59 protein-coding genes and 3 pseudogenes (2 of these 62 cut by a window edge) are annotated in these 55501 nt (G+C 58.4%); 25 read left to right on the top strand and 37 right to left on the bottom strand.

From position 1 onward, the window contains the following. The 7 genes and pseudogenes from IPI80_RS18420 to IPI80_RS18390 form a co-directional block, all read right to left on the bottom strand. Positions 1-466, bottom strand: partial view of a uracil-DNA glycosylase gene (locus tag IPI80_RS18420; protein ID WP_413862630.1) — the 5' portion only. 263 nt of this gene lie to the left of the window's left edge; only the first 466 of its 729 coding nucleotides appear in the window; the start codon lies at positions 464-466; its stop codon lies beyond the left edge, outside the window. A gap of 49 nt (positions 467-515) precedes the next feature. Next, the gene (gene trpC, locus IPI80_RS18415; RefSeq protein WP_413862563.1) at positions 516-1304 is read right to left on the bottom strand and encodes an indole-3-glycerol phosphate synthase TrpC; all 789 of its coding nucleotides are present in this window, start codon (positions 1302-1304) and stop codon (positions 516-518) included. Beyond that, complete coding sequence (gene trpD, locus IPI80_RS18410; RefSeq protein WP_413862562.1) at positions 1301-2359, bottom strand: anthranilate phosphoribosyltransferase; 1059 nt, start codon at positions 2357-2359, stop codon at positions 1301-1303. The genes trpC and trpD overlap by 4 nt, the downstream gene beginning before the upstream one ends. Positions 2360-2376: 17 nt before the next feature. Beyond that, a complete protein-coding gene (locus tag IPI80_RS18405) occupies positions 2377-3036 on the bottom strand; it encodes a LysE family translocator (RefSeq protein WP_413862561.1) in 660 nt (219 codons plus the stop codon). Between the two features lie 32 nt (positions 3037-3068). Next, a pseudogene (gene ltaE / locus IPI80_RS18400) lies at positions 3069-4189 on the bottom strand (low-specificity L-threonine aldolase). A gap of 56 nt (positions 4190-4245) precedes the next feature. Next, a complete protein-coding gene (locus IPI80_RS18395) occupies positions 4246-4833 on the bottom strand; it encodes an aminodeoxychorismate/anthranilate synthase component II (protein ID WP_413862560.1) in 588 nt (195 codons plus the stop codon). Positions 4834-4837: 4 nt separating this feature from the next. Beyond that, the gene (locus tag IPI80_RS18390) at positions 4838-6373 is read right to left on the bottom strand and encodes an anthranilate synthase component I family protein (protein WP_413862559.1); all 1536 of its coding nucleotides are present in this window, start codon (positions 6371-6373) and stop codon (positions 4838-4840) included. A gap of 423 nt (positions 6374-6796) precedes the next feature. Here IPI80_RS18390 and IPI80_RS18385 point away from each other — a divergent pair, with 423 nt between their 5' ends. Together IPI80_RS18385 and IPI80_RS18380 are read left to right on the top strand one after the other, a co-directional pair. Continuing rightward, positions 6797-7384, top strand: a complete 588-nt coding sequence (locus tag IPI80_RS18385) for a chalcone isomerase family protein (RefSeq protein ID WP_413862558.1) — start codon at positions 6797-6799, stop codon at positions 7382-7384. A gap of 105 nt (positions 7385-7489) precedes the next feature. Continuing rightward, positions 7490-8074: a chalcone isomerase family protein gene (locus IPI80_RS18380; RefSeq protein WP_413862557.1), complete on the top strand. Its 585-nt coding sequence runs from the start codon at positions 7490-7492 to the stop codon at positions 8072-8074. 22 nt (positions 8075-8096) lie between these two features. On the opposite strand, the gene rpe is transcribed toward IPI80_RS18380, so the two are convergent. Beyond that, the gene (gene rpe, locus IPI80_RS18375) at positions 8097-8774 is read right to left on the bottom strand and encodes a ribulose-phosphate 3-epimerase (RefSeq protein ID WP_413862556.1); all 678 of its coding nucleotides are present in this window, start codon (positions 8772-8774) and stop codon (positions 8097-8099) included. Positions 8775-8830: 56 nt separating this feature from the next. Between rpe and apaG the strand changes: the two genes are divergently transcribed. The 7 genes and pseudogenes from apaG to IPI80_RS18340 all read left to right on the top strand — a co-directional run bounded on the left by apaG (position 8831) and on the right by IPI80_RS18340 (position 14211). Then, complete coding sequence (apaG, locus tag IPI80_RS18370) at positions 8831-9232, top strand: Co2+/Mg2+ efflux protein ApaG (RefSeq protein WP_413862555.1); 402 nt, start codon at positions 8831-8833, stop codon at positions 9230-9232. Then, positions 9232-11257 (top strand): annotated as a pseudogene (locus tag IPI80_RS18365) (site-specific recombinase). The gene apaG and the pseudogene IPI80_RS18365 overlap by 1 nt, the downstream one beginning before the upstream one ends. After that, positions 11244-12263 (top strand): thiamine-phosphate kinase, encoded by a 1020-nt coding sequence (thiL, locus tag IPI80_RS18360; RefSeq protein ID WP_413862554.1) that lies wholly within the window; start codon positions 11244-11246, stop codon positions 12261-12263. Before IPI80_RS18365 ends, thiL begins: the two are co-directional and overlap by 14 nt. 7 nt (positions 12264-12270) lie before the next feature. After that, positions 12271-12483 (top strand): HNH endonuclease, encoded by a 213-nt coding sequence (locus IPI80_RS18355; RefSeq protein WP_413862553.1) that lies wholly within the window; start codon positions 12271-12273, stop codon positions 12481-12483. Continuing rightward, the gene (locus tag IPI80_RS18350) at positions 12480-13076 is read left to right on the top strand and encodes a phosphatidylglycerophosphatase A (protein WP_413862552.1); all 597 of its coding nucleotides are present in this window, start codon (positions 12480-12482) and stop codon (positions 13074-13076) included. The genes IPI80_RS18355 and IPI80_RS18350 overlap by 4 nt, the downstream gene beginning before the upstream one ends. Continuing rightward, positions 13073-13588, top strand: coding sequence for a CinA family protein (locus tag IPI80_RS18345; RefSeq protein WP_413862551.1), 516 nt, complete (start codon positions 13073-13075; stop codon positions 13586-13588). Before IPI80_RS18350 ends, IPI80_RS18345 begins: the two co-directional genes overlap by 4 nt. Further along, complete coding sequence (locus IPI80_RS18340) at positions 13585-14211, top strand: LysE/ArgO family amino acid transporter (RefSeq protein ID WP_413862550.1); 627 nt, start codon at positions 13585-13587, stop codon at positions 14209-14211. The genes IPI80_RS18345 and IPI80_RS18340 overlap by 4 nt, the downstream gene beginning before the upstream one ends. Positions 14212-14297: 86 nt before the next feature. Here the strand turns inward: IPI80_RS18340 and IPI80_RS18335 are convergent, their stop codons facing one another. From IPI80_RS18335 to IPI80_RS18320, 4 genes are read right to left on the bottom strand one after another with little or no spacing between them, the layout of a single operon-like run. Continuing rightward, entirely contained in the window at positions 14298-15131 is an 834-nt protein-coding gene (locus tag IPI80_RS18335; RefSeq protein WP_413862549.1) for a UPF0149 family protein, read from the bottom strand. An 18-nt stretch (positions 15132-15149) separates the two neighbouring features. Continuing rightward, positions 15150-15563 (bottom strand): putative toxin-antitoxin system toxin component, PIN family, encoded by a 414-nt coding sequence (locus IPI80_RS18330; RefSeq protein ID WP_413862548.1) that lies wholly within the window; start codon positions 15561-15563, stop codon positions 15150-15152. Further along, positions 15550-16491 (bottom strand): THUMP domain-containing class I SAM-dependent RNA methyltransferase, encoded by a 942-nt coding sequence (locus tag IPI80_RS18325; protein WP_413862547.1) that lies wholly within the window; start codon positions 16489-16491, stop codon positions 15550-15552. The genes IPI80_RS18330 and IPI80_RS18325 overlap by 14 nt, the downstream gene beginning before the upstream one ends. 29 nt (positions 16492-16520) lie before the next feature. Further along, positions 16521-16850: a THUMP domain-containing protein gene (locus IPI80_RS18320; RefSeq protein ID WP_413862546.1), complete on the bottom strand. Its 330-nt coding sequence runs from the start codon at positions 16848-16850 to the stop codon at positions 16521-16523. A 322-nt stretch (positions 16851-17172) separates the two neighbouring features. Between IPI80_RS18320 and IPI80_RS18315 the strand changes: the two genes are divergently transcribed. The 3 genes from IPI80_RS18315 (at position 17173) to IPI80_RS18305 (ending at position 18589) form a co-directional block, all read left to right on the top strand. Further along, the gene (locus IPI80_RS18315) at positions 17173-17979 is read left to right on the top strand and encodes a PRC-barrel domain containing protein (RefSeq protein WP_413862545.1); all 807 of its coding nucleotides are present in this window, start codon (positions 17173-17175) and stop codon (positions 17977-17979) included. 2 nt (positions 17980-17981) lie between these two features. After that, positions 17982-18365: a hypothetical protein gene (locus IPI80_RS18310; protein WP_413862544.1), complete on the top strand. Its 384-nt coding sequence runs from the start codon at positions 17982-17984 to the stop codon at positions 18363-18365. Between the two features lie 113 nt (positions 18366-18478). Continuing rightward, positions 18479-18589 (top strand): hypothetical protein, encoded by a 111-nt coding sequence (locus IPI80_RS18305; protein ID WP_413862629.1) that lies wholly within the window; start codon positions 18479-18481, stop codon positions 18587-18589. Between the two features lie 50 nt (positions 18590-18639). Here IPI80_RS18305 and rpoN read toward each other — a convergent pair whose 3' ends face one another. The 3 genes from rpoN to lptA all read right to left on the bottom strand — a co-directional run bounded on the left by rpoN (position 18640) and on the right by lptA (position 21747). Further along, positions 18640-20244, bottom strand: coding sequence for an RNA polymerase factor sigma-54 (gene rpoN / locus IPI80_RS18300; protein ID WP_413862543.1), 1605 nt, complete (start codon positions 20242-20244; stop codon positions 18640-18642). Positions 20245-20326: 82 nt separating this feature from the next. Continuing rightward, entirely contained in the window at positions 20327-21115 is a 789-nt protein-coding gene (gene lptB, locus IPI80_RS18295) for an LPS export ABC transporter ATP-binding protein (RefSeq protein ID WP_413862542.1), read from the bottom strand. Beyond that, complete coding sequence (gene lptA / locus IPI80_RS18290) at positions 21112-21747, bottom strand: lipopolysaccharide transport periplasmic protein LptA (RefSeq protein WP_413862541.1); 636 nt, start codon at positions 21745-21747, stop codon at positions 21112-21114. The genes lptB and lptA overlap by 4 nt, the downstream gene beginning before the upstream one ends. Before the next feature lie 83 nt (positions 21748-21830). Here lptA and IPI80_RS18285 point away from each other — a divergent pair, with 83 nt between their 5' ends. Together IPI80_RS18285 and pap are read left to right on the top strand one after the other, a co-directional pair. Next, on the top strand, positions 21831-22211 hold the full coding sequence (locus IPI80_RS18285; protein ID WP_413862540.1) for a zeta toxin family protein: 381 nt from the start codon (positions 21831-21833) through the stop codon (positions 22209-22211). Beyond that, positions 22132-23394 carry a polyphosphate:AMP phosphotransferase gene (pap, locus tag IPI80_RS18280; RefSeq protein ID WP_413862628.1) on the top strand — a complete coding sequence of 421 codons (1263 nt, stop codon included), beginning with the start codon at positions 22132-22134 and terminating at the stop codon, positions 23392-23394. The genes IPI80_RS18285 and pap overlap by 80 nt, the downstream gene beginning before the upstream one ends. A gap of 33 nt (positions 23395-23427) precedes the next feature. On the opposite strand, the gene IPI80_RS18275 is transcribed toward pap, so the two are convergent. The 3 genes from IPI80_RS18275 to argS form a co-directional block, all read right to left on the bottom strand. Then, positions 23428-24063, bottom strand: coding sequence for a thiol:disulfide interchange protein DsbA/DsbL (locus IPI80_RS18275; protein WP_413862627.1), 636 nt, complete (start codon positions 24061-24063; stop codon positions 23428-23430). A 65-nt stretch (positions 24064-24128) separates the two neighbouring features. Next, positions 24129-24782 carry an SPOR domain-containing protein gene (locus IPI80_RS18270; RefSeq protein ID WP_413862539.1) on the bottom strand — a complete coding sequence of 218 codons (654 nt, stop codon included), beginning with the start codon at positions 24780-24782 and terminating at the stop codon, positions 24129-24131. A 107-nt stretch (positions 24783-24889) separates the two neighbouring features. After that, the gene (argS, locus tag IPI80_RS18265; protein WP_413862538.1) at positions 24890-26587 is read right to left on the bottom strand and encodes an arginine--tRNA ligase; all 1698 of its coding nucleotides are present in this window, start codon (positions 26585-26587) and stop codon (positions 24890-24892) included. A 93-nt stretch (positions 26588-26680) separates the two neighbouring features. Here argS and IPI80_RS18260 point away from each other — a divergent pair, with 93 nt between their 5' ends. Next, the gene (locus IPI80_RS18260; RefSeq protein ID WP_413862537.1) at positions 26681-27232 is read left to right on the top strand and encodes a DUF3617 domain-containing protein; all 552 of its coding nucleotides are present in this window, start codon (positions 26681-26683) and stop codon (positions 27230-27232) included. Positions 27233-27310: 78 nt separating this feature from the next. Here the strand turns inward: IPI80_RS18260 and IPI80_RS18255 are convergent, their stop codons facing one another. Both IPI80_RS18255 and IPI80_RS18250 read right to left on the bottom strand, forming a co-directional pair. Further along, entirely contained in the window at positions 27311-28165 is an 855-nt protein-coding gene (locus IPI80_RS18255) for a class I SAM-dependent methyltransferase (protein ID WP_413862536.1), read from the bottom strand. A 129-nt stretch (positions 28166-28294) separates the two neighbouring features. After that, a complete protein-coding gene (locus IPI80_RS18250) occupies positions 28295-28978 on the bottom strand; it encodes a YggS family pyridoxal phosphate-dependent enzyme (RefSeq protein ID WP_413862535.1) in 684 nt (227 codons plus the stop codon). A gap of 46 nt (positions 28979-29024) precedes the next feature. Here IPI80_RS18250 and IPI80_RS18245 point away from each other — a divergent pair. The 3 genes and pseudogenes from IPI80_RS18245 to IPI80_RS18235 all read left to right on the top strand — a co-directional run bounded on the left by IPI80_RS18245 (position 29025) and on the right by IPI80_RS18235 (position 32252). Then, positions 29025-30067 (top strand): annotated as a pseudogene (locus IPI80_RS18245) (type IV pilus twitching motility protein PilT). 118 nt (positions 30068-30185) lie between these two features. Further along, positions 30186-31322: a PilT/PilU family type 4a pilus ATPase gene (locus IPI80_RS18240; protein WP_413862534.1), complete on the top strand. Its 1137-nt coding sequence runs from the start codon at positions 30186-30188 to the stop codon at positions 31320-31322. A 3-nt stretch (positions 31323-31325) separates the two neighbouring features. Beyond that, positions 31326-32252: an NAD(P)-dependent oxidoreductase gene (locus IPI80_RS18235; protein ID WP_413862533.1), complete on the top strand. Its 927-nt coding sequence runs from the start codon at positions 31326-31328 to the stop codon at positions 32250-32252. A 57-nt stretch (positions 32253-32309) separates the two neighbouring features. Here IPI80_RS18235 and IPI80_RS18230 read toward each other — a convergent pair whose 3' ends face one another. The 3 genes from IPI80_RS18230 to IPI80_RS18220 all read right to left on the bottom strand — a co-directional run bounded on the left by IPI80_RS18230 (position 32310) and on the right by IPI80_RS18220 (position 34045). Next, entirely contained in the window at positions 32310-32963 is a 654-nt protein-coding gene (locus IPI80_RS18230; RefSeq protein ID WP_413862532.1) for a BON domain-containing protein, read from the bottom strand. Beyond that, on the bottom strand, positions 32960-33559 hold the full coding sequence (locus IPI80_RS18225) for a phosphoheptose isomerase (RefSeq protein ID WP_413862531.1): 600 nt from the start codon (positions 33557-33559) through the stop codon (positions 32960-32962). Before IPI80_RS18225 ends, IPI80_RS18230 begins: the two co-directional genes overlap by 4 nt. 84 nt (positions 33560-33643) lie before the next feature. After that, a complete protein-coding gene (locus tag IPI80_RS18220; RefSeq protein WP_413862530.1) occupies positions 33644-34045 on the bottom strand; it encodes a YraN family protein in 402 nt (133 codons plus the stop codon). Between IPI80_RS18220 and rsmI the strand changes: the two genes are divergently transcribed. The 3 genes from rsmI to IPI80_RS18205 all read left to right on the top strand — a co-directional run bounded on the left by rsmI (position 34046) and on the right by IPI80_RS18205 (position 37147). Beyond that, a complete protein-coding gene (rsmI, locus tag IPI80_RS18215) occupies positions 34046-34972 on the top strand; it encodes a 16S rRNA (cytidine(1402)-2'-O)-methyltransferase (RefSeq protein WP_413862529.1) in 927 nt (308 codons plus the stop codon). Between the two features lie 31 nt (positions 34973-35003). Beyond that, positions 35004-35852, top strand: a complete 849-nt coding sequence (locus IPI80_RS18210; RefSeq protein ID WP_413862528.1) for a creatininase family protein — start codon at positions 35004-35006, stop codon at positions 35850-35852. Between the two features lie 155 nt (positions 35853-36007). Beyond that, complete coding sequence (locus IPI80_RS18205; protein WP_413862626.1) at positions 36008-37147, top strand: YncE family protein; 1140 nt, start codon at positions 36008-36010, stop codon at positions 37145-37147. Between the two features lie 14 nt (positions 37148-37161). On the opposite strand, the gene IPI80_RS18200 is transcribed toward IPI80_RS18205, so the two are convergent. Genes IPI80_RS18200 through IPI80_RS18140 form a run of 13 tightly spaced genes read right to left on the bottom strand, consistent with a single transcriptional unit; the run spans position 37162 to position 50407 of the window. Then, positions 37162-39030 (bottom strand): polysaccharide biosynthesis protein, encoded by a 1869-nt coding sequence (locus IPI80_RS18200; RefSeq protein ID WP_413862527.1) that lies wholly within the window; start codon positions 39028-39030, stop codon positions 37162-37164. A gap of 26 nt (positions 39031-39056) precedes the next feature. Then, on the bottom strand, positions 39057-39410 hold the full coding sequence (locus IPI80_RS18195) for an H-NS family nucleoid-associated regulatory protein (protein ID WP_413862526.1): 354 nt from the start codon (positions 39408-39410) through the stop codon (positions 39057-39059). A gap of 22 nt (positions 39411-39432) precedes the next feature. Further along, positions 39433-39993: a sugar transferase gene (locus IPI80_RS18190; RefSeq protein ID WP_413862525.1), complete on the bottom strand. Its 561-nt coding sequence runs from the start codon at positions 39991-39993 to the stop codon at positions 39433-39435. 12 nt (positions 39994-40005) lie between these two features. Beyond that, a complete protein-coding gene (locus IPI80_RS18185) occupies positions 40006-41004 on the bottom strand; it encodes an NAD-dependent epimerase/dehydratase family protein (RefSeq protein WP_413862524.1) in 999 nt (332 codons plus the stop codon). Continuing rightward, a complete protein-coding gene (locus tag IPI80_RS18180; protein WP_413862523.1) occupies positions 40971-41897 on the bottom strand; it encodes a glycosyltransferase in 927 nt (308 codons plus the stop codon). Before IPI80_RS18180 ends, IPI80_RS18185 begins: the two co-directional genes overlap by 34 nt. A 5-nt stretch (positions 41898-41902) precedes the next feature. Then, a complete protein-coding gene (locus IPI80_RS18175) occupies positions 41903-42709 on the bottom strand; it encodes a glycosyltransferase family 2 protein (protein ID WP_413862522.1) in 807 nt (268 codons plus the stop codon). Further along, positions 42706-43512 carry a glycosyltransferase family 2 protein gene (locus IPI80_RS18170; protein ID WP_413862521.1) on the bottom strand — a complete coding sequence of 269 codons (807 nt, stop codon included), beginning with the start codon at positions 43510-43512 and terminating at the stop codon, positions 42706-42708. The genes IPI80_RS18175 and IPI80_RS18170 overlap by 4 nt, the downstream gene beginning before the upstream one ends. Before the next feature lie 17 nt (positions 43513-43529). Then, the gene (locus tag IPI80_RS18165) at positions 43530-44540 is read right to left on the bottom strand and encodes an acyltransferase family protein (RefSeq protein ID WP_413862520.1); all 1011 of its coding nucleotides are present in this window, start codon (positions 44538-44540) and stop codon (positions 43530-43532) included. Positions 44541-44559: 19 nt separating this feature from the next. Continuing rightward, positions 44560-45573, bottom strand: coding sequence for a class I SAM-dependent methyltransferase (locus tag IPI80_RS18160; protein ID WP_413862519.1), 1014 nt, complete (start codon positions 45571-45573; stop codon positions 44560-44562). Then, on the bottom strand, positions 45563-46819 hold the full coding sequence (locus IPI80_RS18155) for a flippase (protein WP_413862518.1): 1257 nt from the start codon (positions 46817-46819) through the stop codon (positions 45563-45565). The genes IPI80_RS18160 and IPI80_RS18155 overlap by 11 nt, the downstream gene beginning before the upstream one ends. Before the next feature lie 55 nt (positions 46820-46874). Continuing rightward, positions 46875-48302, bottom strand: a complete 1428-nt coding sequence (locus IPI80_RS18150) for a hypothetical protein (protein ID WP_413862517.1) — start codon at positions 48300-48302, stop codon at positions 46875-46877. Positions 48303-48354: 52 nt separating this feature from the next. Beyond that, positions 48355-49611 carry an ABC transporter ATP-binding protein gene (locus tag IPI80_RS18145; RefSeq protein WP_413862516.1) on the bottom strand — a complete coding sequence of 419 codons (1257 nt, stop codon included), beginning with the start codon at positions 49609-49611 and terminating at the stop codon, positions 48355-48357. Further along, positions 49601-50407 (bottom strand): ABC transporter permease, encoded by an 807-nt coding sequence (locus IPI80_RS18140; RefSeq protein WP_413862515.1) that lies wholly within the window; start codon positions 50405-50407, stop codon positions 49601-49603. The genes IPI80_RS18145 and IPI80_RS18140 overlap by 11 nt, the downstream gene beginning before the upstream one ends. A gap of 132 nt (positions 50408-50539) precedes the next feature. Between IPI80_RS18140 and IPI80_RS18135 the strand changes: the two genes are divergently transcribed. The 4 genes from IPI80_RS18135 (at position 50540) to IPI80_RS18120 (ending at position 54036) form a co-directional block, all read left to right on the top strand. Further along, positions 50540-51106: a phasin family protein gene (locus tag IPI80_RS18135; RefSeq protein ID WP_413862514.1), complete on the top strand. Its 567-nt coding sequence runs from the start codon at positions 50540-50542 to the stop codon at positions 51104-51106. Positions 51107-51254: 148 nt separating this feature from the next. Further along, a complete protein-coding gene (locus tag IPI80_RS18130; RefSeq protein WP_413862513.1) occupies positions 51255-52502 on the top strand; it encodes a patatin-like phospholipase family protein in 1248 nt (415 codons plus the stop codon). Between the two features lie 10 nt (positions 52503-52512). Further along, positions 52513-53178 (top strand): TetR/AcrR family transcriptional regulator, encoded by a 666-nt coding sequence (locus IPI80_RS18125; protein WP_413862512.1) that lies wholly within the window; start codon positions 52513-52515, stop codon positions 53176-53178. An 84-nt stretch (positions 53179-53262) separates the two neighbouring features. Then, entirely contained in the window at positions 53263-54036 is a 774-nt protein-coding gene (locus IPI80_RS18120; protein ID WP_413862511.1) for a hypothetical protein, read from the top strand. A gap of 19 nt (positions 54037-54055) precedes the next feature. On the opposite strand, the gene IPI80_RS18115 is transcribed toward IPI80_RS18120, so the two are convergent. Then, positions 54056-55501: the 3' portion of a wax ester/triacylglycerol synthase family O-acyltransferase gene (locus tag IPI80_RS18115; protein WP_413862510.1), read on the bottom strand. Its footprint extends 165 nt past the window's final position; the window shows 1446 of its 1611 coding nt (coding positions 166-1611); its start codon lies off the right edge, out of view — the gene reads right to left on this strand; its stop codon occupies positions 54056-54058.

Here is a 55501-nt window from a genome sequence, read left to right as displayed (position 1 = left end):
CGGGCAGGCCCTCCTCCACGGTCAGGCAGGTGTTGAGCAGCAGCACACCGTCTTGCGCCCACTGCACCAGGCTGCCGCCAGGCTGCGGGAAGGACGGGAGCAGCGTACCCAGGTCACGCCGCAACTCTTTAAAGATATTGCGCAGGGACGGCGGCAATCGCACACCAGGCGCCACGGAAAACGCCAAGCCTTCAGCCTGACCGCGCCCGTGGTAAGGGTCTTGTCCCAAGATGACGACGCGCACCGATTCGGGCGGCGTGAGTAGCAAGGCGCGCAGTGGCTGCGGTGGGAAGACGGTGGCGCCGGCCTGTAAACGCTGCTGCAAAAATACCAGCAGACTTTGGCCGGTGCCCGATTGAAAAAAATCATCCACCAAACCCTGCCAGCCGGGTGCAACCGGCCAGTCAGCTGGGTTGGCCGTGGCCAACTCCCCACTTGCGAAGGGCCCCAAAGCATCCGCATCCATGGCGTCGAGACCTTGCGACTTCGCAAACAGGGGCATAACGAATTCGGGTTCAGCCAAACAAGGCGGCCAACGCCTCGCCCGGTTCGGGTGCGCGCATAAAGGCTTCACCCACCAGGAAGGCATTGACGCCTGCGGAACCCATGCGCAGCACATCGTCGCGCGTCAGAATACCGCTCTCCGTCACCAGAAGGCGGTCTGCGGGCACCTTGGCCTTGAGCGCCAAGGTGGTATCCAGCGAGACTTCAAAGGTCTTGAGGTTGCGGTTGTTGATGCCAATCAGCGGCGTTTTGAGTTTGAGCGCCCGCTCCAACTCGGCGCCATCGTGCACCTCCACCAGCACCGCCATGTCCAGGCTGCGGGCAATGGCTTCCAGGTCTTTCATCTGGGCGTCATCCAGACAGGCGGCAATCAAGAGGACGCAATCTGCTCCCATGGCACGCGACTCGTAAATTTGGTACGGGTCCACCATGAAGTCTTTACGCAGCACCGGTAGCTGGCAACTGGCCCGCGCCTGCTTGAGGTAGTCCACCTGGCCCTGGAAGAATTGCACATCGGTCAGCACCGACAGGCAGGCCGCACCGCACTCCGCATAGCTTTGGGCGATGTCGGCGGGAATGAAGTCTTCGCGCAGCACGCCTTTGCTGGGGCTGGCCTTCTTGATCTCGGCAATCACGGCCGGTTTGCCAGCGGCAATTTTGGCACGCAGGGCACCGACAAAATCACGGGTCAGCACCCGGCTTTGTGCGTCAGCGCGCATGACCTCTAGCGATATGCGCTGTTTGGCCGCAGCCACCTCCTGGTGTTTGACGGCAACGATCTTGTCCAGAATGTCGCTCATGTTGTCTCCTTGTCAGCCAGGGCTTTGGACATCGCAATCAAGGCCTGCAACTTGGCTTTGGCCGCGCCGGATTCGATGGTGGCACGGGCCAGTGCTATGCCTTCGGCCATGGTCTTGGTGACGTTGGCCGCATACAGCGCCACGCCGGCATTGAGCACCACAATGTCCTTGGGCGCACCGGCCTGGTTGTCCAGCACGCCCAGCAGCATGGCACGTGAGTCTTCCGGCGTTTCCACCTTGAGAGTGCGGTTGCTGGCCATGACCATTCCAAAATCTTCGGGGTGGATTTCGTATTCGGTGATGACGCCATCCTTGAGCTCGCCCACCAAAGTGGCTGCACCCAGGCTCACCTCGTCCATGCCGTCGCGGCCATACACCACCACCGCGTGCTCGGCACCCAGGCGCTGCATCACCCGCACCTGGATACCCACCAGATCGGCATGGAACACGCCCATCAGGATGTTGGGTGCGTTGGCCGGGTTGGTCAGTGGCCCCAGCAGGTTGAAGATGGTTTTGATGCCCATCTCGCGGCGCACCGGCGCCACGCTCTTCATGGCCGGATGGTGGTTGGGCGCGAACATGAAGCCCAGGCCCACTTCGGCAATGCACTGGGCAATGGCCTTGGGCGATAGGTTAATGTTCAAGCCCAGGCTCTCCAGCACGTCGGCGCTGCCGCTCTTGCTGCTGACGCTTCTGCCCCCGTGCTTGCTGACTTTGGCACCCGCCGCCGCCGCCACAAACATGGAACAGGTGGAAATGTTGAAGGTGTGCGAGCCATCACCCCCAGTGCCCACAATGTCCACCAGGTGGGTGCGGTCGGCCACTTCGACTTTCGTGGAAAACTCGCGCATCACCTGCGCGGCAGCGGTGATTTCGCCAATGGTTTCCTTCTTGACGCGCAAGCCGGTGGTGATGGCGGCCATCATGACCGGCGACATCTCGCCCGACATGATCTGGCGCATCAGGTGCAGCATCTCGTCGTGGAAGATTTCGCGGTGCTCAATGGTGCGCTGCAGGGCTTCCTGCGGCGTGATGTGTCCGATGGGGGTTGGCATGCTGAATTCCTTTTGCGTTAAGCGTGGGGCGCCTGCGTAAGCGCCAGTTTGATTCCAAAACCGATGAACAGGGCACCCGCGACACGGTCCAGCCAGTGCATGCTCTTTTGCACCACATCAGCACGACCTGCCAACCAGGCAGCGGCCACGGCCCAGCCCAGATTGACCCACAGACCGTTGAAGTTGAACAGCAGGCCCAGCAGCAAAAAGGCCAGCGGCTTGTGCTCTACGGCGGGTGCGATGAACTGGGGCACAAAGGCCAAAAAGAACAGCGCCACCTTGGGGTTGAGTGCATTGGTCCAGAAGCCACGCAAGAAAACTACCTTGTAGTCAATATGGCCTCTAGCCCTCGTCAAGTCTACATGGGTAGCTTCCAAAATAATAGCATTCTCGATTTTGAAGAACAGCAATCGAATGCCCACATAAACCAGATAAGCGGCGCCTGCCCACTTGAGCACGGTAAACGCCGTGGCCGACGCTGCCATCAATGCGCTCACACCCACCGCAGCGGCAATGATGTGCACAAAGCAGCCAGTGGTAATGCCCAACGCGGCCACCATGCCAGCACGCGCGCCACTGCGCAAGGCGTGGCTGACGATGTACAACACGTCCGGCCCCGGCGTCAGGTTAAGCAGCAGACCGGCAGCAATGAACAAAAGCAGGGAGTCGGTCGTCATGGCGGCGCGGCTTGGTGGCGGTGCTTAGTAGCTTAGTAGGGCCCGGCAGCGGCGGCACTGGCCCCAGCCCCACCCTGCTGGGCGAAGAACGCCCGCACGCCCTGGATGGCGCGGTCAATACCCGCCGCATCCACATCCAGGTGGGTCACAAAGCGCAGGCCAATCAAGCCGGTGGCCAGTACGCCCCGCGCCTTCAAAAAGGCCAGCAAGGCCGGGCTGCAGTCACCTGCCACGTCCACAAACACGATATTGGTCTGGGCCGAGCGCACCGTCAAGCCGTTGATGCCCTGCAGCCCCTGCGCCAGGCGCTGGGCCATGGCATGGTCATCCGCCAGACGCTCCACATGGTGGTCCAGCGCGTAGCTGGCGGCTGCCGCCAGCAGACCCACTTGGCGCATGCCGCCGCCGGCCATTTTTCGGATGCGGTGGGCGCGGGCAATCAGCTCGCGGCTGCCACACAGCACTGAGCCAACCGGCGCGCCCAGCCCCTTGCTGAAACAGACCGAGACACTGTCAAACAGACTGGTTATGCGCCTTGAATCCGCCCCCCCCCCCCCCCCGCCGTGGGCTCGCTGCCCCCGACTCACCGACTTGGGCCTTGGCATGCCACGGCGGCATTGAACAAGCGCGCACCGTCCAGATGCAGCGCCAGCCCCTTGCTACGCGCCAGCGTCGCCATGGACTGCAAATAGTCCCAGGGCATTGGGTGACCGTTCCAGGTGTTTTCCAGGCACAAAAGGCGGGTGCGGGCAAAGTGGCAGTCGTCGGGTTTGATGGCGCCAGCCACATCGGCCAGCGCCATTTGGCCTGCGGCATCTTGCGCCAGCGGCTGGGGTTGCACGCTGCCCAGCACGGCAGCACCACCGCCTTCAAAGCGGTAGGTGTGGGCCAACTGCCCCACGATGTACTCATCGCCACGCCCACAGTGCGCCAAGATGGCGCACAGGTTGCTCTGCGTGCCAGTGGGCATGAACAGCGCAGCCTCAAAGCCCAGCAGCGCAGCGAGCTTGTCTTGCAGCGCGTTCACAGTGGGGTCATCGCCAAACACGTCGTCACCCAGCGGGGCCGCCATCATGGCCGCGCGCATGGCCGGCGTGGGTTGGGTGACGGTGTCGCTGCGCAGATCAACCACTGGCAAATTCTTATCAGTCATATTGGCCTCCAGCCCTCGGATACGTTACGTGAGTAGCTACTATTTTTATAGTAACTTCATTGCAAAAAGTTTTTCAGCATTGCGTGCCCGTGCTCGGTCAGGATGGACTCGGGGTGAAACTGCACCCCCTCCATGCGCACGGCTTGGGCCAGACCCGTGTGGCGCACGCCCATGATCTCGCCGTCGTCCGTCCAGGCGGTGATTGCCAGCGCTTTGGGGCAGGTGGCGCGCTCAATGGCCAGCGAGTGGTAGCGGTTCACCGTGAACTGATTGGGCAGGCCTGTAAACACGCCTTCTTGCGTGGTGGTGATGACGCTGGTTTTGCCGTGCATGAGTTGCTGCGCCCGGATGATGGTGCCCCCCAGCGCCGCGCCAATGCTTTGGTGCCCCAGGCACACGCCCAGTATGGGCAGCTTGCCCATGAAGTGCTGAATGGCCGCAACCGAAATGCCCGCCTCAGCCGGGGAGCAAGGGCCGGGTGAGACCACCAGGCGGTCAGGATTGCGCTGGGCAATGCCTTCCACCGTGATTTCGTCGTTGCGAAACACCTCCACATCCGCACCCAACTCACCAAAGTACTGGACGATGTTGTAGGTGAAGCTGTCGTAGTTGTCGATCATCAAGAGTTTTATTTTTTCGCTCATGGTGTTACTCCAGCCCTTCTTCCACCAGCTCGGCGGCGCGCAACAGGGCGCGGGCCTTGGCTTCGGTTTCTTTCCATTCCAGTTCCGGCACGCTGTCAGCCACCACCCCGGCCGCTGCCTGCACGTACAGGGTCTCGTTTTTGATGATGCCGGTGCGAATGGCAATGGCCACGTCCATGTCGCCGGCGTAGCTCAGGTAGCCGCAGGCGCCGCCGTAGAGGCCGCGCTTGGTGGGCTCCAGCTGGTCGATCAGCTCCATGGCGTGCACCTTGGGCGCACCGGTGAGCGTGCCGGCCGGGAAGGTGGCCTTGAGCACGTCCATGCTGGTCATGCCGTCCTTGAGCGTCCCCTCCACATTGCTGACGATGTGCATGACGTGGCTGTAGCGCTCCACGCAGAAAGCATCGGACACCTTGACGCTGCCGATCTTGGCAATGCGACCGATGTCGTTGCGGGCCAGGTCGATCAGCATGACGTGCTCGGCGCGCTCCTTGGGGTCGTTGATCAGCTCCGCTTCGGCGGCTTTGTCGGCCTCGGGGGTCGCGCCACGCGGACGGGTGCCGGCCAATGGGCGAATGGTAATCTTTTGTTCGGTCACGCCCGCCGTGTTGACCTGCTCCTGGCGCACCAGAATCTCCGGCGAGGCACCCACCACATGGAAATCTCCAAAGTGGTAGTAGTACATATAGGGGCTGGGATTGAGCGAGCGCAGCGCGCGGTACAACGACAGCGGTGACTCGGTATAGCGCTTCTTGATGCGTTGGCCCACCTGCACCTGCATGAAATCGCCGCCGGCAATCAGCTCTTTGGCGCGCTCCACAGCGGCGATGTAATCGGCCTTGGCAAAGTCGCGCTGGGCGGGGTGGCTTTGCGTGGGCTTGACGGCCGGAATGCTGACCGCCTGGGCCAAGCGGTCTTTGAGCTCACGCAGGCGGCGTTTGCCACGGGAATAGGCCTCTGGCTGCCCGGGGTCGGCATAGACGATGAGGTAGAGCTTGCCCGACAGGTTGTCAATAACAGCCAGCTCTTCGCACTGCAGCAGCAGGATATCGGGGCAACCCAGCTCATCGGGTGGGCAGGTGGCTTCCAGCTTTTTCTCGATGTAGCGCACGGCGTCGTAGCCAAAATAACCCGCCAAACCGCCGCAAAAACGCGGTAAGCCCGGCCGCAGCGCGACCTTGAAGCGCTTCTGGTAATCGGCGATGAAGTCCAGCGGGTTGCCACTGGCGCTCTCCACCACCACGCCATCGGTCACCACTTCGGTTCGGGCATCGGGCCCGAAGCCACTGGCGCGCACCAGGGTGCGGGCCGGCAGGCCAATGAAACTGTAGCGCCCAAAGCGCTCACCACCGACGACGGATTCGAGCAAGAAGCTGTATTTGCCAGCTTCGAGATGGGTAGTGACAATGTCGCCAGGGGCCCAGGCTAGTTTCAGGTACAGGGAGAGCGGTGTTTCCAGATCGGCAAAGGCCTGTGCCATCAGCGGAATGCGGTTGTAGCCTTGCGCGGCCAGGGCCTGAAATTCGGGTTCAGAGATCACGGGTGAGTCCTCTCATTGCAAGGTAGCACCAAGTGCCACCAACGCCTGCAGTTGTTTTCTTTGGGGAAAGACTGGTTGCGCGCAAGGTGTCGGGGTGGGTTCCCGTGCCGCTTGTTCGCGCAGAACCCTGTGTGCGCAGCAATGATGGAGCCGAAAAATCAGGCGACAACCGCAACGACGGGTTCAGGCATGATGGTCCGCGTACGCCAGGGCCAAGCCCCCCGGTCGCTACAACCCGTGATGACGATGCGGTGAATGAACATGGGCGCAGTGTAGCAAACCGACGTCCTTCATCCGCGTGACGACGCCAACGCGCCCCTTCAGACTTCGTGAAAACCCTATACGGGCACTGGAGATTAACAGCGCAGAATGGACTCAGATAAAAAAACGAACGATAGTTCACTTTTTAAGGCGAAACACACCATGCATATCCACAAACATTTGGCCACTGGCGCCCTTGCGCTGCTTCTTGGGGCAACGGCGTTCGCTGCCACTATTGACATTGCTGGCGTCAAGGTGGAGGACAGCGCCACCGTGGTCGGCACCAAACTACAGCTCAACGGCGCAGGTATTCGTTACAAGGGGCCGTTCAAGGTGTATGTGGCAGAGCTGTACACCACCAAAAAGGTCAAGAATTGGGAGGAACTGATGGCAGCCCCCGGCCCCAAACGTATGACGTTGGTGATGACGCGCGACATTGAAGCCGGTCCCTTCGGCAAACTTCTCACGCGCGGCATGGAGGACAACAACCCCAAGGCCGAAATGTCCAAGCTGGTTCCTGGCCTGCTGAAGATGAGCGAGCTCTTTTCCATCCACAAAAGTTTCGCTCCCGGCGAATCCATCATCATGGATTGGCAACCCGGCACCGGACTGGTCATCACTGTCAAAGGCAAGGTACAGCCTGAAATCTTCAAGGAACCCGAGTTCTTCAAGGCCCTGATGGGCATCTGGCTTGGCCCCAACCCTGCCTACTGGAAACTCAAGGAAAACCTGATGGGTGACATGTCCTAGTAAAAGTACCTATCCGCAAAAACCCCAATGCCCTCGCACACGCGAGGGCGGACAATTGCGCCATCACTGATACGAACGATCGTTCACTTTTGAGGAACCCACACCATGCGCCTGATTCACCGCGTCCTGCTCCTTGCTTTTGCATTGCTGTTCAGTTTGGGGGCCACTGCAGCCACCACGGTCATCCATGGCGTCAAGGTGGAAGACAGCGTCAATGTCGGTGGCACAGCACTGCAGCTCAATGGCGCCGGCACGCGCTACAAGGCTATTTTCAAGGTGTATGTGGGCAGTCTCCACACCACCAAAAAGGTGACGTCACTGGAAGAACTGATCGCCGCCCCCGGCCCCAAGCGACTGACCATGACCTTTTTGCGGGAAATTGAAGCCGGAGCCTTCGGTAAGCTGCTGACCCGCGGTGTGGAAGACAACACCCCCAAGGCCGAAATGTCCAAACTGGTCCCTGGCCTGATCCGCATGGGCGACATCTTCACCGTCAACAAAGTGCTGGTGCCGGGAGACATCATCACCCTAGACTGGATTCCCGGCACCGGACTGGTGATCACTGCCAAGGGCAAGGTCCAGGGCGAGCCTTTCACGGAGCCCGCCTTCTTCAAGGCCATCATGTCAATTTGGTTTGGCCCGGTTCCAGCCGACCACGCACTCAAGGATGCCATGCTGGGCATCAAATAACCTGCCCTCTGGGGCGCACACGCTATGCAGCCAGTTGGGCGCGCATGGCGTCGATCACACTCTTGTAGTCGGGTTTACCAAAAATCGCGCTGCCCGCCACAAAGGTGTCGGCGCCAGCGTCGGCTGCGCGGCGAATGTTGTCCACCTTGATGCCGCCGTCCACCTCCAGGCGAATGTCTTTGCCGCTGGCGGTGATGCGCCGGCGCACATCTTCAATTTTGCGCAGCGCCGAATCGATGAAACTCTGCCCGCCAAAGCCGGGGTTCACGCTCATAATCAGCACCAGGTCAATGTCGTCAATCACCCAGTCCAGCACGTCCAGCGGCTCGGCCGGGTTGAACACCAGGCCAGCCTTCACACCCTTGGACTTGATGACCTGAATGGAGCGGTGCACATGGCCCGCAGCGTCGGGGTGGAAGCTGATGGTGTCGGCTCCGGCATCGGCAAACTGCTCCGCCAACGCATCCACTGGCGAAATCATCAGGTGCACATCAATCGGTACGGCCACGCCGGCGGGCGTCTTGGCGTGGGGCTTCAAGGCCTGGCACACCATGGGGCCAAAGGTGAGGTTGGGCACGTAATGGTTGTCCATCACGTCGAAATGGATCCAATCGGAGCCAGCGGCGATGACGTTTTTGACTTCTTCACCCAGACGGGCAAAGTCGGCGGCGAGTATGGAGGGGGCGATGCGGTAGGTCATGCCCCGAGTTTAATGGCGCGCTATGCCACCTGGGTTTTCAGATAGCATTGTCTCCCATGTCCAAATACCAAATTACCGTCGAAGTCATTCCGCAATTTCTGCCCGAGCATTCGGCTGTGGACGAAGGTCTGTACGTGTTTGCGTACACCATCACCATCACCAACACGGGTGACATTCCGGCCCAGGTGATCTCGCGCACCTGGAATGTCAACGACGCCAACGGCCGCACCGAAAAAGTCAAAGGCCTGGGCGTGGTGGGCCAGCAACCCCTGCTCAAACCGGGGCAGGCGTTTGAATACACCAGCGGCACACGCCTGGCCACGCCCACCGGCACCATGCACGGCAGCTTTTTTTGTGTGGCCGAAGACGGAGAAAAATTCGATGCAGACGTACCCATGTTTGTGCTGGACGCGCTGAGCGGCGACGCTGGCACCGGCGGATCACGCACGCTGCATTGATGCAAGACACCACGCCCGAACTGGGCGCACTGCTCGATGCAGTGAACCCCGACGCCGACCTGGTGCACCGCCACCTGTGGCTGATCGCGCTGTTCAACTGGATTCGTGGCTCCGAAAATTCCGCCGAAGCTGCAGTAGCCCGTGTCGACGCACTGCTGGACGCCGTGGACGCCAATCTTCATGTGCAAATCCGCCTGCAAGTGTGGTGGCGCACCTTGCTCGACACGGTGGACGGCACCACGCTGCTCTCGGATTACGGTTTTGCCACCCGCAATGCCTTTATCAGCGAGCTGGTGGAGCGCCTGCACTACAAGCTGCTACCCACAACCCCGCAAACCAACGACGCCTCAGAGCTGTTTGCCCTGGTCATGCCAGCCTCGCTGGACGCGCCCTGGCTGGCTGCCCTGCCCGAGCCCACGCTGCAGCGCCTGAGTGTGCTGCTCAGCACCCCCGCCACCGGGCCCAACGCACGTGTCTGCCCCACGCTCACACACTGGCAAAACACACTGCTGGAAGCCATTAATTTCTGCACCAGCCAGATCCGCTCCGCCGGTTTTTCCCCAGAGATTCGCATTCGCATGAGCGTGCCGACCCATTCAGACAGTCCGTTCCACGCGCTGGGCGCCAGCGTGGACGCCCTGCGTGACGCCTGGTTGGCCCAACAAAACGGCAGTGGTTCGCACGAGCAGGTGGAGGATGCCAACAAGCGCCTGTGCCAACAACTGGAGGCCTGCCGCGCTGCGGCGGCCAGCGCCTACACGCACTTGGATGCGCATGGCATTTCGGTAGACTTGGTATTTCGCCTGCGCCAGTTGCGCGAGCGTGTACTGCGTGTTCGGGTCCTGCTGGACTGCTTGCTGGGCGAACCCACCCACATTCACAGCGCCCAATTGCTGTCGCAACTGGCCAGCGTGGGCCAGTACCAGCGCAGCCTGCGCGCGCTGCTGGCCAATAGCACCTCGCTGCTGGCGGCCAAAGTGACCGAGCGCAGCGCCGAAACCGGCGAACACTACATCACCCGCACCCGTGACGAATACCACGCCATGCTGCGCAGCGCAGCCGGCGGTGGAGCCGTAACCGCCATCACCACCTTCCTCAAATTTGCCGTCCTGGCGCTGGGAATGTCAGCGTTCTGGTTTGGTTTTTGGGCGGGCGTGGTGTACGCCGCAAGCTTTGTACTGATCCAGTTGCTGCACTACACCCTGGCCACCAAGCAGCCCGCCACGACAGCGCCAGCCATGGCCGCCAAACTGCGTGACACTTCGGATGTTGCTGCCGTCGAAGCCTTTGTTGACGAAGTCACGCACCTGGTGCGCTCCCAGGTAGCGGCCGTGCTGGGCAACGTGGCGGTGGTTTTCCCGGCGGCGCTGCTGCTGTCCCTGGTGCTGAGCCTGTTGACCGGGCAGCCCATGATCGACGCAAAAACGGCCGAGCACGTCTTTGAATCGCTCGACCTGGTCGGCCCCTCCCTGCTGTTTGCGGCGTTCACCGGGGTGCTGTTGTTTTCTTCCAGCATCGTTGCCGGGTTGGGTGGAGAACTGGTTTGTGCTGCACCGGTTGGACTCGGCGCTGCGCTACAACCCGCGCATCACACAGCAGCTGGGCGTCGAGCGCGCGGCCCGTTGGGCGCAGTTTCTGCGCAAAAACATCTCCGGTTTTTCCTCCAATATTTCGCTGGGCTTCATGATGGGGCTGCTGCCGTCCATCTTCGCCTTTCTGGGCCTGGGCCTGGAGGTGCGGCACGTCACGCTGTCCAGCGGACAGCTGGGTGCCGCCTGCGCCAGCCTGGGCTGGGAGGTGGTACGCAGCCCGGCACTGTGGTGGGCGCTGGCCAGCGTTCCCTTCATTGGGCTGCTGAACCTGGTGGTGAGCTTCTACCTGGCATTTCGCGTAGCCTTGCGCGCCCACGCCGTCTCGCCCCTGGGGCGCGTGCGCATCCGCAGGGCGCTGTGGCAGCGCCTGAGCCACTCACCCCGCCAATTTGTATGGCCCACCCACCAAGACCCAGCCGATGGGCGAGTTTGACCTGATCCGGCGCTACTTCACCCGCCCCACACCCAACGCGGTGCTGGGCGTGGGTGACGACTGCGCGCTGTTGCGCCTGGGCCCCGGCATGCAGATGGCCATCTCCACCGACATGCTGGTGGCAGGTCGCCATTTCTTCCCCGACGTGGACCCGCGCACCCTGGGCCACAAGGCACTGGCCGTCAATTTGAGCGACCTGGCCGCCTGTGGCGCACGCCCTCTGGCCTTTACCCTGGCCTTGGCCCTGCCCGACACCAACACCAACTGGCTGCACGCGTTTTCACAAGGCCTGTTGGCACTGGCAGATGCCCACGGTTGCGAACTGGTGGGCGGCGACACCACGCGCGGGTCGCTCAACATTTGCATCACCGTGTTTGGCGAAGTGCCAGCGGGCACGACTGCGCGCGCCGGGCAGCCCGCCACGCAAGCCCTGCTCCGTGGGGGCGCCCAAGCGGGAGACGACCTGTACGTGAGCGGCACCCTGGGTGATGCCCGCCTGGCGCTGGAGGCACTGCAAGGCCGCCTCGCCCTGCCGGATGCGGTGCTGGCCAGCGCCCGCCAGCGGCTTGAATGCCCCACACCACGTGTGGCGCTGGGCATGGCCCTGCGCGGAATTGCCAGCGCGGCGGCCGACATCAGCGACGGACTGCTGGGCGACCTGGGCCACATTCTGGAACGCTCGGCTGTGGGCGCCACGGTTGACACCCACATTGCTATTGAATTGCTAGCTTCTTATGTAGATTTGACGAGGGCTAGATCCCTATTTGACCAACAACTATTGCAAGAAACCGCCTTGCGCTGCGTGCTGGGCGGCGGAGACGATTACGAGTTGGTATTCACCGCCTCGCCAGCCCAGCGCGCCGCCGTGCAGGGTGCCAGTATTGCCAGCGCCACACCCTTAACGCGCATTGGCAAGATCGACGCCGAACCGGGCCTGCGCCTGGTAGATGCGCAGGGTGCAACCGTTCTTAACACCTTTGCGTCTTTTGACCACTTCAACCCCTGAGCGCACCATGAGCCAACTGGGACTGACCCGCGACAAAATCTACAAAACCGTGGCCCGCCAACTGCACGGCGTGGTGCCCTGCTGGGTGTGCGGCCAGCCGGTAGCGCATGCCGATGCCACGCTGGAGCACATACTCCCCTTGAGCCAAGGGGGCAATAGTCACCTGGAAAACCTGGCCATCAGCCACGGCACCTGCAACCGGCAGCGGCACACTCAATGAACGAATCCCGATCCGACCCCACCCTCGGACCCGTCTCCATTTATCCCGAAGACCCCGGCCAGAGTGCACCCATGGCGCGGCCTACCGTGCGCTTCATGCTGTCGAACCCGGCGCACTGGTTGGCGCTGGGCTTTGGCTCGGGTCTGTCGCGCATTGCGCCCGGGACAGCCGGCACGCTGTGGGCCTGGATTGCCTTCATTGCCCTCTCCCCCTGGATGACCGATGCCCGCTGGGCGGTGCTGATTGCCGTGTCGTTGCCGGTAGGCTGGTGGGCCTGCAGCATCACCGCGCGGAACATGGGCGTGCTCGATCCCGGTAGCGTGGTCTGGGACGAAGTCGTCGCCTTCTGGCTGGTCTTATGGCTGGTCATGCCCACCGGACTAGTGGGCCAAGTGCTGGCGTTTGGGCTGTTCCGGTTTTTCGATGCAGTCAAACCCGGCCCGGTGGGCTGGGCCGATAGCCTGTACCACGCGCTGGACCCGGCCAGCGACCCCACAGCTTGGCGCAAGGCCGGCTTTGGCATCATGCTGGACGACCTGGTCGCCGCCGGCTGCACCGTGCTGGTAGTGGCTGCATGGAGATTTTTCGAATGAACGCTCTTGTTAATTCACTACAAAATAATGAGCGGATTGCGCAACATTGGCGAGGGCTAGCGGCCAATTTGTTATTGAACAACGGCTGGAAACTGGCTACCGCCGAGAGTTGCACCGGTGGCCTGATCGCCGCCACTTGCACCGACCTGGCGGGATCAAGCGACTGGTTCGAGCGTGGCTTTGTCACCTACTCCAACGCATCCAAAACCGAGCTGCTGGGCGTTGATGCCGCCCTGATTGAACGCGATGGGGCGGTGAGCGAATCGGTGGTGCGCGCCATGGCGCAAGGGGCACTGGCCCACAGCCACGCCCAAGTCGCGGTGGCCGTAACCGGTGTGGCCGGCCCCAGTGGCGGCAGCACGGCCAAGCCGGTGGGCACCGTGTGGTTTGGTTGGGCCACGCCAAGTGGTGTAACCAGCGAAGTGCAGCACTTTACGGGTGACCGCGGCGCCGTGCGCACCGCCACCGTAGCCCATGCAATGGAACAGCTGGCCGCGTTATTGCAGGCATGAACGCCGACTTTATGACCGGGCTGGCCACCAGCCTGGCACTGATCATTGCCATCGGCTCACAAAACGCGTATGTGCTGCGCCAGGGCATACGGCGTGAGCACGTGGCTGCATTGGTACTGTTTTGTTCCGCATCCGACGCGCTGCTGATCCTGGCTGGCATTGGTGGGGCTGGCGTTGTCTTGCGCGACAACGCCACGCTGATGGCGGTGGCCCGATACGGCGGAGCCGTATTTTTAGCGGGTTACGGCATACTGGCGGCACGGCGCGCCTGGGTGGGTGACCACATGGTGCTGGGCGCCGCCGGGCCTACCGGATTAGGCACCGCGCTGACCGCCTGCTTTGGGTTTACCTTCTTGAACCCCCATGTGTACCTGGACACCGTGGTGCTGCTGGGCGCTGTGGCCAACCAGCACGGTGAGGACGGGCGTTGGGTGTTCGGTGCCGGCGCTTGTACCGCCAGCCTGCTGTGGTTCAGCGCTCTGGGCTTTGGCGCAAGGCTGCTGGCGCCCCTGTTTGCGCGCACCACCGCCTGGCGTGTACTCGACAGCGTGATTGCACTGATGATGTGGGCACTTGCCGCCACGCTGCTGCTTAGCGACGGGCAACCTGCTGCGCCGGTCTAAAAGGTCGTCCGTCGTGGTCACCACCGGCGTGTGCGGGTTTGCTCTGCATCTTGCCGGGCAGCTTGGGAACGTCTGTAGGACGCGACTCACGCTCCGTGGCACTTCTTGTATTTTTTTCCACTACCGCAATAACAGGGGTCGTTGCGCCCCGGTACGTCGGCGCGGCGCACAGTTTCCACGCGTGGGCCAATGCCGCGCCAAATCTCGAGCAGGTCATAAACCGACCAGACCGCATCGGCAAAAGCATTGAGCCGGTCGGCGCTCATGGAGGGCGGGCCGTCGTCGTCAAAGGGGGACAGTTCCGGCTCGCCCTCGTCGTCTTCGGTCAGGGCGACGATGGCCTGCATGGCTACGTCATGCCACTTGGCGGCTTTTTTGTCGCTGGGCGGCACCCATTCATCGGGCCAGGCTTCCACCACAAACATGAAACCCAGCGCCCAAACCTGACCGAAGGACGGTAGCGGGTCATCGGCCATTTCGGCGCGTTCGGTCTCGCTCAACGCGGCTACGGCACCGCGCACGTCCATCACCTCCGGGTGGTAGGCCGCCTCGCCTTCCAGCGACTCGGTGGGTGTGTCCAACGCGGTCTGGATCTCGGCCCAGCGTTGGTTCCAGATGTGAAGGAATTGTTCGCGCTGGGCAGCATCGGCAAATGAGCCCCCAGCGTCGTCCGGAGTGCCCTCAGCCGCCACCACGGCAGGCAGTGCGTCGTCGCCAATGGCCAACAGCACATCCAGGTATTCACTCTGGGGAACAGGGCGACGGCAGCAGATCAGCGCGGCCATAAAGCCTTCGCAAAACTCCCATTGGGGCGTTTCGTCGTAGCGGGTACGCAGGTCATCCAGGATCGCGTCGATGTTGTCGAACTGGTCTGCGGTGACGCCAGGTGTGGAACTGGGGTTGGGATTCGGTGTGGTCATCATCATCGGTAATGCTATTTAATTTATAGCTTTTTGCGTAGTAACTGCGAGGGCTAGGAGCCGTTTTCTCATACAAAGTACGGCCTGATCCTTGCTCAGCAAGTGGCTTCTATGGGCCACTGCCAGGTCGATAAACTTTTGGTCGTCCGGGTCTTTGCAGGTAACCGGGGCCTTGGGCGCCACGTCCTGCAACTGGGCCAGGGCATCGAACTGCGCCAGCACGCCAGCGGCCTGCAACTGGTAGTGGGTCAGCCGTTTGACGATTTGCGGATAGGCCAGAACCCGCTCCAGCTCCTCGCGCATGGGTTGGGTGGATAGCCACTGCCAGCCGCCGCTGCGCAAACCGTCCAGCAAGGGTTGGGCGGCGGGGTCGTTGAACACGAACGCGTCCAGAACGACGTTGGTGTCCACAACAACCTTATGTGCGGTCACGGGCCGTTCCTTTGACCATATCAAAGCGGAACATGCGGCACTCAATGGGGCCGTTCCACATGGGCACGCGGCGCGACTCTTTCAGGCGCATCTTGTTGGGCAGCTTGAGATCTGGCGTGAGAATCCAGCCGGTCCAGCCGGTGAAATTTTTCTTCCAGTGGGTTGCCAGCTGGCTGAAAAATTCGCCGCCGTCTTCGGTGATGGCCTGCTCGCGCGCTCCAAACTGACCCTCGAAATCGGGTGCAGCATCACTGCCCTGCGCGGCCCGCCGTGGCGCGCCTGAGCGGGTCGCACCCGCACCACTGACGCCGGCCACGGCAATACGCTCACCATACGGCGGGTTGAGCAACATCACGCCGGGACTATCGGTGGGTGGCATGCGCTGCAGCGCATCACCACCACGGAACTCCACTACGTCGGCCACACCGGCGCGCTCGGCATTGCGCTGTGCAAAATCCACCATGCGGTGGGACACATCGCTGCCGTAAATCAGGGCCTGGTGGCCCGCCGGCGGCTTAACCACGGCGGCGGCAGCTTCGGCTTGAATGGCATGCCAGACATGGGCCTGAAACGGCAAATACTTCTCAAAGGCAAAGTGGCGCAGGCTGCCCGGCGCAATGTTGCAGGCAATTTGCGCCGCCTCGATGGCAATGGTGCCGCTGCCGCAACAGGGGTCGTACAGCGGGAGCAAGTCGTCATCGCCATCGGCCCAACCGCTGGCGGCAATCATGGCGGCGGCCAGGGTTTCTTTCAGCGGGGCGTCGCCCTTGTCTTCGCGCCAGCCGCGCTTGAACAGCGGCTCGCCTGATGTGTCGATATACAGCGAGCAGGAGTCGGTGGTCAGGTGGGCGTAGATGCGCACGTCCGGCCACTGGGTGTTGACGTCCGGGCGCACGCCGTGGGCCTTGTCGCGAAAGCGGTCGCACACCGCGTCTTTGATCTTGAGCGCGGCAAAGTTCAGGAAGTGAGCGGGCTGTGCTGGGCCGTCACCTCCACCTTGATGCTTTGCTTGGGTGTGAACCAGATCTCCCAGGCGACCTCAGAGGCCGCACGGTACAGGTCTTGCTCATTGCGGTAGTCGGTGTACGAGAGCTGCACCAGCACGCGCTGCGCGAGACGGCTGTGCAGATTCAGGCGCATGACGTCGCGCCAGGTGGTGCGCGCCATGACGCCGCCCCGGCGGGTCAGCAGGTCTTGGCCCTGCAGGCCGGTGAGGTTATGCACCTCGTGCGCCAGCAGGTCTTCCACGCCAGCGGCGCAGGGGAGAAAAATTTGCAATTGATTCATGAGTGCTTTGGTCTGCGGTTCCGTATTGTCGGACCATTCTTCATTGCGTGGTCTGCAGCGCAGCCCTGTGCGCGTGCCTGCTGTGTCCACCCGGCTCAAGCAATAGTAGCCGCCAGGAGTTTCGACGATTGACCACTCGCTTTCTGACAAGCCGCAATTTGCAGATCCTGAAAAGTTGCATTGGTTCAATGACAACCACACTGGTGTCGTACCCTTCATCCAGCGCCAATAAATCTGCACTCAGTTAGGCAGCGCACAGACCAGGCGGTAGCCTGGCAGCACGATGCAGGCTGTCCTAGGCACTGATCAGGAGTGAAGCACCATGCTGCGCAATATGCAAGAACTCAAGAGCTACACCATCGCCGCGACCGATGGAGATGTGGGCGAACTCACGGACGCCTACTTCGACGACCAATCCTGGGTGGTCCGCTATATGGTGATAAAAACCGGTGCCTGGCTGACCAGTCGCAATGTGTTGATTTCCCCTTATGCGGTGCAACACGCCGACTGGGCTAGCAAGCGCCTGTCTTTAAGCCTGACCCGGGACCAGTTAAAGAATAGCCCGGACATCGATACCAAGAAGCCGGTGTCGCGACAGCACGAGATGGAGTATGCCGACTACTACGCCTATCCTTACTACTGGGGCACAGGAGGGTACTGGGGGGATGGGCTGTATTTGCCGACAGTGCCGATTCGCTCCGAGGCGGCCGAGCTTCACGTCCAGGCCGAGCGCGAGCGCAGCCAACGTGAAGACGACCCGCATCTGCGCAGTTGCGCGGCGGTTGCGGGCTACCATGTCCATGCCAGCGACGGCGACATTGGCCATGTACAAGGCATGCTGGTAGACGAAGTGACCTGGGCCATTCGTTATTTGGTGATTAACACCAGCAACTGGTGGATGGGCAACAAAGTCTTGATTCCACCAGAGTGGATTACCAACGTGAATTGGGCTGACTCCAGCGTTACCGTCAACTTGACCCGGGCGACTGTTCGAAACAGCCCGCACTATGAATCCTCAGCGGACCTCAACCGCAGCCGTGAGCAGGAACTCTACAGTCACTATGGCCGTTCCACCTACTGGGAGCGGGAGCATGCCCGGGAAGTCGTTCCGGCAGGTTTCCTGGACTGACGATGTCCACCATCCAACTTTGCCGCGCGACCAATCCGCCCACGTCCGAGGCGGTGCACATCAACCCCACAGCCGTGCTGTTTGTGGAGGCCGTCCCGGAACAACAGGTCGGACAGACCTCGGTACAGGTTTTCGGTCAGACGCAGGAGAGCATACGGGTCGTCGATTCGTTGGCGAAAGTATTGGAGATGTTGCCGGGCTCTGTTGCCGTACGCCGGCATTACCATGCTGTCGTTCCTCCCGACGGCGGGAGCGTGGTGCATGTCTACCCGTCCAACGTTGCATCCATTGTTTCCGATACGGCGCATGAACCCATGTTCTGGACAATCACTTTCAAGGACCGGTTCGAGCTGCGGGTAATGTCGCCACTGCCGTCGACGCTGTAAAGCTGGCAGCAGCAGCAACTGCAGACCACTCTGGGGCTGCGTCCAATACCGCAACAAGTAAAGTAGATTCAGCGGTCAAGGTCGGCGTCTAAACCAAACACTGCGTCGTAAGTCTGAACGGCAAGTTGCCCACTCAGGATGCTATTGACCTGGTGAAGATGATTGCGGAAAAAGTGAAGGGTGTGAAAAGTGTCAATACTTCCGCTCTTGTCGTAGGCGGTTAACACAACTCCTGGTGGGCCCGTATCCGCCGAGGGGACTGAGGGCATGGCCGCTACAACGCTTTCCTCAGCGATGCAGGGGCGATTTTGAGCCCCTCGCGGTATTTGGCCACGGTGCGGCGGGCGCAGTCGATTCCCTGCTCCTTGAGCATCTCGGAAATCTGGTTGTCGGAGAAGGGCTTCTTGTTGCTCTCGGCGCTGATGAACTGTTTGATGAGTGCACGCACCGCCGTGCTGGAGGCATTACCGCCAGATTCAGTGCCCAGGCCGGAGCCAAAAAAATACTTCAGCTCAAACGTGCCAAACGGCGTGGCCATGTATTTGGCGGTAGTAACGCGGCTGATGGTGGATTCGTGCAGGCCCAATTCATCGGCAATTTCGCGTAACACCAGGGGGCGCATGGCCAGCTCGCCATGGGTAAAAAAGCTTTTCTGCCGCTCCACGATAGCGGTGCTGACCCGCAAAATGGTATCGAATCGTTGCTGGATGTTTTTGATAAACCAGCGCGCCTCTTGCAGGCGCTGTTGCAAGCCGGCGTAGCTGGCGGCGTCTTTGCCGCCACGGTGGTTGCGCAGCACATTGGCATAGATGTCGTGCACGCGCAACTTGGGCATCACGTCGGGATTGAGTATGACGCGAAACTGCGGGCTGGCACCGGGGCGCACCTTGGTGGCGGCAACCACCAGAACATCGGGCACCACAATGTTGCGCTCCACATCCACGAAACGCCGTCCGGGCTTGGGCTCCAACCGGGCAATCAGGGCGATGGCCTCGCGGGTTTGAGCATCCGTGCCGCCGCAGCGCTGCACCAGGGTTTTTACGTCTCGGCGGGCCAGCAAGTCCATGGGTTGCGCGCAGACGCGCAATGCCAGCGCCAACAGCGCGGCACGTTCAGGCGTGGGCGTGTCTAGCGCATCATCAAGTTGGGCGCGCAGTTGCAGACGCAGGCATTCGCCCAGGTTCCGCGCGCCGACACCGGCCGGCTCCAGGTTATGCAGCAGACCCAATGCCACGGTGAAGTGGTGCACCAGGTCTTCCACCTGTTCAGCATCCTCACCGGCCAGGCCACGGGCCAAGTCATCCAGCGGGTCTTCCAGGTAGCCATCGTCGTTGAGCGACTCGATCAGGAAGCGCAAGGCACTGGCATCGGTCTCGCTCAGTCGCAAACGCAAAGCCTGGCGGTGCAGGTGCGATTGCAGGGATTCCTGGCTACGCGCGAGTTCCGTGGCGTCGGTTTCTTCACCGGCGTCCAGATTGTTGGTTTTGGCCTTGGCGTCGGTGCCCCATTCGCCGTCGTCAGGCACCAGCTCAGTGGTGCCATCGCCGTCCCAGTTGGGATCCTCGGATGCGGTCAGGGGCGTAATCTCTTCATCTTTTGGGCCATCAGCCCTCGTCGAATCAGCGTAGTCAGCTATAGAAACAGGAGCAAACTCCACTTCGCGCTCGCCTTCACTGACTGGCGTGTCTGCCTGGGCCAGGCCGAATTCCTCACGCACCGCATCGTCCTGGCTCATTTCCAGAAACGGGTTTTCGTCGAGCATCTGCTCCACTTCCTGGCTCAACTCCAGGGTCGAGAGTTGCAACAGGCGAATGGACTGCTGCAGTTGGGGCGTGAGCGCCAGGTGCTGCGAGACCCGTAATGAAAGGCCGTGTTTCATCAAGTCTCCGCAGGGCCGCCCCAAGGAGACTTAGCCCCCTCGGGGGGCAGCGCAGTGTACGCAGTGACGAGCGTGGGGGCCATTACATTTTGAAGTGCTCGCCGAGGTACACCCGGCGCACATCGGCGTTATCGACGATCTCGGCCGGCGTGCCTTGGGCCAACACCGTGCCGTCGCTGATGATGTACGCGTGGTCGCAAATGCCCAGGGTTTCGCGCACGTTGTGGTCGGTGATCAGCACACCAATGCCACGGCTTTTAAGAAAGTTGATGATGCGCTGGATTTCGATCACCGCAATCGGGTCGATGCCAGCAAAGGGCTCATCCAGCAGGATGAAGCGCGGTCGGGTAGCCAGTGCGCGGGCAATTTCCACGCGGCGGCGCTCACCGCCGGACAACGCCAGCGAGGGCGAGTCACGCAAGTGCTCCACCCGCAGGTCTTGCAGCAGGGCAGTCAGGCGCCGGTCGATATCGGCGTTGCTCAGCGGTTGGCCGGCCTCATCGTGTTGCAGCTCCAGCACCGCGCGTACGTTTTCTTCCACATTAAGCTTGCGAAAGATCGACGCTTCTTGTGGCAGGTAGCCCAGCCCCAGGCGCGCGCGGCGGTGGATCGGCATGTGCTCGATGGAGTGCCCATCAATGGTGATGTCCCCCGCGCTGGCGCGCACCAGCCCGACGATGATGTAAAACGAGGTGGTCTTGCCCGCTCCATTGGGGCCCAACAAACCCACCACTTCGCCAGTGCGCACGGTCAGCGACACGTCCTTGACCACCTGGCGCTTGCCATAGGCCTTCTGGATGTGGCTGACTTCAAGCCGCCCGGTGTCGGTATCCACCGCCTGCACGGTGGCTGCCGCTGTGGAATCGCTCACTTTGCTGCGCCCCCGAGGGTGGTGGTGGCGCGCAAGCCGACCCCAGGGCTGGACGACGGCATCACCGGCTGGGGTGCGGAAGTATTGCTGCCCTGCGGCTTGGGGGTCAGAATGGCACGAACGCGGGCGCCGGGCACAGGGGTTGCACCCTTGGTGGTACCGCCATCCACGCTGAAGGTGTCGGTCAGGTTTTCGTAGACGATCAGGCCACCGGTAATCTCGTCGGCCAGCGTGGTACCGCGCAGACGGCGCAGCACGGCCTTGTGCAGGAACTTGACCACATCGGCACGGCCGTCGTATTCAATCAGTTCGCTCTCGCCTTCAATGTATTCATCCATCGCCTCGCGCTTCTGGCGAAAGAAGGCCGGTTTGTCTGGTGTGCCGATGATGGTGCCGAACTGATAGCCATCCGCGTCCTGGCGCACTTCTATCTGGGCTGCACGGATCACGATGGAGCCTTTGGTCAGCACCACGTTGCCGGTAAAAATACTGACTTGCTTGACATCGTCATAGCGCAGGGTGTCGGCCTCAATGTTCATGGGCTTGTTGCGGTCGGCCTTTTCCGCCTGGGCAGGAGTCGCCAGCACAGTACAAATCAGCAGCAGGAACAGAAGATGAAGTGGGTTTTTCATAAAGGCACGAAACTTGCTCAGAATGAGCTGCGCCTCATTGTACTGAGGCGGACTGCCACCTAGAATGACCCGAGGAGGCACCCATGTTTGAATCCGCAGAAATCGGCCACCAAATTGACAAGGCCAGTTACAAGGCTGCCGTGCCGGCCCTGCGCGCAGCATTGCTAGAGGCCCAGATTAACCTGCACGACAACACCAAGATTCCGGTGGTGGTACTGGTCAGCGGGCAAGACGGCGCAGGCAAGGGCGAAACCATCAACGTGCTGTACGAGTGGATGGACCCGCGTTTTCTCACCACGCTGGCGTTTTCGTCGCCCACAGACGAGGAAAGCGAACGCCCACCCATGTGGCGCTACTGGCGCAGCCTGCCGCCCAAAGGGTCGCATCGGTATTTTTGCCGGCTCATGGTATTCCGACCCGATCCGCAAACGAATTCTGGACGAGTTGTCACTGAAAGAGCTTGACGCGCAGGCCGATCAGATCAACCGCTTTGAAGCCATGCTGGTCAACGAAGGCGCTTTGGTGCTGAAGTTCTGGTTTCACTTGACCAAAGAAGGCCAGGTCAAACGCCTCAAGGCACTGGAGAAAGACCCCCGCACGGCCTGGCGGGTCACCCAATGGAACTGGGACCGCCTTAAAACCTACGACAAGCTGCAGGATGTGGCGGGCCACCTTTTGCGTCTGACTAACACGCCCTGGGCGCCCTGGATGGTGGTTGAGGGCACGGATGACCGCTACCGGTCACTCACCGTAGGCCAAATCCTGCTGGATGCGCTGCAAAAGAGACTGTCCAATCCGGTCAAGCAGGAATCCCTCGCGGCACCCATGGTGCGGGTCAACACCGATGGGCGCACCGTCCTGTCCGAAATGAACCTGGGCCTGTCGCTAAAGGACAAGGCCTATGAAGACGAACTGACCCACTGGCAGAGTCAGCTGTCCGAACTGCTGCGCGACCCGCGTTTCAAGAACCGCTCCCTGGTTTGCGCCTTTGAAGGCGCCGATGCCGCTGGCAAGGGCGGTGCCATTCGGCGCATTGGCAACGCATTGGATGCACGCCAGTACCAGGTAATACCCGTTGCCGCCCCGACCGAGGAAGAACGCGCTCAACCCTACTTGTGGCGTTTCTGGCGCCACGTACCTCGCCACGGGCGCGTAGCCATCTTTGATCGCACCTGGTACGGCCGGGTGCTGGTGGAACGGGTGGAAGGGTTTTGCACCGAAGGCGACTGGATGCGCGCCTATACCGAGATCAACGATTTTGAGCACGAATTGGCCGAATTTGGCGTCATAGTGGTCAAGTTCTGGCTGCAGATCAGCCAGGCTGAGCAATTGGCGCGCTTCAAAGCGCGCGAACAGGTTGCTTTCAAGCGCTTCAAGATCACCCAGGAAGACTGGCGCAACCGAGATAAGTGGGATGCCTACCAGCAGGCCATTTGCGACATGGTAGAACGCACCAGCACCGGCCACGCGCCCTGGACACTGGTGGAGGCCAACGACAAGAATTACGCCCGTGTGAAGATTCTGCGCACCTTGTGCGAGCGGGTAGGGGCCGAACTAGCCGGTAAAGCACCCAAGGGCACACAGGCCCACTCCCAGAATGGCCACTCCAATAGCGACCACGCCAAGAAGGGCAAGTCCAAAGACTAGCCCAAACGGCGTAGCCGCAATGCGGGTTGTTGATTAGCGGCCAGCCTTGATTTCAGCGACCAAATAATCCACCACCTGCAGGCCCTTGGCCGTTCCCTCGACCAGGAAACGCCCGGCCACACCCAGTGCAGGCACGCCATCCACCCGGTATGCATTGGTGAGTTGTGTCGCCCGCGTTGCTTTTGTTGCGGCGGTGAATGAGTTGTACTGGTCCATGAATTTGGCCTTGTCCACACCTTGCGTAGCCAACCAATCCGCCACCAGCGCAACCTTGCTAAAGTCGCGACGCTCGGTATGCACCGCAGCAAAAATATTGGCGTGCACTTTATCGGCCAGCCCCATTGCGTCCAGAGCGAAGTACATGCGTTGCAGCACTTCAGCGTTGGGCAGAAAATGCACCGGAGCCCTGCGAAACACCACTTCCTTGGGAAGCTTCTTGGTCCAGGCGCTCAAAGTGGGCTCGAAAACATTGCAGTGGGGACACATGTAAGAGAAAAACTCCACCACTTCCACCTTGCCCGCCGGTGCCTCTACTAGGGCGCGCTGTTCCAACGCCTGGTAATCCCGTCCGGAGACCGGTTTAATTGGGGATTGGGCCAACGCGGGTAGCCACGCAGTAGAAGCCAGGGCGGCACCAGCGGCCGCCTGGGAAAATTCACGTCGTTTCATAGTCATGCAAAGCGCTCCAAAAGTCAGTTTGTGATTGCCGGCTGTGGCAAAAGTTCCCGTACGTGTTACCGCTGGACACGGACCAAGGATGTCTCAAACCCCGCCTTGTCCAGCTTTTCCTTATTGCGCTCGGCGTCGTCCTTGGTATCAAAAGGCCCAGTGCGCACACGGAACACGATCCGGCCACTCTGCTCGCGTTCGGTGATTTTGGTCTCAATACCGCTGAGCGAGAGCTTGGCGCGCTGGCTCTCCGCATCTTCCTGGGTACGGTAAGCACCCAGCTGCACATAAAACGTAAAGGGCTCGCTGGCCGTTGCTGCCGCAGCCGCCTTGGCCTTGATTAGATCTCCCAGCGAATCACCCGAGACGGCGGGCTTGATTTCACCCTTGCTGTCCGGCTTGAGATCAATCTTGGCCGTCGTCTTTGCATCCGCAGGTTTTACGCCATCAACCGGCTTGGCTGCAGCATCCACGGTGGCCGAAGCGGCGGTTGCCGGTTTGGCCGGATTTTTTCCGTACAACGGGGCGTTGGGGTCCCAGTCCTTGTTCTTCTTGGCCTCGGCTGCGTCCTGATCGGCTGAACGGCTCTGTCCCTTGTTCACAAATGGAACCGGCACTTTGGTCACGTACACCGCGACCACCAATGCGGCTGCCAGGCCAACCACGACCCCAATGATGAACCCCAAAATGGTTCCGCCACGTTGTTGCTTCATGCGCATTCTTCACCTTATTCAGTTGGGGACTGAGCTGAAGGTCTGTCCCACAAGGTTGTTCGATTGGGACAGAGCTGGTCTGCTACGCAGCCTGCGGTCTGTCCCGCAAAGTCTCACATCTTTCGCGGTGCATCCACGCCCAGCACCGCCAGCCCATTGTGCAACACCCGGGCCGTGGCAGCGACCAGTGCCAGACGCGCCAACTTGACGGCCTCGTCATCGACCAGAATGCGCTCCGCATCGTAATAGCTGTGGTAGCAGGCCGCGAGTTCGCGCAGATAAAAGGTTACGTCGTGTGGTGCAAAGTCCTGCGCGGCGGCACTGAGCATCTCCGGGTACTTGGCCAGCAACAGCATAAGGGCCAGCGCCTGCGGGCTTTGCAAGGCCGACAGATCAACCGCCTGCAGGCTGGCCACATCACCCCCCCAAACCGCCAATACGGAGCAAATGCGGGCATGGGCGTACTGCACGTAATACACCGGGTTGTCGTTGTTTTTGGCCACCGCCAGATCAACATCGAATGTGTATTCCGTATCGGGCTTGCGGCTGAGCAGGAAGAAACGCACGGCGTCTTTGCTGGTCCACTCGATCAAGTCGCGCAGCGTGACGTAGCTGCCGGCGCGCTTGCTGATCTTGACCTCTTCGCCCCCCTTGACCACGCGCACCATGGTGTGCAACACATAGTCGGGGTAACCCAGGGGAATGCCTACATCCGCGGCCTGCAGGCCGGCGCGCACGCGGGCGATGGTGCCGTGGTGGTCAGTGCCCTGGATGTTGACCACCTTGCTGTAGCCGCGCTCCCACTTGGCAATGTGGTAGGCCACGTCCGGCACAAAATAGGTGTAGGTGCCGTCTTGCTTGCGCATGACGCGGTCCTTGTCGTCGCCGTAGTCGGTGCTCTTGAGCCACAGCGCACCGTCCTGCTCGTAGGTCTTGCCATTGGCCACCAGCTTGGCAACCGTCGCATCCACGCGGCCGCTGGTGTACAGGCTGGACTCCAGGTAGTACTCGTCAAACTTCAGGTTGAAGGCCTGCAGGTCTTTGTCCTGCTCGCGGCGCAGGTAGGCCACGGCAAAGTTGCGGATCGATTCCACATCATTAACGTCGCCGCTGGCGGTGAATGTCCGGTCGTCAGCCTGCACTGTGGCTTTGGCCAGAAAGTCGTTGGCAATATCCTGGATGTAGTCGCCGTTGTAGAAGGCCTTGCTGGCGGGGTTGTCCGGGTCGATGGGCCAGCAATCGTCGCCGGGCTTAAAGCCCTTGGCGCGCAACTGGGTGCTGGTGGTCAGTGTCTGGATCTGGACGCCAGCGTCGTTGTAATAAAACTCGCGGTGCACGCGCCAGCCCTGGGTAGCAAACAGGTTGCAGATGGCATCACCCAGAGCGGCCTGGCGGCCATGGCCCACGTGCAGGGGCCCGGTCGGGTTGGCCGAAACAAACTCCACCAACATGCCCTTACCATTCTGCGGCTGAAAACCAAATTGCGACCCTTGCGCCAGCACTTCGCGCACCACTTGTTGTTTGGCTGCGGGTTTGAGGCGGATATTGATAAAGCCAGGGCCAGCGATTTCCACCGCATCAACCCAGGACACACATGCTGGCTGCGTAAGCAATTCGGTGCGCAGGCTCTCGGCCAGCTGACGCGGATTTAGTTTGAGCGGCTTGGCCAATTGCATGGCCGACGTGATGGCAAAGTCCCCATGGGCGGCAACCTTGGGCGACTCAAACGCCGCTTTGGAGCCAGAACCGGGAGCAATTTTTTCCAGCGCAGCGGCCAGCGCTTGCAGGAGTTCGTGTTTTACAGACAGCATGTCGCGATTTTACGGGGACAGGCACAGCGTCGCTTCAACGGCATTCCCAAACTTCACGACATTTGCCACAATGGCATTTTTTGAGGGAACCCCATGAAACTGCACACCGCACTCGCTTGTTTGCTATTGGTCGCCGGCGCGGGAACTGCCAGCGCCCAGAACATGAAACCCGGTCTGTGGGAAATATCCACCCAAATGAAAGGTTCTGGCCAGATGGGCGACGCTATGGCCCAGGCGCAAAAGCAAATGGAAAACTTGCCACCGGATCAGCGCAAGATGATGCAGGACATGATGGCCAAACAGGGCGTGCAACTGGGCAACAATTCTGGCGGTGGCATGACCATCAAGGTGTGTATGACCCAGGAAATGGTGGACCGCAACGAAGTGGGCCGCCAGGAACCCGGTTGCACCCACACCTACAGCCAACGCACCGGCAATACCATGCAGTTCTCCTACGTTTGCACCAAGCCCCCCAGCAGTGGTGAAGGCCAGATCACCTTTGCCAGCCCCGAGGCCTACAACATGAAGATGACCAGCACCACCACTGTGCAGGGTGCGCCGCAAAAGATCGAAATGCAGAACAACGGCCGTTGGTTGGGCGGAGATTGCGGGACCATCAAACCGCTGGCTATGCCAAAGAAATAGCCAAGAAACAACTACGCGGAGAATTCGCCGCCGGGCCGCCCGATGGCCATTTTCAACAGTTCCGCTTGGCCAATGGTTTCAGGACGCAATGATCGGGACTGAGTAGGCGTTGTGCCAATAAACGCCATGCTCAAAGTCGGGCTGTGCGAATACTTCTATCGTAGAAAACCCGGCCTCAAGCAGATGTTGTTCTAGGTCGTGCAGCGCAAAATGACGCAACTCCAATGTTTCACCTGGGCCACCATGAAAGATGAGGTTGTCGAATTGCTCGGTTTCCCCATCCTTTTTCCGATTGATAAGACTTCGCCGTCCGTCGTGCTCGTGAATGCGATAGTCGTTCAAATTCGGAAAGTGCTCGGTCGTTCTATTGGAGGCGTTGCAAGGAACAGTTAGCAAGAGAAACCCATCGGGGCGGATGACCTTGCGCATGCCATCAAAAGCGCGTTGAACGGGTGGGCTCACGTGCTCCAGTACGTCTGAACAGATTAGAACGTCGCAACTGGACAAGTCAGTAGCGCCTGGCGCCGTGATGTCAAGAAAAGGCGCTTGATGGTAGAAGGTGTTCTGGTAGTCAAGCTTTTGCGACAGGGCATTTGAGATCAGGTCTGCATCACTAATCCCTTTAAAACGAATGGTTGGAATATTTGTCCAAGCGTCCAAGTTTATCGACTTGCCGTCAAACAGCTTTCGCGATAGGGCCGAGATCAGGGCACGTTGTCGAAGTGTGCTGCCACAACCAAGACAGGTTCGTTCATCCCTTGGTAAGGTGCACAAACTAACAGCATTGTTCCGACCACAAATATTGCATGCATAGTGCAGCGTTCCCGGAGCCTTGCCACTTGCCTTTGGCAAGGCTGAGAGATGTCGCAATTGCTGGATGATCCGACCCAGTTGTAATGTGATGTTGCTGCGCGTCGAAAGTAAATTCTTCATTTTTGGCTACGTTGGAACGACCTTGCCCCTGGGTTCCGTATCCCATTATTGAGATCATGAAATGGCCTGTTTGGCTGGTGCTGTGGGTCGGTTTTGCTCGAACTGCATCGGGCTGACATAGGGCGGAGTCTACCTTCGCTCACCAAATATGGCGCTACCCACCCGCACCAGGGTGGAACCGCTGGCAATGGCGGCTTCCAAGTCAGCGCTCATGCCCATGGACAGGGTATCCAGTGTCATTCCTGTCGAATTTATTTGATCAAACAGGGCTCTAGCCCTCGCGAATACTACACAAGCCGCTACAAAATCAGGAGCTATCTCAGGGATGCACATCAGCCCCCGCACCTGCAACCGGGGCAACGTGGCGACTTCGCGGGCCAGCGCCAAGGCTTCGGCTGGCGCCACACCTGACTTGGTCGGCCCGCCATCCACGTTGACCTGGATGCAGACCTGAAGCGGTGGCAGATGGGCCGGGCGCTGCTCGCTCAGGCGCTGCGCAATCTTCAGGCGGTCCACGGTATGCACCCAATCAAAGTGCGTGGCCACCAGGCGGGTCTTGTTGCTCTGGATGGGGCCAATGCAGTGCCACTGTAGCGGCAGATGGGTCAGGGCCGTGATCTTGTCCACGGCTTCCTGGATGTAGTTCTCGCCAAAGGCGGTCTGCCCGGCCGCGTGGGCCTGAACAACAGCGTCCGGTCCGAAGGTTTTGGACACGGCCAGCAAGCCCACCGAAGTGGGTAATCGGTCACTGGCTTGGCAGGCCTGCGCGATCCGGTCGTGAATCCGTTGGAGATTGTCGGCAATCATGGTCATAATCTCTCTAGCGTAACAAACCCAGCCCTTACCCGAAGAGGACCCCGTGGACATTACCCAATTGCTGGCCTTCAGCGTCAAAAACAAGGCATCCGATTTGCACCTGTCGGCGGGCCTGCCGCCCATGATCCGCGTCCACGGCGACGTGCGCCGCATCAACGTCGAGGCACTGGACCACAAGCAGGTGCACGCCATGGTGTATGACATCATGAACGATGGCCAGCGCAAGCACTTTGAAGAGTTTTTGGAAATCGACTTTTCATTCGAGATTGACGGCTTGGCCCGTTTTCGGGTCAACGCCTTCAACCACAACCGGGGCGCGGGCGGGGTGTTCCGAACGATTCCGAGCAAGATTTTGTCGCTGGAACAACTCAATGCACCCAAGATCTTTGGCGATTTGGCCTTGAAACCGCGCGGTATGGTGCTGGTGACTGGCCAACGGGTTCGGGCAAATCCACCACGCTGGCGGCCATGGTGAACTACCTCAATGAGACCGAGTTTGGCCACATTCTGACGGTGGAAGACCCCATCGAATTTGTGCACGAGTCCAAGAAATGCCTGGTCAACCAGCGTGAGGTTGGGCCACACACCCTGAGCTTTGCCGCCGCGCTGCGTTCCGCCCTGCGTGAAGACCCGGACTGTATTCTGGTGGGCGAAATGCGCGATCTGGAAACGATTCGCCTGGCCATGACGGCGGCCGAAACCGGCCACCTGGTGTTTGGCACACTGCACACCTCCAGCGCGGCCAAGACCATTGACCGGATCATTGACGTGTTTCCGGCCGAAGAAAAGGAAATGGTTCGCGCCATGCTGTCCGAATCGCTGCAAGCGGTGATTTCACAAACGCTGTGCAAAACCAAGGACGGCCAGGGCCGCGTCGCCGCGCACGAAATCATGCTCGGCACCAGTGCCATCCGCAACCTGATCCGCGAGGCGAAGGTTGCGCAGATGTACTCGTCCATTCAGACCGGTAACAGCGTGGGCATGCAGACACTGGACCAGAATCTGACCGATCTGGTGAAGCGCAACGTGATCAGCGCGGCCGAGGCCCGCAGCAAAGCCAAAATTCCCGAGAACTTCCCCGGCTAAAAAATATGACCCCCACGTTTGTCACTGCGTGTACTGCACTGCCACCCAAGGGGCCCTCGCCGCTTGGGGCGGCCCGGCGCGGCTCGAGTGTCTCTTTAAGTAGGTAGGAGTTAGCACCATGGAACGCGATCAAGCCACAAAATTTATCAACGATCTACTGAAACTGATGGTGGGGCGCAATGGCAGCGATCTGTTCATCACAGGCGACTTTCCGCCGGCCATCAAGGTGGATGGCAAGGTGACCAAGGTGTCGCCACAGCCACTCAATGCCGTGCATACCCTGTCGCTGGCCCGTTCGATCATGAACGACAAGCAGATCGCAGAGTTTGAGCGCACCAAGGAAAGCAACTTTGCGATTTCGCCCGGTGGCATCGGGCGCTTCCGCGTCAACGCCTTCATCCAGCAGGGCAAGGTGGGTATGGTGTTGCGGACCATCCCAATGGTCCTGCCCACCATCGACGGCCTGGGCGTACCGCCGGTACTCAAGGAAATTGCCCAGTCCAAGCGCGGCCTGTGCATTCTGGTCGGGGCCACCGGGTCCGGTAAATCAACCACACTGGCCGCCATGGTGGACTGGCGAAACGAAAACTCTTTTGGCCACATCATCACCATTGAAGATCCGGTGGAATTTGTCCATATGCACAAGAATTGTGTGGTAACGCAGCGCGAAGTGGGCATTGACACCGACAGTTGGGAAGCCGCCCTGAAGAACACCCTGCGCCAGGCACCCGACGTTATTTTGATGGGCGAAATCCGCGACCGCGAGACCATGGAACACGCCGTCGCGTTTGCCGAAACCGGTCACCTGTGCCTGGCCACCCTGCACGCCAACAGCGCCAACCAGGCGCTGGACCGCATCATCAACTTTTTCCCCGAAGAGCGTCGTGCCCAGTTGCTGATGGACTTGTCGCTCAACCTGAAGGCCCTGGTTTCGCAGCGTCTGATCCCCAAACAAGACGGCAAGGGCCGCGTAGCGGCGGTTGAGATAATGATCAATTCTCCCCTGATTTCCGACCTGATCTTCAAAGGCGACGTAACCGAAATCAAGGAAATTATGAAAAAGAGCCGCCAAGCCGGCATGCAGACCTTCGACCAGGCGCTGTTCGACATGTACGAGCGCAATCAAATTACCTTTGAAGATGCGCTGCGCAATGCCGACTCGCTCAACGATCTGCGCCTGCAAGTCAAGCTCAACAGCCAGCGGGCCAAATCCACCGACCTCTCGGCTGGTACCGAAAACTTCTCCATCATGTGACCCATGCCCAGCACCAACCCGAAAACCTACGAACCTACCCCCCGTGCCCGTGTTGCCTTTTTGGGCCTGGGCGTCATGGGCTTCCCCATGGCAGGGCACCTGGCCCTGGCTGGCCACCAAGTCACTGTTTACAACCGTACCACTACAAAATCAATAGCATGGTGCGAAGATTTTGCGAGGGCTAGCGGCCAAAATGACCAAAACACTTCGGCGCAAACACCGCGTCTGGCGGTGCAGGCGGCTGACATCATTTTTTGCTGCGTGGGCAACGATAACGACCTGCGCAGCGTCACCATCGGACCTGACGGTGCCTTTGCCGGCATGAAACTGGGCGCCGTCTTTGTGGACCACACAACCGCCTCGGCCAGCGTGGCCCGCGAACTCAGCACCTTGGCCCGCCACGAGGGGCTGCAGTTTGTGGATGCACCCGTCTCCGGGGGACAAGCTGGCGCACAAAACGGCCTGCTGACAGTGATGTGCGGCGGCGACGCCACCGCGTTCGAGACCGTCAAACCCGTGGCCATGGCTTTTTCCCGTGCCTTCACCCTGCTGGGTGAGAGCGGTGCCGGCCAACTGGCCAAGATGGTGAACCAGATATGCATCGCCGGTCTGGTGCAAGGCCTCAGCGAGGCCATCGCTTTTGGTCAGCGGGCCGGGCTGGACATGAACCAGGTGCTGGACGTGATCGGCAAGGGCGCGGCGCAAAGTTGGCAACTCGACAACCGCGGCAAGACCATGGTGGCTGACCAATTTGAATTTGGCTTTGCTGTAGACTGGATGCGCAAAGACTTGGGACTCGTGCTCGACGAGGCCAAACGCAATGGTGCCCGTTTGCCGGTTACCGCCTTGGTGGATCAGTTCTATGCCGACGTACAGCAAATGGGCGGCAACCGCTGGGACACTTCCAGCCTGATCAAACGTCTCAAATAAAATAGCCCCGCTGCTGTAGGCAACCGGGCTATTGGGCCACTTGTGTGGTCCGCTGGTTCAGTTCGGTTGGGGTTTGCTGGTGCCAGGCTGCTGGCCCGATGGGGACCCCATACGGGCCAGTTCATCTTCGCTAATGATCTCCAGAATGCGCACCACTTTTTGCACACCCGAGATGCTGCTAATAACATCAGTGGCCATCTTGGCTTCGCGTGCTGTAACGCGCCCCATCAAATAGGTGGTGCCGCGCTCCGTGGTCACCTTGAAGGCATTGGCGGACAGCTCTTTGGTATCTACCAAAGAGGCTTTGACTTTGCCGGTCACCAGAGAGTCCGACGAGCGCTGAGTCAGGGTCGAGCTGCCCATGACCGCCAGCTCATTGACGATGTGGCGCACGTTCTCCACATTGGACACGATTTGTTCCACCAATTGCTTGTCCTGTGCCGAGCCCACTTCACCGGTAATCAGCGCTTGGCGGTTGTAGCTGGTAACGTTGACGTGGCCACGGTCACCCAGCGCCTCGCGGATGCGGCTGGCTGCTCGCAACTCAATGCCTTCGTCTTCCACCACAGTGCCCGTCGTGCGGCGGTCCGCCGCCACCATGCCGCTCATGACCGCGCCGCCTACGGCCAGTGGGAAGCAGGCGGTCAATGTAGACCCCGCACTGGCAGCCAGCACCAGCGCCAGGCTGACGCGTCGAATTGAAATATTCATTTGGAGGGTTCCTGTTCGCCCAAAAGCTGGGCATCGACCGCATCGCAAATGCAATGCAGAGCCAAAATATGTACTTCCTGGATACGGGCCGTGCGCTCATGCGGCACGCAAATGTGCACATCGGTATCGCGCAGCACGTGCGCCATCTTGCCGCCGCCGCGTCCTGTCAAGCCGACCACCACCATTTCGCGCTCATGGGCGGCCTCAATGGCGGCGAGCACATTGCCAGAGTTCCCGCTGGTGGAAATGGCCAGCAATACATCGCCGGGCGAACCCAGCGCACGCACCTGACGCGAAAAGATGGAATTGAAATCGTAATCGTTGGCAATCGCCGTGATGATAGAGCTGTCCGTGGTCAGGGAAATCGCCCCGAGCTCGGGTCGCTCGCGCTCAAATCGACCCACAAACTCCGCCGCAAAATGCTGGGCATCCGCTGCAGAGCCACCATTGCCACAGGCCAGGACCTTGCCGCCACTGGTCACGCAGGCCAGCATGGCCTGCACCGCCGCAGCAATAGGCTTGCTCAAGGACTGCGCGGACTGGTATTTAAGGTCAGCGCTGTCGATGAAGTGTTGTTGAATTCGTTGTTCCAGCATGGGGGTCGATGATACCGTGCCACAGATACCCCCATTGCCCAGTGGGCACAAGCAGTGGCAACCCTTACATCGGGTAACAAACCACTACTGCGCATCGAACGCGGCCCGTAGCCACTGCACACCCGTGGGCTCCACAACCACGACGTCAAAGCGGCAGGGTGGCAGCGTTTGCAGCCGCATCAGGTAATGGCGGGCAGCAAAAACGATACGGCGTTGTTTGACGGTGCCCACGCTGGCGGCGGCACCGCCGTGACTGAGCGAGGTGCGTTTACGCACTTCCACAAACACCGTGGTACCGTCAATTGTGCGCATGATGAGGTCGATTTCGCCGCCGCCACGTCCTGGCGTTCGATAATTGCGAATCAACAGCCGCAGTCCCTGGTTTTGCAGGTAGCGCAGGGCTTCTCCCTCCGCTGCGTCACCGATGCGTTTGGTGGTGGGCCGTGCAAGTGCAGGCCGGGCTGGTTTTGAAGGAAGGAATCCCATGTGAGCGCTCTTTTTACCTCTGCCCTGGCGGCCTCTGCCGAGGCTGCATCTGGTCAGCATTATCCGCAGGGAACGCTCTATGTTGTAGCAACCCCCATTGGCAATTTGGCCGACATCAGTTTGCGCGCGCTGTATGTGCTCGGTCTGGTGGACGCCATTGCCTGCGAAGACACGCGCCATACCCACGCGTTGCTGCGCGCCTATGGTATTGACAAAAATGCGAAGCAACTCATCGCAGTTCACCAACACAACGAGGCGCAGGCTGCAAGCACTGTCATCGACCATTTGCGCCAAGGCCAGCGGGTGGCGTATGTGAGCGATGCCGGGACACCGGGCATCAGCGATCCAGGTGCCCGGCTGGTAGCGGCACTGCAACACCAGCAATTGCGTTGCATTCCATTACCGGGTCCGAGTAGCGTGACCACCGTTTTTTCGGCAGCCGGTTTAGTTGAAGACCACCCTGGCGGTTTTGTATTCAGTGGTTTTTTGCCGAGCAAAACCGGGGAGCGGGACCGTGCTGTGGTTGCACTTGCAGCCGAAACGCGAGCGGTGGTCCTGCTGGAGGCACCGCACCGCATTGAAGCGCTGGCACTGGCACTGGCCTCGCTGGGCAGCCGGCTTGTCACCGTGGGGCGGGAGCTGACCAAACAATTTGAAGAAATCGCCACCATGGCCGCCAGTGAACTGCCCACGTGGCTGGCCGCTGACGCCAACCGCCTGCGCGGCGAATTTGCATTGGTGCTGCATCCGATGCCGCCCAGCACGGAAACCACGCAGGACACCCGGATTTTGAAATTGCTGCTCGCGCAGTTGCCGCTCAAGACCGCCGTCAAACTTGCAGCCGATATCACCGGTGAGCCACGCAATGCGCTGTACGAAGTGGCTCTGACTCTCAAGGGCGCAAAAGAAGTCGGCTCCGAAGGCTAAAGTGCGCGCAAACTCCTGCGAGAATGCAGAAATGACCCTGCGTTCGCTGATGTTGCTGTTGCACACCTTGCTGCTACCCGTCCTGCTGGTCATAGCGAGCCCGCATGCCGGCGCGGCCGGTTCAACATCACCCGACACGGTGTTTTTGGAAGAAATGACATCGCCCGAGCTTCGCCTGCGCATTGCAGCGGGTGCGACCACTATCCTTGTGCCCATTGGGGGAACTGAACAAAATGGGCCCCACATGGTGCTGGGAAAACACAGTGTACGCGCTCGAATTCTGGCGGAGCAGATTGCGCGCGCACTCGGCAACACCGTTGTCGCCCCGGTTATCGCCTATGTTCCCGAAGGCACCATCCAGCCACCCGTGGCACATATGCGTTTCAGTGGAACCATATCCATCCCGGAGTCAGCCTTTGAAGCGGTGCTCGAGGGAGCAGCGCGCAGCTTCAAGCAGCATGGGTTTCGGGACGTGGTCTTTTTAGGTGACCATGGTGGCTACCAAAAAAATGAAGCACGCGTGGCTAGCCGGCTCAACCGCGAGTGGGCTCGCGACTCGCAATTTCGGGTGCACGCCCTGCCGCAATACTATGCCGCATCTCAGGCGCCCTTTATTGAAATACTAAAGGCCAAAGGCTTTACCTCTGCCGAAATCGGCACCCACGCCGGTCTGTCCGATACTGCCCTGGCACTGGCCGTTGCGCCGGCGCTGGTTCGCAGTGATCGACTGGCCCTGGGTGCCAAGACTTTCCAGATGGACGGTGTATCCGGAGACCCTCGGCGCTCGACGGCAGAAATCGGTCAATGGGGCGTACACGCTATTGTGGATGTGTCGGTCGCGGCCATCCGCGAAGCCATTCGAACACGCCTAGTCCGCTAACATTTCAAAGAGAAAACATGATCAATTACGCAAACCGCTGGAAGGCGGGCGCAGGACTGTCAGCCATTTGTGGCACCTTGTTGTTGCTATCCACGCAGGGTGTTCAATCGGGCACTCCGACAGCGCCGGTCGTGGCTGTGGCAACGGTACCCGGCATGCCTGGAGTCTCCAATCCCAAGAACCTGTATGCGGATACTGCCAGCAGCCAAATGAGTGCTGCAGTTAAAGGAGACCTGGAGCGAATCTATGTTCCCAACTTGCGGGGTAATAGTGTCACCGTCATTGATCCTGTAGCCATGAAGGTTGTGGACCAATTTAAGGTCGGTCGCAGTCCGCAGCACGTGGTTCCCTCCTGGGACTTGCGCACGCTATGGGTTGCCAATAACGCAGAGCGCACCAACGAAGGCAGTCTCACGCCAATTGACCCGCGCACCGGCAAGCCCAGCGGCCCATCCGTAAAAGTAGACGATCCGTACAACATGTACTTTAGTCCGGACGGGAAGTCCGCCATTGTGGTGGCCGAAGCCCGCCACCGGCTCGATTTCCGTGACCCAAAGACCATGGCCCTGCAGTACTCCATCGATGTACCCCAGTGCGGCGGCATTAACCATGCCGATTTCTCCATCGATGGTCGCTTCGCCATGTTTACCTGCGAATTCAATGGCAGCGTGGCCAAGATCGATTTGGTGGAACGCAAGGTTCTGGGTTACCTCAAACTCGCCATGCCGCGGACCCGCTTGAAGGACACACCAGTAAAGCCCAATTCGAAGGGCGAACCACCTGCCAGCGAGATCTGCACAGCGACCAAGGGCATGCCCCAAGACATCCGCATATCCCCCGATGGCAAGCGCTTTTTTGTCGCGGATATGGATGCAGACGGAGTCCACGTCATCGATGGCGATTCTTTTACAGAAGTCGGCTTCATCGCAACGGGCGTCGCATCGCATGGGCTATATCCGAGCCGAGATGGGAAGAAGCTCTACGTCGCCAACCGTGGATCGCACCGCATCCACGGCCCACGTAAAGGGCCCGGTAGCGTGACCGTGATCGACTTTGCAACCGAGAAGGTCTTGGCGGAGTGGCCCGTACCAGGTGGCGGCAGCCCTGATATGGGCAACGTCAGTGCAGATGGCAAATGGCTCTGGCTGTCAGGCCGCTTTGACGACGCAGTCTACCGAATTGACACCACAACGGGGGACATGGTCATTCTCAAAGCGGGTCCTGAGCCCCACGGGCTGACTGTATGGCCGCAACCCGGCCGCTACTCACTGGGACACACCGGCAATATGCGCTGATTGCACTCGTGGTTCTACCCTTGATAGCCCTGCACGCAGTCGCGTAGAACAGCTTTCATGGCGATGGGGTCATTGACCTCAATCGCGTTGCGCAGCGCCTGCAATTGCATTTGCAGCTCCGGCCAGGCCAGAAAATGTTCATGCGCTTTCATGATGCGCACATGGGCTGTAGGCGTTGGATTGTCCCCGATGAGCAGTTCCTCATAAAGCTTTTCGCCAGGGCGTAGGCCAATAATGGCAATGGCGATATCTCCATCCGGATACGTCTCGTCTCGCACCTGCATACCCGATAACTCCACCATGCGCCGGGCTAGGTCCAGTATTTTGACGGGCTCGCCCATATCCAATACAAACACGTCTCCTCCAGATGCCATGGCACCCGCCTGCAGCACCAGCTGAGCGGCTTCGGGGATGGTCATGAAATAACGGGTCACGTCCGCATGGGTCACAGTTAAGGGACCACCTGCCATCATTTGACGCCGGAACAAGGGCACCACACTTCCGCTGGAACCCAACACATTTCCAAAACGGACCATGCTGAAACGTGTACTGGCCTTTTGTAAATCACGGTCCGACAGCGCTTGCAGAACCAGTTCTGCCATGCGCTTGCTGGCACCCATGACGTTTGTGGGACGGACCGCCTTGTCCGTGGACACCAGTACGAAACTCTCAACACCATGGTCTTGAGCAACAGTCGCCATGTTCAATGTGCCAAACACATTGTTTTCGATACCTTCCTTGGGGTTCGATTCCACAAGCGGAACGTGCTTGTAGGCGGCCGCATGGTAGACCGTCTGTGGGTGGTATAGACGACACACCTCGTGTAGCCGGCCGAGATTGGTTACGCTTCCCAACAGTGGCACCAACTCCACCGCAAATGAATGCGCCGTGCAGAGGCGTTGCAGTTCTTGATCAATGCTGTATAGGTTGTACTCACTATGCTCCAGGAGCAAAAGCTGGCGCGGGCGCTCTGCCACGATCTGACGGCACAACTCGCTCCCAATGCTGCCTCCGGCACCGGTTACCAATACCACCTTACCCGCCAGATTGCGCGCCAACAAATCGGTGTTGGGAGGCACGGGATCACGCCCCAACAGATCCTCAATATCCAATTCCTTGAAATCCTGAATCGTCACACGGCCGCTGGCAAGGTCACCCCAGTCCGGCAACGTGCGAATATGAACTGGGATATGGCGCAGGCTTTCGATGATCGCCTTGCGACGCGCACGGGAAGCCGTGGGTAACGCCAGCAAAATATCGGTAACCCCCTGATCGATAACCAAAGACGCCAGGCTGGAGGCGGCAAACACAGGAACTCCATTGACGCTGTGGCCAACCTTGGTCGGATCATCATCCACAAATCCAACCAATTGAAATGGAGCAGCGATACCCATAGCCGAAGCGGTCTGCGCGCCTGCCGTTCCGGCGCCAAATATAAGAAACCTACCAGATGATTGGCCGTCGACGCGCCCAAGACCTATCAACCAAAACCGCGCCCCCGTCCGACTCGCACCCACCAGAAGAAAGAAAATCAGGGGCTGCAAAACCCCCAGACTGCGCGGAACCCAAATCCACTGCTGCAACCACAACAAAAGTGGAAGCAAAATGAGCGCATAAACGAACGTTGCCTTGGCGGTGGCGACCAAAGCAGCCTGACCGGTATAGCGGAAGATTGCCCGGTACAAACCGAATCGGATGAAAACTGGAACGAACAAAACCAGCGTCAGCCCATAAACCCACCACTGGGCGCCAACCGGCCAATGCAACATATCCAGACGCAATGAGAAGGCAAGCCAGGTGGCAAGAATCGACAACCCCATATCCAACGCCAAAACCACCAATCGCTTGGCCGACCGCGACCAGCCAAGTACTCTGCTCTGCATGTGAATGTTGTTGTTTCGGGTCCGAACTAAATAGCAAACTCTTCTTTGGTCCGGCCCTCAGCCAGCAGGGCAGCCAGCCAACGAGGTTTCAGGCCTCTTCCACTCCAGGATTCTCCATTCGGACCACGGTACTTGGCCGCAACCGCAACGCCAACCTTCCTTTTGGTTGCCGCCGCCTTTACGACACCAGCTCCCGCTGCTTTACCTTTGCTTTTGCGGCCTTTGGGCGCAGCAGACTGCAAATCCTTGATCGTGATTCCAAAGGCCTGCATTTTTGCGCGAATGTCCAATACCGTTTTATCAAATTCCCTACTTTTAATATCAGCCGCTTGTTTTTGCAACTTCTCGATTTGACTCTGAATATCAATCAAACTATTCATGGTATTTCTCCTGTTAATCGTTTCAATGGGTAATGTCGGTTCGCATAATAACCTTCAACGCCGTCCAACATAATATCCTGATATCTAGCAAGAGGGATTGACGTTCAAGGTATTCACGATCCAATGCCACCTTTTGCGGAATGGGCAGCTCATCCCTTCCATTGATCTGCGCCCAGCCGGTCAACCCTGGCACCAGGGTATCCACTCCACACTGGGACCGCAGAGCGATCAGATCGTTCTGGTTGTAGAGCGCAGGGCGAGGTCCCACAAAACTCATATCGCCCTTGAAAATGCTCCAAAGCTGCGGAAGTTCATCCAGGCTGCTTTTCCGCAAGAACCCACCAATTGGCGTGAGATGATCTTCGGGGTTGGAGAGCAAATGGGTTGCCACTGCCGGCGTGCCCAGCCGCATACTACGGAACTTGGGCATTTTAAAAATACGGTTATAACGACCGACCCGATCAGACCAATACAACACGGGGCCTGGCGAACTAAGACGGACCATAATGGCGACCAAAACAAATGGAATCGACAAAACAGCCATTACCCACACAGCCATAACCAGATCAAAAATGCGTTTCATGTATTATTTGATTCAATTGGGATGAACCGACCGATACCAGTCTGCGGTTGCTTGCAGGCCTTGGCGCAAGGTAAATGGGGGATACCAATCTAGTTCACGGTACACCTTGCTGCTGTCCACTCGTAAGGAACTGAGCAGTCGTTCAAATTCCGCAGTTGAACCCGTCACATTGCCCAGCATTTGCAGCAAAAACGGGGGAACCGGTAACAGCCGCGATGGAACGCCCAGGGCCCTGGCAAGACCCCGCAACAAGGCATGGGTGGAGACGGGGGTTCCATCGCTGACCAAATAGGTATGCCCGTTCGCTGCGGAGTGGCATGCGCAAACGATCAAAAAGTCCACTAAATTCCCCACATAAAGCAAATCGCGAAAATTCTTGGTCGCACCCAATGGCAAAGGTATACCGCGGTGGACCGCACCCAATAGACGCAAAAAATTGCCTCCCACCCCTGGTCCGTAAATTAACGGTGGGCGCACGGTCACCACCTCCAATTCACCGGCCAATTGAATCAATCGCAATGCTTGCTCCGCTTCCCATTTTGAAACTGAATAGGGATTATGAGGATCTGGTGTGTCTTGATCCGTGAACTCCAAATTTCCGCGCGTACTGGGCCCATTCACACCAATAGAGCTGACGTTAACCAACCTGCGCACGCCCGCCACTATGGCGGCATTTGCCAATGTAATAGTGCCCATGGTGTTGACGCGACGAAACTCCGCCAGCGGATCCCTGGACTTGTCGTGCATGATATGGACGCGCGCTGCCAGATGGATGACCACATCGCAATCAGCAAGTGCAGTCGCCCATTCGGTTTCGCCATCCACATTGCCAACAGCGACATTCTCAACACCCGAAGGCAATAGGCAGTGGGTCCGCGTAATTCCCCGTACCGATAATCCTCGCTTGACCGCCTCTTCACAAAGGGCTCGACCTACGAATCCGTTGGCACCAGTAATCCCTAGTATTTTGGGCCTTTTCATTTCCATCCCACGAAAGCCAATGCCACGCATGACAACGCAAACAACCATTGGTCACGCGAACGACGCCGACAGTTGGCCGCTTGGAACGCTAGTCTTAGCATCCTCCAGCGGCCCCCGCCGACCCAACTACGCACAAAGACGTCGTTGTGTAAACCAATCTGCCCAGCAATCAGTCGCGCTTGATTCAGACCCCAACCACTTAATACTTGTCGTGCACGCCAAACAAAGGCGACCCAGCCCGCATTGACGCCGACCTGATTTTTGGCATGCTGGCGATACATGAGACTGGCATAGCCATCAATAACCCATTGATAACCGCGCGCACGCGCATAAGCATAGATAAACCAGTCATGCAATCCAATTTGCGCCAATTCTCCAATTTTTTGTTGTAAAACGCGCTGCATTTCCACGGCGAGTTTGCAACTGATAACAAAAGTGCAGCCAGGACCAGCAGATTCAAATAAATAGTCCCACTTGCGTTGTGCAAAAGACTTCTTGATATAAAGCGACTTACCCGATTCCCAAAATGCAACTACGTCGCTGGAATACCCGTCTGCGCCATTTTCGATCAGGGAATCCTTTGCACGCGTTAACTTCCCAGGCAGCCAGATATCATCTTGATCTGCAAAGGCTACATAGTCAAAACCAGAGAAATCGCAATCACGAAGTAACCGAAAAAAGTTCTGCGCAGCACCTCCGAATGTCTCCCCAGTCGGCAGCACAACAATACGGGAATCCAACGCCTGCAAGTTGAGAAACCAGGCCTCGGTTCCATCCATGGAGCGATCAATACTGGCAAAAATCGTGACATTTACGCCCGTTTGATTCAATATCGAATCAACTTGCTGTTGAAGATAGCGAACACCATTGAATGCAGCCAAACAAACGGCTATCGACGGAACATCATTGGAAAGTGATGGCATGCAAATCAAGCGCGGCGCAGCAAACGGACGACAAAAAGTCGTCGCATGTACTTGACCAAAGAATAACAATACAGAAACATCAGATACGGGAGTGGAATTTTTCCTTGTCCGGAAAAATACCGATAGTTCGCAAGCTCCCCTTTTTCCATAAGCCACATATCGGCGCTGAGTCCGGCTGCGCCATATCCAGGCTTATAAATTGCGACCAACTCAACCTCCAGTTTAACCGTCGCAAATCCTGCATCCAAGATTGCCAACCACAAGCGGTGATCCTCCATGTACCGCACCCCTTCGGCAAAGCGCAGCGGAATTTCCCGCTTGAGCATGACGGAGGGAGTTACAAATGCGTGTCGTACCAACAGACTGCCCCAAGTGATGGGACGAACTCTCTGGAAATAGATGATCCATTGGGGAGCACTCCCCGATTCCTGTGGCAGTTGGCGACACGCGTGCCCGCTGAGCGCTACTTCAGGATGCGCATGCATATACGCATACTGCACTTCAATTTTTTGTGGATGCCAGGCGTCATCTGCATCCAGAAAGGCCACATACGGTTGCGTAGCGATATTCCAACCCGCGTTACGGGCAGAGGCGGCGCCACGGTTGTCTGGTAGTTCAACCACCTTGACCCAATCACCATACTGGCGTTGTAGAGAATGCAAAATTTCTACCGTTCCATCTCCGCTGGCATCATCCACCAATACCAGCTCGGCTGGCTGCATCGTCTGTGACGCAACAGATTCCAATGCGCGCGCGATCGTCGCGGCACACCGATAACAGGGAACGACAACTGTGACCGCTGCGGTATTCATGCGGTTCGAAATGCCTTCCAAACTGCGCGCAGGCGATCAGGCCGACCTACCAACACGCGCTTTACCAGCATTCTCAGCAGCGCCAAAAAAACGGATACCGCCGGTACTGGGGCGTGACGCCTCAGGAAACGAAAACAAGAGCGAGCTGCGTACTCATCCAGCAGTGGGTTCCCGAACCCAAGGCTGCTCGATTGGTTGTGCCACACCTTGGAATTTTTGGACACGGTCAATTTCCAGCCAGCACGACGCAATCGAAACCCCAGGTCAGTATCCTCCCAGTACATGAAAAAACGTTCCTGATCGAACAAGCCCACTTCATTCAACGCAGTCCCGCGCAACAACATCGATGCTCCGGAGACAAAGTCAACCGCACCAGCAGCCAGGCAATGTGTCGATCGCCCCAGCCAAAGATTGACACGCCCACCACCCCATAACTGAACACGTGCAGTGTCTTCTGCTTCAAACACGACAGACCCAACGGCACCCACAGACTGGTCATGATCAGCTACATGGACCAGGGCTGAAAGCGCTCCACGGTCCACCGTTGCATCGCTGTTGATCAGCCAAACATACTCCGCACCTTGTTGAAGCGCATAGCGAATGCCCACATTGCAGCCACCGCCAAAGCCAAGATTAGAACCGGCATGCAACAACTTCAAAGTAGGAAACGCTTGGCTGATGTGCCGTACAGAATCATCCGACGAGTTATTGTCTACGATTAAAACCGTAAAATTGTCGCCATCCATTTGGAGCAGCGACGCCACGCAGGCGACGGTGTCACGCCAGCCATTCCAATTGAGCACAATGACGCATACACGCGTCATCTATTTCCCCTGGACATCGGCTTAAACCGCAAAGCCCGAGCTTCCACCACATGCCAAGACAAGTATGCGAAACCCCAAGTCAGCAACAACGACATTACCAAGAGGGCACCAAAGGGTATTTGGCGTCCTCGCCCCCAGCCAATGACCAATTGCTGAATCGGAAATGCATAGATGTACACCCCATAGGACAAATCACCCAAACGATCTGTTAATTTGGCCCCAATTGCAACTTGTCGGCCCCAATGCACGAGCGCCGCCGCGCATACGAGCATCGCACTGCGCTCTAACCCCCTTGGCCCCATAGCCACGAATAAAACCAGTGCAACCATGGCCAATGCGCGTGCGGACATATTTGGGGGCGACTTCAGACAATGTCCATAAAAGACACCCCACCAAAACATCGCCACCATCTCGAAATAAAGCGAATACCGCTCACCGATCAGCAGTACGCCATAGTGCGTAAACAAAACAGCACACAGTAAACCGACTGATAGCAAACTTGCCTTACCCTTCGGCCAGAAAACCGCCACCGCACCAATTACTGCTACCGTGATGTAGCAAAAATACTCTACTGGCAGCGTCCACAACGACCCGTTGACTATCCCGGGCATGGCGTTGCCCACAAACACCCCCGGCAGGACGTAAGGCGTCAAGAATAGCGCCGTCCAAAAATACCGCCAAGTCACTGCTGATCCGAAATAGTCCGACAACGAAAGGGTGGTGACAAGCGGCCCCAAAAGAAATATCGACAACAAACACACGACCCACAATCCCGGAAATATGCGCAAAGAACGACGGAGAAAAAATCGCCACGCATGTGGGTCACGTTCCCAACTAGCCCAAACCAGCCACCCACTCAGAAAAAAGAATATGGTGACACCCGCGCCGCCCCAGGTATTCCAGCCCATGAACTGGGGCTCCGACAGACCCATCAATGCAAACTGATGACTGAACAACACCATGGTTGACGCCAACAATCGCAATAGGTCCAGAGAGTTCTTGTTCATATCACGGCAATCCGGATGATCATGATTGTGACCGGACGCACACCAGTTGAACGATGTCTTGTTGGGAGGCGCTCAAAGCAGGTGCGCCTTTCAAGAACGCCTTGGCGGTGCGCACGTCGTCAAACGATATTTGCAGCGCCCTGCGATGTATACGCTCGGACTCAATAGCGGTCTCCAGGGTTTGCGATGGTATCTGTGTGCAGCACAAACCCTCCGCCCGCAACCATTCCGTCAACCATACAGCATCGGGAATAGCTAGATGCCGTGGCGCCTCCAGCCCGCGCCAATTTCCACCATAATGGACACGCAATCCACTGGAAGCATTCGGCGCACTCAACAAAAGAACCCCCTGTGGCTTTAGCGATGCCAAGAGCATACGCAACAGATTCATGGGCTGATGCACGTGTTCCAACACATGCGAGCAAACCACACAATCGACTTGCCCACGGTAGCGCTCCAACAACTCATAGCCACCTTGTTCAACGTGAAGTCCCTGCATTTTGGCAGCCTGAACCGCCGCAGCATCCATTTCAATACCTTGAGCCTGCCATCCCAATTGGTTGGCTAATCGAAGTTTGTCGCCGTTGCCGCAACCAACATCGACCAGCAATCCTTTGGGTAATTGCGCCATCTCCCGCAATCCAAATGGTTCGGCGATAAATGGTTTGAGCCACTGAATTGGTCGCCTAAACCAAGACGGCAATCCCACCCGGGGGTGCAACGAGGTTCGCATGTCCAACGACCAGAATTCATTGCGAATCCGTTGTTTCAAACCCGCCAAAAGACCGGCTACCTTTTCATCTCCGTGGGTGTAATAGCTGCGGTACGCCTTACCAATGCTGTCAACCGTTGGCCGAGGATGCAGATAGAGTGCCTTGCAGTTTCCGCAATCCCAATACCGCCAATGTCCGGGCGCGCAACCAAAAGCCCAATCCTCTATTCCTTCATAGGCTAGCGTACGATTTGCCTCACCACAATACGGACAGTTAGCCACATCCTCTAGTGCGACTATTGGCCAAGTTTCAGGCACCATACAGTCTCCGCACTGCAAAACGCAACAACACCCAGTCCAACGTCACACGTACCAACCACGCCAGCGCAGCGCCCAACAACCCCCAGCGCGACGTCAGTGCCCACAACACCACCAGATACAGCCCCAACTCGACCACATGAAACACAGCTGTCACCCTTGGATTTCCCTTGGCCTGGATCAAGATAAAGGGAATAGATGCCAACGAATTAATCCAAATTCCGATGCACAGCACCAGCACCACGGGCATCGCATCGTGAGCAAAAGTACTGGAAATCCAGATCGACAATGCGGGATAGGCCGCTAATCCGGCCAACCCACAAAGAACCAACATGACCCACCCCACCTTCCGGTAAATATGGTGATAAGACTGCATGACCTGCACATCGTTCATGGCCGCCAACCGGGGCATGAGCGCAGATGTCAATGCAGCTGGAATCAGCAACAGGCGCAAAAGTGCCTCTTGTGGAATGACGTATAACGACAGCTGGTCCGCACCAACGGTAGCACTCACAAAAAATCGGTCACCGTACACCATCAGCGGGCCCACAATCCCTGTTACGGTAACCCAGAAACCATAGTGCCACAGACCGTTGAAATGCTGCCGTGTCAGTGCAGCGAAACGCGAAAACAATATCTTGCGCAGCTGCAGTGCCATCATCACCAGTACCAGACAGCGACCCAACACCAAATACATCGCAATCCAGCCTAGGCTAGGCCCATGGGTACTCACGGATACCGCTGGTAGTGCAAACATCCAGGTCCCCAAAATCATCCGTCCGGCATTCGATGCGGCAAATCGGTTTAACCCCTCCATGGCACCGCGCAAACCGCTGGCCAACGTTGTAGGGAGTACACCCGCCGCCGCAATAAAGAAAGCATGACGGGCATCCTCTTGTAACACCGGACTGATTTGGAGCCACTGACTGGCCAAACCAGGTGTCAACAACGCGACGACGCAGACACCCAACAATCCAGCAACTCCGGTCAATAACAGCCCGGCTCGAAGTACCGCCGCCCCCTGTGTGTCCAGATCGGAAGCCGTCAATCGGCTCAACTGAAAGGTCAGTGCCCGACCCACACCGAAGTCGAACAGGCTGAAATATCCAATCAAACCCCAGATCAGTGTCAACACACCAAACGATTCACCACCCAGGTGCCTCAAGGTGTAGGGAATAAAAGCGACGCCAGCCAGCAGGGGCACTGCACTGCCCGCCAGATTCCACAACGTATTGCGTTTAAGTGACATCGACGGAACTGCTCAGGCAAAAAGACTTAAATCGAATGCGTAGCGCCTATACATATCAACGGAAATCCGTATCACCAGCCATCAACCACCACCGATTCTTGAATAGGTGTGCACGTGGATCATCGGTCCAACAGCTGGTCGGAATGCTGATATTGATTGCCTCCTCTTTACCACCACAGTCTATAAACCGCTGCGCCTGATTTTTGGTAATCCAACAATAGAGCGATGCCAGCCCCCAAAGGCCCGTGACCCGACGCGCCTGATCAATGAGCAGGGGAATGTTTTTCAAGGGCGCTACCACATCCAGCAGTTCACAGGCATTCTCGACGCGTCTTAAAACCAAGAGCCCCAGAGGCTCTCCAGACCAACGCATAGTGACCATCAATAACTCGTAGTGGTTGTGGGGATGATGAACGTAACGATGCTCCAGGTAGTTCCAATCCCGAACGCCCACGACATCTTGTTGCAGGTCCTGCGCCATGGTGACCCACAATGCATCCACTTCCGCATGGTCTGACTCATTGTGAGCATTCAACGCCCTTGCGCGCGTACGCCAGCGATAGCCCGGTGCAGAGCTTGGCCACGTTACAGATACCAGTTGCCCAACTTCCGCATAGAGCCCCATCTTTTCCGCGACCAGCATCGCGCGCGCGTTAGGAAACCCGAACCCCAGTGGTCCATAAATTTCAGCACTCGTTGCTGCCGTCAGCAGAAAGGGGCCCTTTCGCGTCATCACACCCCGTTCCTCAGGTTGAACCATCACATCGCAAATCTGAAAAGCCCACTCCGGTGTGCCACACAGCAATATATCCCGGTACATGCCGCCGTAATGGGCAATCGTCACGCCATTGCGGGCCGCAGTTGCGGCGTTGCCTCGACCTTGTCCGTACTTCCAAACCCATAAGTCACGACTCAACGGGTGCCCAAAAACCTCGTGGAATAAAGTGGCAATATTCGAGAAATCATCCGATATCACATGGCGAATTTGCCAACGCGGAACAACCGATTTGCGCAGGACACGTACAAAACCCGAGTCAGCATTCAACACCTCGTCTGGCTCTGGAGACTGTTCGTCAAACCCACAACGCGCACCGATTGCCACCGCATGGTCCAGCCAGTGTGGCATGCGCGCGGCGAGGGGATACTCTCCGTCCAACACGACCACCCCATCCATCGGTAGCAACCTGTCAAGTTGGTTGAACAGGGCTAAAGGATGGATTCGGTTTGAGAACCCCTGCAATATTGCTGCCCCGAAGCCTTTGGCAGCATCTTCTGCCGCAGGCCATCCGATTTGATCCATACCCTGCCGAGTGTGTGTGGGAGATTGGATGGACTCTCCCTCTTGGAACTTCCGAGCAACACTGACTTGATAACCTTGGGCCTCCAACCAAGCTGACAGATTGTCGGTAGACAGGGTGAAATGCAAAATTCGGGCGGGCGCCGGTGGTAAAAACCGCATGAGTACTGCGTTGGATGTATGCACGCTATCGGCCCACAAAATGTGACAATTTTAGAAAATCAAGTCAATCAGCGGCTCAAAATCCGACCGGATTCACGCCGCCTGTTGACAAACCTGGCCCTGCATCACAACGCCATGCATGCAGCAGCGACACCACGCCCTGTTCCAGATGGTCCTGACTGAAGTGCAATGTGGCGACGTTGGTCGCGCCGTCGTAAATATGGATGCCGTCTTCACTTAGCAAGTAGGCGCCAATGAAGTACTCGCCCTTGAGCAAAGGGATATTGGGGAACTCAATGGTGGCAGAGCCACGGCCTGCGGCATCTCTGCGCAACACGAGTCCATCAGCCTTGGTACTGTTACTGGCAATCCAGCGCCCATCTGGGGAGTGAATCGAAATAGCGACCACCGGTGGGAGAAGCGCAGGGTCAGAGGCAAAACCCATGGTAACGAGCACCGTTTGCTGCGAACTCTTCACCGTTAAGGAGTTGCCTGGTACGCCATCCACCTGGGTCTGCACGCCAAGAATGCGAGCTGTTCCGGACGGCACAGGAATCAGGGCTTGATCTATCGTCGTGCTGACCGGCGCGGAATCTATATCCAGAAAATTCTGATAGCGGGCAACTACTGTGGCCGGATCTCCCATGAGCTGAACAACCCCTTTTTCAAGCCACAGCGCACACGTGCACAATGCCTCGATCTGGTATACCGAGTGAGAACAGAACAGGATGGTTGCGCCCTTTTCCTTCAATCGCATGATACGGTCAAAAGACTTGCGCGCAAAGGCTCCGTCACCTACGGAAAGGGCTTCGTCTATTATCAGAATGTCGGGATCGACGCTGGTGGCTATGGAGAAGGCCAAGCGCACATACATGCCGCTGGAATACGTTTTGACCGGCTGATGGATGAAGTCCTGGATGCCGGAGAACTCGACGATTGAGTCATAGCGCGCATCGATCTCGTCCTTGCTCAGCCCCAGTATGGAGGCATTCAGGTAGATGTTTTCCCGGCCCGTGAACTCAGGGTTAAAGCCGGCACCCAGTTCTAACAACGCGGCCACGCGCCCGTGTACGGTTACCCGTCCAGTTGTGGGTGTCAGGGTGCCGCAGATCAGTTGCAGCAGCGTGGATTTACCGGCGCCATTTCGACCCACCAAACCCAAAACCTCGCCCTTGGGTAACTCAAAACTGACATCGTGCAACGCGGCAAATTCCTTGAAGTAACGTTTGCGCCCGCGCATGACCATCTGTTTGAGGCGGTCGATCGGGCGTTCATACAATTGAAACGCCTTGCCCAGGTGTTGCGCGTGAATAGCGATATTGTTAGAGGACATCGGCAAAGCCTTTGCGCGTCAACTGAAAGAAGACCCCACCCAGCAAAGCGAACACACAGGCCACCAAACCGTAAAGGGCCAATGCGCCCCAGGCCGGCCATTGGCCAATCAGCAATACGGCGCGCACCTGCTCAATGATCAGGGTCAATGGGTTTAGCATCATCCAAAATTGAATATTTGGATTCAGACTGGACACAGAGTAGAAAACAGGCGATAGAAACATGATCAGGCTGACGATCATGGACATCACCGGACTCACATCGCGCACAAACACACCAATGGCCGACAAGAACCATCCAAGACCCAGCAACAATGGCAGAAATGGCAACAAGACCAAGGGCAAAGCCAGCGCGGTGATGGGTAGTCCACCACGGGCAATCAACAACACCAACAACAGTGTGGCCGCACTAATGAGCAGGTGGAACAGGCCAGAAAGCACAGTCACCCAGGCCAGCAACTCTATCGGGAAAATCACCTTCTTAACCAGATTTGGCTGTTCCACTATCAGATTAGGTGCTCGATTGGCGACTTCTGCGAACAGGTTGAAAACCAATAGTCCGGCAAAGACCTGCAATGCAAATTCGATTCCACTGTCCCTGTGTGTTCCTGGCCAACTAGCCCGAAAAACCCCAACAAACACAAACGAATACACCGCCAACATGAGCAGCGGCGTGAGAAAAGTCCACGCCAACCCCAGTAGTGAGCCGCGATAGCGGCCCAATACGTCGCGTCGGGCAAATTGCCAGAGCAGGGATCGGCTGTGAATCGGAATGTAGGAGCGTTGGAGAAAAGTCACGAGGAGTAGTTTAACGGGGCAGTAGTTAGTAGATGCCACCTACTCCACGCCACCATCTGCGCGTACAGTTACGTTTACGTACCGACACGCGGCATGCGTGCTAGCGCAATACCCAACTTTTCAGGAGCATCCATGGTCAAAAAACTGCAAAAAAACCAATCCTCACCAGCAGCCCACGCGGCACTGACCGGGTCGGTAAAGGATTCTGCGCAACAAATCTGGCAAGCTGGCTTGGGCGCGTTCACGCGGGCACAGGCCGAAGGCTCCAAGGCATTTGAAGCGCTGGTCAAGGAAGGCGTAACCATCCAGCGGAAAACCCAGGCTGCCGCCGAGGAAAAGATTTCCGAAGCCACCAGCAAGATGTCCCACATGGCTACCGATATCAGCTCCAAGGCGTCAGGCCAGTGGGACAGGCTGGAAAACATATTTGAAGAACGCGTCGCCAAAGCCCTTAACAAGCTAGGTGTACCTTCCGCCAAGGATGTGAACGCGTTGATTGCCCGCATCGACGAGCTAAACAAGGCAGTGCGGAAGCTGTCGGCCAAAGCCCCCGCGCCGAGGCCTGACTCCAAACCAGTCGCCAAGGCCAGCAAGCCCACCGCCAAAACGCGCAAGACGCCTGCACCAAAAGCCGCAACTAAGGCGATCCCCAAGCGCGCAACGCCGATTCGCAAGCCAGCCGCAGCAAAGGGTGAATAAATTGTTGTATGTCGATGGATGGCAAAAAGGGGCGCTCAAGCGCCCCTTTTCAATGTGAAATATGCCTCCATGTGAATGAAATTGAGCTTGTATTGATGTATTGCAATGCAGCAAATTTGATTGGCGTGGCACTCTACACTTTGCACCTATGAACGCGAACACAAAAACACCCCCAAAAATCGCATTGGCGCTGGCTGGCGGTGGCCCGTTGGGAGCCATTTACGAGGTTGGGGCCATGTGCGCGCTGGAAGAGTCGCTGAATGGCTTGGACTTTACCAAGCTGGACCATTACGTCGGGGTCTCCGCAGGCGGCTTCATCGTGGCCGCATTGGCCAATGGCATAACGCCGCGCGAACTGTGCGCGTCCTTCATTGAAAACGACAGCGAGCCGTCTGAGACCTTCGACCCCTCCTGGCTACTGACCCCTGCCTATGGCGAGTTCGTTCGCCGTGGCGCCATGCTCCCAAAATTGATTCTGTCTGCCCTGTGGCATGTCACCTTGGGTCGCAAGTCCATCATGAGCGCTATTGAGCATCTCAGCCCAGCCCTGCCAACCGGTGTATTTTCCAATGCCGCAGTCAATACCGAAATGGCCCGCCTATTCAGCCAACAGGGCCGCACCAATGATTTTCGCAAGCTCAAGTCCAAGCTGACTCTGGTGGCCACCAATCTGGACAGTGGCGAGGCCGCACCTTTTGGCCGCCCCGGTTGGGACCATGTGCCGATCTCTCAGGCCGTGCAAGCCAGTTCGGCCTTGCCAGGCCTGTTCCCACCGGTGGAGATAGACGGCCAGTGCTATGTAGACGGCGCATTGAAAAAGACCATGCACGCATCCGTTGCACTGGAAGACGAAGTGGGCCTTTTGATTTGCCTGAACCCACTGGTGCCCTTTGACGCCACGGCCCCCCAAGTGGAAAAAGTGATGCGCGCTGGACTGCCTGCGCATAAGCGGGAGATTCCCCGCATCATTGATGGCGGCCTTCCCGCCGTGCTGAGCCAGACCTTTCGCTCGATGATCCACTCCCGCATGGAGTTGGGCATGAAGCACTACGAACACGCCTATCCGCACACTGACATCTTTCTGATCGAGCCCGACCACCGCGATCCCGAGCTCTACCTGGCCAACACTTTCAGCTATGCGCAGCGCCGACACCTGGCCGAACACGCCTACCAGCAAACCCGCCAATTGCTGCGCTCGCGCAAGACCAGCCTATCCGCCAAGCTAACACACCATGGCATTACGCTCAACCATGCGGTCCTGGACGACCACAAACGCCATCTGTGCGCGCCACCCAAAGCGCCAACCCGCATCGGACGCGCGATTGCCACGCTGCAAGAAGTCATGGACGATCTGGGTGAGACCGTGGCCCTGGCTGCCCGCTACACCGCCCACTGAGCAAACACATATGGTCAAGAAAGCACCCCGCCGCACCGCAGAACGCATTCTGGAAGTCACGCTGGAGCTATTCAACCGCTTTGGCGAGCCCAATGTCTCGACGACACTGATTTCAGCCGAACTGGGCATCAGTCCTGGAAACTTGTACTACCACTACCCTGCCAAAGACGAGCTGATCAACTCCCTGTTTGACCGCTACGAAAAGGCACTCAATGAATTGCTCAATGCCAGCGACAGCGTGCGCGATGTGGAAGACGCCTGGTTCTTCATGCACACCCTGTTCGAGCTAATCTGGCAATACCGTTTTCTGTATCGTGACCTCAACGACCTGCTGAGCAAGAACCGGCGTCTGGAAACACACTTTCAATGGGTCCTCAAGAACAAGACCCGTGCGGTCAAGGCCATGCTCGACAGCATGAGCCGTTTCGGTGCTGTTCGAATCGACTCCCGTGAAATGGAAACAACTGCCACCAGCATGGTCGTGGTGCTCACTTATTGGCTGAGCTTTGAATATGTCAAGGACCCGCGTAACGCCTTGGAGCCTGAGAGCGCGCAGGCCGCGCTCATGCGTGGTGCCCACCATGTTCTGAATTTGCTGGTCCCATACCTGGAAGCTGAACAGCGCACCCATTTGTTGACCTTGGTAGGCGCTTACAGCCCGCCAGCGCCCACTTGAAACACAACGATAACAACAAGAAGGTGGCCACGTCGCACGCAACCGCACCGTAGGCAACACCCACAACACCACAGGAGACAACCGATGACGCCATGGACGGCTTTTAACTACCAAGGCGAATACGTGTTTGATGCGGCACGGGTCAAAAAATATTGGCTACAACTCCACGCTGGTGACCTGGAGCCGTTACCGAACGACGAAGCAGTACTGGCTGCTTGGGCACAGTTTCATGGCGGGGCGTTCCAGAAGGCGACCGAGCTAGGCCTGCAGGCTGGCTCAGCTGGCAGCACGGTCGCTAACAAGGCCACTTGCATTTACGCCAACTACCTGGAACCCAAAGAGAAGAATCGGCAAATCCTGTTCCTGCAGGTGGCCGAGCGAGCCGCGGCACAGGCAGCAGCAGAACCCGGCAACCCGAACGCGTATTACTGGCAGGCCTATGCGTTGGGGCGTTACAGCCAGGGCATTAGCGTAGCCAAGGCCTTAGCCCAGGGCGTAGGCGGAAAGATCAAATCGGCATTGGAAAAAACCATTGCATTGCAACCTCAGCATGCCGATGCCCATGTCGCACTGGGCGCCTTCCATGCTGAAGTGATTGACAAGGTGGGAGCATTGATTGCCAACATGACCTATGGCGCCAAGAAGGAAGCCAGCCTGAACTTGTTCGAACGGGCACTCAGCCTCGCGCCGCAGTCGGCCATTGCCCGTATTGAATATGCCAATGCTTTGGTCATTCTGGAAGGTGACAAGCGCATGACCGAGGCCACCCGGTATTACCAACAGGCCGCCGCCATGCCGGCACTGGATGCCACAGCGAGGCTCGATGCAGAAATGGCCCAGACGGAACTGGCCAGCTAATAGCGCCCCTGCGAAGAAACTAGTTTTCGTCTCCCCAAGGCAACATCAAGGTCACCGTCGAGAGCTTGGCAAACTCTGGCGCGAATCGGTCGATGATGGCCTGCGGGTCTGGACACAGGTGGGTGTCTGACACCACGCCAAACTGTACGCCTCCGCCGTAGCTCAGGATGGAAACTCCCAGCCCTACCGTTCCACTTTGGGGCACCCAGACCAGATTCTCTTCTACGGTAGCACCGCAAAATTTGAGCTTCTCACGCGGTCCTGGCACATTGGTCATGACGGCCGTGGTCTTCTTGGAAAACAAGCCCAGCATGGCGTCCTGCAGCGGCTTGACCAGTAGGCCAGCCACGGCCAGCAGCCCGAATGCCAGAAGCGGCTGCATGCTGCCTTTGAGGCCCCGCATGCGTCGGCGCACCTCGTACAACCGCTCAATCGGGTTTTCAATGCCGATCGGCAGCACCAGCGGTGCCAGACCAAACTGGTTTCCCAATAGGTGGGCCTTGCCAGCCTCGCGCAGGTTGACCGGCACCATGGCGCGGATTTCCTTGTCGATGACCGTGTCACCCTTCGCCCGCAGATACTGGCCGATTGCACCAGCTACGCTGCTGAGCAGCACATCGTTGATAGAGCAGTTCAGTGCCTTGCTCACGGCCTTGACCTCGGCCAGTGAAATGGGTGGGCACCACGCCACCCGTTTGGAGTGCCCTGGTACACCCTTCAAACGGGTCGGTGAGTCGTCCGCCATCAGCGCCAGCGCTGCCAGATCAGCTACCGCCCGGTACGCCAGCTTGGCCATGTCGAGCGAGCTGTGCATACCCTTTTCAACGCCCTTGTGCGGCTCCATCAGCAAGCCCATGGAGCGAACAGCGCCGTCACCTGCGGCACCCAGGGCTTTGACCGTCATATTGGTCAGTGGTTTGAGCAGGGCATCGGCAATCCACTCCTCGGCTCCTTCAACGCCTTCCTTGTAGGGACCGCGGTGACTGCGAACCGGCGGCGCAGAGCCACCATCAACCAAGGACTGGGTGACCTGGATCAAGGCAATACCGTCGGCAATGCAATGGTGGATGCGCACCATCATGGCGGAGCCACCCTTGTAATGTTCAACCAGGTGAAACTGCCACAGAGGATGCTGCTTGTCGAGCGGCTGCATCGTGAGTTCGGCCAGGCGGTCTTGCAAGGCTTCTTGTTCGCGGCCAGCAGGTTTTTTGGGTAACTTTTCGATGACCACATGGTTGGCCAAGTCAAAGTCCGGGTCATCCACCCAGGTGGCACCGGCAGCATCTTCTTCGACCCGCTGCGTAAAACGTGAATATTTGAGGAGGCGGTCTTCGATGCGCTGGCAAAGGTCCTGGTATCGAATGCCGGGCCTTAGCACCCAAACGCCCACGATCATCATCAGGTTGGAGGGCGAATCCATGCGCAGCCAGGCCGTATCGACTTTGCTCATGCGCTCGCCGTTCAG

This window comes from Candidatus Aalborgicola defluviihabitans (assembly GCF_016705985.1).
Taxonomy (GTDB): domain Bacteria; phylum Pseudomonadota; class Gammaproteobacteria; order Burkholderiales; family Burkholderiaceae_C; genus Allorhodoferax; species Allorhodoferax defluviihabitans.
This window is presented reverse-complemented; position numbering and strand designations above follow the sequence as displayed.

What these genes read in the sequence shown, in the direction of transcription:
- IPI80_RS18135 (WP_413862514.1), top strand. Translation starts at nt 50,540, where the DNA reads ATGGTCAAAAAACTGCAAAAAAACCAATCCTCACCAGCAGCCCACGCG.
- IPI80_RS18270 (WP_413862539.1), bottom strand. Translation starts at nt 24,782, where the DNA reads ATGCGCATGAAGCAACAACGTGGCGGAACCATTTTGGGGTTCATCATT.
- IPI80_RS18205 (WP_413862626.1), top strand. Translation starts at nt 36,008, where the DNA reads ATGCCTGGAGTCTCCAATCCCAAGAACCTGTATGCGGATACTGCCAGC.
- IPI80_RS18200 (WP_413862527.1), bottom strand. Translation starts at nt 39,030, where the DNA reads ATGCAGAGCAGAGTACTTGGCTGGTCGCGGTCGGCCAAGCGATTGGTG.
- IPI80_RS18180 (WP_413862523.1), bottom strand. Translation starts at nt 41,897, where the DNA reads ATGCCATCACTTTCCAATGATGTTCCGTCGATAGCCGTTTGTTTGGCT.
- IPI80_RS18210 (WP_413862528.1), top strand. Translation starts at nt 35,004, where the DNA reads ATGACCCTGCGTTCGCTGATGTTGCTGTTGCACACCTTGCTGCTACCC.
- IPI80_RS18235 (WP_413862533.1), top strand. Translation starts at nt 31,326, where the DNA reads ATGCCCAGCACCAACCCGAAAACCTACGAACCTACCCCCCGTGCCCGT.
- IPI80_RS18185 (WP_413862524.1), bottom strand. Translation starts at nt 41,004, where the DNA reads ATGCGTGGCATTGGCTTTCGTGGGATGGAAATGAAAAGGCCCAAAATA.
- IPI80_RS18405 (WP_413862561.1), bottom strand. Translation starts at nt 3,036, where the DNA reads ATGACGACCGACTCCCTGCTTTTGTTCATTGCTGCCGGTCTGCTGCTT.
- IPI80_RS18255 (WP_413862536.1), bottom strand. Translation starts at nt 28,165, where the DNA reads ATGAAGAATTTACTTTCGACGCGCAGCAACATCACATTACAACTGGGT.
- IPI80_RS18225 (WP_413862531.1), bottom strand. Translation starts at nt 33,559, where the DNA reads ATGCTGGAACAACGAATTCAACAACACTTCATCGACAGCGCTGACCTT.
- IPI80_RS18125 (WP_413862512.1), top strand. Translation starts at nt 52,513, where the DNA reads ATGGTCAAGAAAGCACCCCGCCGCACCGCAGAACGCATTCTGGAAGTC.
- IPI80_RS18155 (WP_413862518.1), bottom strand. Translation starts at nt 46,819, where the DNA reads ATGTCACTTAAACGCAATACGTTGTGGAATCTGGCGGGCAGTGCAGTG.
- IPI80_RS18190 (WP_413862525.1), bottom strand. Translation starts at nt 39,993, where the DNA reads ATGAAACGCATTTTTGATCTGGTTATGGCTGTGTGGGTAATGGCTGTT.
- IPI80_RS18240 (WP_413862534.1), top strand. Translation starts at nt 30,186, where the DNA reads ATGGAACGCGATCAAGCCACAAAATTTATCAACGATCTACTGAAACTG.
- IPI80_RS18320 (WP_413862546.1), bottom strand. Translation starts at nt 16,850, where the DNA reads ATGAATCAATTGCAAATTTTTCTCCCCTGCGCCGCTGGCGTGGAAGAC.
- IPI80_RS18355 (WP_413862553.1), top strand. Translation starts at nt 12,271, where the DNA reads ATGAGCCAACTGGGACTGACCCGCGACAAAATCTACAAAACCGTGGCC.
- apaG (WP_413862555.1), top strand. Translation starts at nt 8,831, where the DNA reads ATGTCCAAATACCAAATTACCGTCGAAGTCATTCCGCAATTTCTGCCC.
- IPI80_RS18310 (WP_413862544.1), top strand. Translation starts at nt 17,982, where the DNA reads ATGTCCACCATCCAACTTTGCCGCGCGACCAATCCGCCCACGTCCGAG.
- IPI80_RS18250 (WP_413862535.1), bottom strand. Translation starts at nt 28,978, where the DNA reads ATGACCATGATTGCCGACAATCTCCAACGGATTCACGACCGGATCGCG.
- IPI80_RS18385 (WP_413862558.1), top strand. Translation starts at nt 6,797, where the DNA reads ATGCATATCCACAAACATTTGGCCACTGGCGCCCTTGCGCTGCTTCTT.
- IPI80_RS18120 (WP_413862511.1), top strand. Translation starts at nt 53,263, where the DNA reads ATGACGCCATGGACGGCTTTTAACTACCAAGGCGAATACGTGTTTGAT.
- rpoN (WP_413862543.1), bottom strand. Translation starts at nt 20,244, where the DNA reads ATGAAACACGGCCTTTCATTACGGGTCTCGCAGCACCTGGCGCTCACG.
- IPI80_RS18340 (WP_413862550.1), top strand. Translation starts at nt 13,585, where the DNA reads ATGAACGCCGACTTTATGACCGGGCTGGCCACCAGCCTGGCACTGATC.
- IPI80_RS18350 (WP_413862552.1), top strand. Translation starts at nt 12,480, where the DNA reads ATGAACGAATCCCGATCCGACCCCACCCTCGGACCCGTCTCCATTTAT.
- IPI80_RS18275 (WP_413862627.1), bottom strand. Translation starts at nt 24,063, where the DNA reads ATGAAACGACGTGAATTTTCCCAGGCGGCCGCTGGTGCCGCCCTGGCT.
- argS (WP_413862538.1), bottom strand. Translation starts at nt 26,587, where the DNA reads ATGCTGTCTGTAAAACACGAACTCCTGCAAGCGCTGGCCGCTGCGCTG.
- trpD (WP_413862562.1), bottom strand. Translation starts at nt 2,359, where the DNA reads ATGCCAACCCCCATCGGACACATCACGCCGCAGGAAGCCCTGCAGCGC.
- rpe (WP_413862556.1), bottom strand. Translation starts at nt 8,774, where the DNA reads ATGACCTACCGCATCGCCCCCTCCATACTCGCCGCCGACTTTGCCCGT.
- IPI80_RS18165 (WP_413862520.1), bottom strand. Translation starts at nt 44,540, where the DNA reads ATGAACAAGAACTCTCTGGACCTATTGCGATTGTTGGCGTCAACCATG.
- lptA (WP_413862541.1), bottom strand. Translation starts at nt 21,747, where the DNA reads ATGAAAAACCCACTTCATCTTCTGTTCCTGCTGCTGATTTGTACTGTG.
- IPI80_RS18130 (WP_413862513.1), top strand. Translation starts at nt 51,255, where the DNA reads ATGAACGCGAACACAAAAACACCCCCAAAAATCGCATTGGCGCTGGCT.
- IPI80_RS18160 (WP_413862519.1), bottom strand. Translation starts at nt 45,573, where the DNA reads ATGGTGCCTGAAACTTGGCCAATAGTCGCACTAGAGGATGTGGCTAAC.
- IPI80_RS18220 (WP_413862530.1), bottom strand. Translation starts at nt 34,045, where the DNA reads ATGGGATTCCTTCCTTCAAAACCAGCCCGGCCTGCACTTGCACGGCCC.
- IPI80_RS18285 (WP_413862540.1), top strand. Translation starts at nt 21,831, where the DNA reads ATGTTTGAATCCGCAGAAATCGGCCACCAAATTGACAAGGCCAGTTAC.
- IPI80_RS18230 (WP_413862532.1), bottom strand. Translation starts at nt 32,963, where the DNA reads ATGAATATTTCAATTCGACGCGTCAGCCTGGCGCTGGTGCTGGCTGCC.
- IPI80_RS18195 (WP_413862526.1), bottom strand. Translation starts at nt 39,410, where the DNA reads ATGAATAGTTTGATTGATATTCAGAGTCAAATCGAGAAGTTGCAAAAA.
- IPI80_RS18315 (WP_413862545.1), top strand. Translation starts at nt 17,173, where the DNA reads ATGCTGCGCAATATGCAAGAACTCAAGAGCTACACCATCGCCGCGACC.
- IPI80_RS18380 (WP_413862557.1), top strand. Translation starts at nt 7,490, where the DNA reads ATGCGCCTGATTCACCGCGTCCTGCTCCTTGCTTTTGCATTGCTGTTC.
- trpC (WP_413862563.1), bottom strand. Translation starts at nt 1,304, where the DNA reads ATGAGCGACATTCTGGACAAGATCGTTGCCGTCAAACACCAGGAGGTG.
- IPI80_RS18145 (WP_413862516.1), bottom strand. Translation starts at nt 49,611, where the DNA reads ATGTCCTCTAACAATATCGCTATTCACGCGCAACACCTGGGCAAGGCG.
- IPI80_RS18175 (WP_413862522.1), bottom strand. Translation starts at nt 42,709, where the DNA reads ATGAATACCGCAGCGGTCACAGTTGTCGTTCCCTGTTATCGGTGTGCC.
- thiL (WP_413862554.1), top strand. Translation starts at nt 11,244, where the DNA reads ATGGGCGAGTTTGACCTGATCCGGCGCTACTTCACCCGCCCCACACCC.
- IPI80_RS18260 (WP_413862537.1), top strand. Translation starts at nt 26,681, where the DNA reads ATGAAACTGCACACCGCACTCGCTTGTTTGCTATTGGTCGCCGGCGCG.
- IPI80_RS18335 (WP_413862549.1), bottom strand. Translation starts at nt 15,131, where the DNA reads ATGACCACACCGAATCCCAACCCCAGTTCCACACCTGGCGTCACCGCA.
- IPI80_RS18395 (WP_413862560.1), bottom strand. Translation starts at nt 4,833, where the DNA reads ATGAGCGAAAAAATAAAACTCTTGATGATCGACAACTACGACAGCTTC.
- IPI80_RS18345 (WP_413862551.1), top strand. Translation starts at nt 13,073, where the DNA reads ATGAACGCTCTTGTTAATTCACTACAAAATAATGAGCGGATTGCGCAA.